Annotated in this window: 55 protein-coding genes and 2 pseudogenes (1 of these 57 cut by a window edge); 29 read left to right on the top strand and 28 right to left on the bottom strand. The window is 61.2% G+C overall.

Annotated elements, in window-relative coordinates:
• Together P3T25_RS07405 and P3T25_RS07400 are read left to right on the top strand one after the other, a co-directional pair.
• Positions 1-320, top strand: partial view of an MFS transporter gene (locus tag P3T25_RS07405; protein ID WP_429357796.1) — the 3' portion only. It extends 1,039 nt beyond the left edge of the window; only the last 320 of its 1,359 coding nucleotides appear in the window; its start codon lies off the left edge, out of view; its stop codon occupies positions 318-320.
• A 138-nt stretch (positions 321-458) separates the two neighbouring features.
• Entirely contained in the window at positions 459-788 is a 330-nt protein-coding gene (locus tag P3T25_RS07400) for a hypothetical protein (RefSeq protein ID WP_429357795.1), read from the top strand.
• Positions 789-838: 50 nt separating this feature from the next.
• Here P3T25_RS07400 and P3T25_RS07395 read toward each other — a convergent pair whose 3' ends face one another.
• From P3T25_RS07395 to P3T25_RS07370, 6 genes are all read right to left on the bottom strand, one after another.
• Entirely contained in the window at positions 839-1,999 is a 1,161-nt protein-coding gene (locus P3T25_RS07395; protein WP_429357794.1) for a glycoside hydrolase family 53 protein, read from the bottom strand.
• A gap of 150 nt (positions 2,000-2,149) precedes the next feature.
• Positions 2,150-4,114, bottom strand: a complete 1,965-nt coding sequence (locus P3T25_RS07390) for a beta-galactosidase (RefSeq protein ID WP_429357793.1) — start codon at positions 4,112-4,114, stop codon at positions 2,150-2,152.
• A 37-nt stretch (positions 4,115-4,151) separates the two neighbouring features.
• Positions 4,152-5,003: a carbohydrate ABC transporter permease gene (locus P3T25_RS07385; protein ID WP_054039330.1), complete on the bottom strand. Its 852-nt coding sequence runs from the start codon at positions 5,001-5,003 to the stop codon at positions 4,152-4,154.
• Positions 5,004-5,022: 19 nt separating this feature from the next.
• Positions 5,023-5,928 (bottom strand): carbohydrate ABC transporter permease, encoded by a 906-nt coding sequence (locus tag P3T25_RS07380; RefSeq protein WP_266259430.1) that lies wholly within the window; start codon positions 5,926-5,928, stop codon positions 5,023-5,025.
• A 65-nt stretch (positions 5,929-5,993) separates the two neighbouring features.
• Entirely contained in the window at positions 5,994-7,247 is a 1,254-nt protein-coding gene (locus P3T25_RS07375) for an ABC transporter substrate-binding protein (RefSeq protein WP_154562479.1), read from the bottom strand.
• 126 nt (positions 7,248-7,373) lie between these two features.
• The gene (locus tag P3T25_RS07370; protein WP_429357792.1) at positions 7,374-8,513 is read right to left on the bottom strand and encodes an ABC transporter ATP-binding protein; all 1,140 of its coding nucleotides are present in this window, start codon (positions 8,511-8,513) and stop codon (positions 7,374-7,376) included.
• 206 nt (positions 8,514-8,719) lie between these two features.
• Between P3T25_RS07370 and P3T25_RS07365 the strand changes: the two genes are divergently transcribed.
• The 7 genes from P3T25_RS07365 to P3T25_RS07335 all read left to right on the top strand — a co-directional run bounded on the left by P3T25_RS07365 (position 8,720) and on the right by P3T25_RS07335 (position 16,355).
• Positions 8,720-9,736, top strand: coding sequence for a LacI family DNA-binding transcriptional regulator (locus tag P3T25_RS07365; RefSeq protein WP_429357791.1), 1,017 nt, complete (start codon positions 8,720-8,722; stop codon positions 9,734-9,736).
• Positions 9,737-9,945: 209 nt separating this feature from the next.
• Positions 9,946-11,418, top strand: a complete 1,473-nt coding sequence (locus tag P3T25_RS07360) for an NAD-dependent succinate-semialdehyde dehydrogenase (RefSeq protein WP_154562485.1) — start codon at positions 9,946-9,948, stop codon at positions 11,416-11,418.
• A 152-nt stretch (positions 11,419-11,570) separates the two neighbouring features.
• A complete protein-coding gene (locus P3T25_RS07355; protein WP_408198792.1) occupies positions 11,571-12,470 on the top strand; it encodes a LysR family transcriptional regulator in 900 nt (299 codons plus the stop codon).
• A gap of 247 nt (positions 12,471-12,717) precedes the next feature.
• The gene (locus P3T25_RS07350; RefSeq protein ID WP_154562490.1) at positions 12,718-14,040 is read left to right on the top strand and encodes an MFS transporter; all 1,323 of its coding nucleotides are present in this window, start codon (positions 12,718-12,720) and stop codon (positions 14,038-14,040) included.
• Positions 14,041-14,128: 88 nt separating this feature from the next.
• Positions 14,129-15,169 carry an amidohydrolase family protein gene (locus P3T25_RS07345; RefSeq protein WP_429357790.1) on the top strand — a complete coding sequence of 347 codons (1,041 nt, stop codon included), beginning with the start codon at positions 14,129-14,131 and terminating at the stop codon, positions 15,167-15,169.
• Positions 15,166-15,846: an RraA family protein gene (locus tag P3T25_RS07340; RefSeq protein WP_429357789.1), complete on the top strand. Its 681-nt coding sequence runs from the start codon at positions 15,166-15,168 to the stop codon at positions 15,844-15,846. Before P3T25_RS07345 ends, P3T25_RS07340 begins: the two co-directional genes overlap by 4 nt.
• 110 nt (positions 15,847-15,956) lie before the next feature.
• Complete coding sequence (locus P3T25_RS07335; RefSeq protein ID WP_429357788.1) at positions 15,957-16,355, top strand: hypothetical protein; 399 nt, start codon at positions 15,957-15,959, stop codon at positions 16,353-16,355.
• 23 nt (positions 16,356-16,378) lie between these two features.
• Here P3T25_RS07335 and P3T25_RS07330 read toward each other — a convergent pair whose 3' ends face one another.
• Together P3T25_RS07330 and P3T25_RS07325 are read right to left on the bottom strand one after the other, a co-directional pair.
• On the bottom strand, positions 16,379-17,233 hold the full coding sequence (locus P3T25_RS07330; RefSeq protein ID WP_429357787.1) for an AraC family transcriptional regulator: 855 nt from the start codon (positions 17,231-17,233) through the stop codon (positions 16,379-16,381).
• Between the two features lie 23 nt (positions 17,234-17,256).
• Positions 17,257-17,970, bottom strand: coding sequence for an alanyl-tRNA editing protein (locus P3T25_RS07325; protein ID WP_429357786.1), 714 nt, complete (start codon positions 17,968-17,970; stop codon positions 17,257-17,259).
• Positions 17,971-18,193: 223 nt separating this feature from the next.
• On the opposite strand from P3T25_RS07325, the gene P3T25_RS07320 reads away from it, so the two are divergent.
• Together P3T25_RS07320 and P3T25_RS07315 are read left to right on the top strand one after the other, a co-directional pair.
• Entirely contained in the window at positions 18,194-18,760 is a 567-nt protein-coding gene (locus tag P3T25_RS07320) for a chromate transporter (RefSeq protein WP_429357785.1), read from the top strand.
• A gap of 2 nt (positions 18,761-18,762) precedes the next feature.
• A complete protein-coding gene (locus P3T25_RS07315) occupies positions 18,763-19,335 on the top strand; it encodes a chromate transporter (RefSeq protein ID WP_429357784.1) in 573 nt (190 codons plus the stop codon).
• Positions 19,336-19,345: 10 nt separating this feature from the next.
• Here the strand turns inward: P3T25_RS07315 and P3T25_RS07310 are convergent, their stop codons facing one another.
• The 5 genes from P3T25_RS07310 to P3T25_RS07290 all read right to left on the bottom strand — a co-directional run bounded on the left by P3T25_RS07310 (position 19,346) and on the right by P3T25_RS07290 (position 24,871).
• Positions 19,346-20,593, bottom strand: a complete 1,248-nt coding sequence (locus P3T25_RS07310) for an enolase C-terminal domain-like protein (protein ID WP_429357783.1) — start codon at positions 20,591-20,593, stop codon at positions 19,346-19,348.
• 115 nt (positions 20,594-20,708) lie between these two features.
• The gene (locus P3T25_RS07305) at positions 20,709-22,001 is read right to left on the bottom strand and encodes an MFS transporter (RefSeq protein WP_429357782.1); all 1,293 of its coding nucleotides are present in this window, start codon (positions 21,999-22,001) and stop codon (positions 20,709-20,711) included.
• 80 nt (positions 22,002-22,081) lie between these two features.
• Entirely contained in the window at positions 22,082-22,849 is a 768-nt protein-coding gene (locus P3T25_RS07300) for an SDR family oxidoreductase (RefSeq protein WP_171926694.1), read from the bottom strand.
• Between the two features lie 90 nt (positions 22,850-22,939).
• A complete protein-coding gene (locus P3T25_RS07295) occupies positions 22,940-23,659 on the bottom strand; it encodes a FadR/GntR family transcriptional regulator (protein ID WP_266259413.1) in 720 nt (239 codons plus the stop codon).
• Between the two features lie 216 nt (positions 23,660-23,875).
• Positions 23,876-24,871, bottom strand: a complete 996-nt coding sequence (locus tag P3T25_RS07290) for an ABC transporter substrate-binding protein (protein ID WP_429357781.1) — start codon at positions 24,869-24,871, stop codon at positions 23,876-23,878.
• A gap of 345 nt (positions 24,872-25,216) precedes the next feature.
• Between P3T25_RS07290 and P3T25_RS07285 the strand changes: the two genes are divergently transcribed.
• From P3T25_RS07285 to P3T25_RS07270, 4 genes are all read left to right on the top strand, one after another.
• Positions 25,217-26,575: an MFS transporter gene (locus P3T25_RS07285; protein ID WP_429357780.1), complete on the top strand. Its 1,359-nt coding sequence runs from the start codon at positions 25,217-25,219 to the stop codon at positions 26,573-26,575.
• Between the two features lie 9 nt (positions 26,576-26,584).
• Positions 26,585-27,238: an RraA family protein gene (locus P3T25_RS07280; protein ID WP_429357779.1), complete on the top strand. Its 654-nt coding sequence runs from the start codon at positions 26,585-26,587 to the stop codon at positions 27,236-27,238.
• A 137-nt stretch (positions 27,239-27,375) separates the two neighbouring features.
• Positions 27,376-28,152 (top strand): class II aldolase/adducin family protein, encoded by a 777-nt coding sequence (locus tag P3T25_RS07275; RefSeq protein ID WP_429357816.1) that lies wholly within the window; start codon positions 27,376-27,378, stop codon positions 28,150-28,152.
• 22 nt (positions 28,153-28,174) lie between these two features.
• Positions 28,175-29,101, top strand: a complete 927-nt coding sequence (locus P3T25_RS07270; protein ID WP_429357778.1) for a 2-hydroxyacid dehydrogenase — start codon at positions 28,175-28,177, stop codon at positions 29,099-29,101.
• Here the strand turns inward: P3T25_RS07270 and P3T25_RS07265 are convergent.
• The gene (locus tag P3T25_RS07265; RefSeq protein WP_266259408.1) at positions 29,098-30,063 is read right to left on the bottom strand and encodes a LysR family transcriptional regulator; all 966 of its coding nucleotides are present in this window, start codon (positions 30,061-30,063) and stop codon (positions 29,098-29,100) included. The two genes, P3T25_RS07270 and P3T25_RS07265, sit on opposite strands and share 4 nt — an antisense overlap.
• Before the next feature lie 141 nt (positions 30,064-30,204).
• Here P3T25_RS07265 and P3T25_RS07260 point away from each other — a divergent pair, with 141 nt between their 5' ends.
• The 4 genes from P3T25_RS07260 to P3T25_RS07245 all read left to right on the top strand — a co-directional run bounded on the left by P3T25_RS07260 (position 30,205) and on the right by P3T25_RS07245 (position 34,253).
• Positions 30,205-31,437, top strand: a complete 1,233-nt coding sequence (locus P3T25_RS07260) for a Zn-dependent hydrolase (RefSeq protein WP_429357777.1) — start codon at positions 30,205-30,207, stop codon at positions 31,435-31,437.
• The gene (locus P3T25_RS07255; RefSeq protein WP_429357776.1) at positions 31,434-32,336 is read left to right on the top strand and encodes an HpcH/HpaI aldolase/citrate lyase family protein; all 903 of its coding nucleotides are present in this window, start codon (positions 31,434-31,436) and stop codon (positions 32,334-32,336) included. The genes P3T25_RS07260 and P3T25_RS07255 overlap by 4 nt, the downstream gene beginning before the upstream one ends.
• A gap of 122 nt (positions 32,337-32,458) precedes the next feature.
• Positions 32,459-33,769, top strand: coding sequence for an MFS transporter (locus tag P3T25_RS07250; protein ID WP_429357775.1), 1,311 nt, complete (start codon positions 32,459-32,461; stop codon positions 33,767-33,769).
• Between the two features lie 190 nt (positions 33,770-33,959).
• A complete protein-coding gene (locus P3T25_RS07245) occupies positions 33,960-34,253 on the top strand; it encodes a DUF1330 domain-containing protein (protein ID WP_154562529.1) in 294 nt (97 codons plus the stop codon).
• A gap of 165 nt (positions 34,254-34,418) precedes the next feature.
• Here the strand turns inward: P3T25_RS07245 and P3T25_RS07240 are convergent, their stop codons facing one another.
• The 4 genes and pseudogenes from P3T25_RS07240 to P3T25_RS07225 form a co-directional block, all read right to left on the bottom strand.
• The gene (locus tag P3T25_RS07240; RefSeq protein ID WP_154562532.1) at positions 34,419-34,892 is read right to left on the bottom strand and encodes a hypothetical protein; all 474 of its coding nucleotides are present in this window, start codon (positions 34,890-34,892) and stop codon (positions 34,419-34,421) included.
• Positions 34,893-34,929: 37 nt separating this feature from the next.
• A pseudogene (locus P3T25_RS07235) lies at positions 34,930-35,277 on the bottom strand (S16 family serine protease); the annotation flags it as partial.
• Positions 35,234-35,668 (bottom strand): Hsp20/alpha crystallin family protein, encoded by a 435-nt coding sequence (locus P3T25_RS07230; protein ID WP_233464945.1) that lies wholly within the window; start codon positions 35,666-35,668, stop codon positions 35,234-35,236. The pseudogene P3T25_RS07235 and the gene P3T25_RS07230, both read right to left, overlap by 44 nt.
• 394 nt (positions 35,669-36,062) lie before the next feature.
• The gene (locus tag P3T25_RS07225) at positions 36,063-36,326 is read right to left on the bottom strand and encodes a DUF1488 family protein (protein WP_166618231.1); all 264 of its coding nucleotides are present in this window, start codon (positions 36,324-36,326) and stop codon (positions 36,063-36,065) included.
• A 241-nt stretch (positions 36,327-36,567) separates the two neighbouring features.
• On the opposite strand from P3T25_RS07225, the gene P3T25_RS07220 reads away from it, so the two are divergent.
• Together P3T25_RS07220 and P3T25_RS07215 are read left to right on the top strand one after the other, a co-directional pair.
• Complete coding sequence (locus tag P3T25_RS07220) at positions 36,568-36,717, top strand: hypothetical protein (RefSeq protein ID WP_154562537.1); 150 nt, start codon at positions 36,568-36,570, stop codon at positions 36,715-36,717.
• Positions 36,714-37,211 (top strand): hypothetical protein, encoded by a 498-nt coding sequence (locus P3T25_RS07215; RefSeq protein ID WP_154562539.1) that lies wholly within the window; start codon positions 36,714-36,716, stop codon positions 37,209-37,211. Before P3T25_RS07220 ends, P3T25_RS07215 begins: the two co-directional genes overlap by 4 nt.
• A 19-nt stretch (positions 37,212-37,230) precedes the next feature.
• Here P3T25_RS07215 and P3T25_RS07210 read toward each other — a convergent pair whose 3' ends face one another.
• On the bottom strand, positions 37,231-37,452 hold the full coding sequence (locus tag P3T25_RS07210) for a hypothetical protein (RefSeq protein WP_266241620.1): 222 nt from the start codon (positions 37,450-37,452) through the stop codon (positions 37,231-37,233).
• Between the two features lie 132 nt (positions 37,453-37,584).
• Positions 37,585-38,247 (bottom strand): DUF3313 domain-containing protein, encoded by a 663-nt coding sequence (locus P3T25_RS07205; RefSeq protein ID WP_429357774.1) that lies wholly within the window; start codon positions 38,245-38,247, stop codon positions 37,585-37,587.
• Between the two features lie 295 nt (positions 38,248-38,542).
• Between P3T25_RS07205 and P3T25_RS07200 the strand changes: the two genes are divergently transcribed.
• From P3T25_RS07200 to P3T25_RS07185, 4 genes are all read left to right on the top strand, one after another.
• Positions 38,543-39,139 carry a TetR family transcriptional regulator gene (locus tag P3T25_RS07200; RefSeq protein WP_429357773.1) on the top strand — a complete coding sequence of 199 codons (597 nt, stop codon included), beginning with the start codon at positions 38,543-38,545 and terminating at the stop codon, positions 39,137-39,139.
• 451 nt (positions 39,140-39,590) lie between these two features.
• Positions 39,591-40,868, top strand: a complete 1,278-nt coding sequence (locus tag P3T25_RS07195; RefSeq protein WP_429357772.1) for a paraquat-inducible protein A — start codon at positions 39,591-39,593, stop codon at positions 40,866-40,868.
• A gap of 1 nt (position 40,869) precedes the next feature.
• Positions 40,870-42,489, top strand: coding sequence for an intermembrane transport protein PqiB (locus P3T25_RS07190; protein ID WP_429357815.1), 1,620 nt, complete (start codon positions 40,870-40,872; stop codon positions 42,487-42,489).
• The gene (locus tag P3T25_RS07185) at positions 42,486-43,073 is read left to right on the top strand and encodes a PqiC family protein (protein WP_429357771.1); all 588 of its coding nucleotides are present in this window, start codon (positions 42,486-42,488) and stop codon (positions 43,071-43,073) included. Before P3T25_RS07190 ends, P3T25_RS07185 begins: the two co-directional genes overlap by 4 nt.
• 238 nt (positions 43,074-43,311) lie before the next feature.
• Here P3T25_RS07185 and P3T25_RS07180 read toward each other — a convergent pair whose 3' ends face one another.
• A complete protein-coding gene (locus P3T25_RS07180) occupies positions 43,312-44,415 on the bottom strand; it encodes an alkene reductase (protein ID WP_429357770.1) in 1,104 nt (367 codons plus the stop codon).
• A 431-nt stretch (positions 44,416-44,846) separates the two neighbouring features.
• On the opposite strand from P3T25_RS07180, the gene P3T25_RS07175 reads away from it, so the two are divergent.
• Entirely contained in the window at positions 44,847-45,779 is a 933-nt protein-coding gene (locus tag P3T25_RS07175; RefSeq protein ID WP_429357769.1) for a LysR family transcriptional regulator, read from the top strand.
• Here P3T25_RS07175 and P3T25_RS07170 read toward each other — a convergent pair.
• Both P3T25_RS07170 and P3T25_RS07165 read right to left on the bottom strand, forming a co-directional pair.
• Entirely contained in the window at positions 45,728-46,450 is a 723-nt protein-coding gene (locus P3T25_RS07170) for an SDR family oxidoreductase (protein ID WP_429357768.1), read from the bottom strand. The two genes, P3T25_RS07175 and P3T25_RS07170, sit on opposite strands and share 52 nt — an antisense overlap.
• Before the next feature lie 90 nt (positions 46,451-46,540).
• The gene (locus P3T25_RS07165; protein WP_429357767.1) at positions 46,541-47,215 is read right to left on the bottom strand and encodes a peroxiredoxin-like family protein; all 675 of its coding nucleotides are present in this window, start codon (positions 47,213-47,215) and stop codon (positions 46,541-46,543) included.
• A gap of 232 nt (positions 47,216-47,447) precedes the next feature.
• Between P3T25_RS07165 and P3T25_RS07160 the strand changes: the two genes are divergently transcribed.
• From P3T25_RS07160 to P3T25_RS07150, 3 genes are all read left to right on the top strand, one after another.
• On the top strand, positions 47,448-48,896 hold the full coding sequence (locus P3T25_RS07160; protein WP_429357766.1) for an aldehyde dehydrogenase family protein: 1,449 nt from the start codon (positions 47,448-47,450) through the stop codon (positions 48,894-48,896).
• A 229-nt stretch (positions 48,897-49,125) separates the two neighbouring features.
• Positions 49,126-50,268 carry an alkene reductase gene (locus P3T25_RS07155; protein WP_429357765.1) on the top strand — a complete coding sequence of 381 codons (1,143 nt, stop codon included), beginning with the start codon at positions 49,126-49,128 and terminating at the stop codon, positions 50,266-50,268.
• 26 nt (positions 50,269-50,294) lie between these two features.
• On the top strand, positions 50,295-50,816 hold the full coding sequence (locus P3T25_RS07150) for a 6,7-dimethyl-8-ribityllumazine synthase (RefSeq protein ID WP_429357814.1): 522 nt from the start codon (positions 50,295-50,297) through the stop codon (positions 50,814-50,816).
• 284 nt (positions 50,817-51,100) lie between these two features.
• On the opposite strand, the gene P3T25_RS07145 is transcribed toward P3T25_RS07150, so the two are convergent.
• The 5 genes and pseudogenes from P3T25_RS07145 to fba form a co-directional block, all read right to left on the bottom strand.
• Positions 51,101-51,292, bottom strand: coding sequence for a hypothetical protein (locus tag P3T25_RS07145; RefSeq protein WP_429357764.1), 192 nt, complete (start codon positions 51,290-51,292; stop codon positions 51,101-51,103).
• A gap of 173 nt (positions 51,293-51,465) precedes the next feature.
• Positions 51,466-53,070, bottom strand: a complete 1,605-nt coding sequence (gene pgi / locus P3T25_RS07140) for a glucose-6-phosphate isomerase (RefSeq protein WP_429357813.1) — start codon at positions 53,068-53,070, stop codon at positions 51,466-51,468.
• 15 nt (positions 53,071-53,085) lie between these two features.
• Positions 53,086-54,093 (bottom strand): annotated as a pseudogene (locus P3T25_RS07135) (class 1 fructose-bisphosphatase); the annotation flags it as partial.
• A 93-nt stretch (positions 54,094-54,186) separates the two neighbouring features.
• Positions 54,187-55,635, bottom strand: coding sequence for a glucose-6-phosphate dehydrogenase (gene zwf, locus P3T25_RS07130; protein WP_429357763.1), 1,449 nt, complete (start codon positions 55,633-55,635; stop codon positions 54,187-54,189).
• 66 nt (positions 55,636-55,701) lie between these two features.
• Positions 55,702-56,754, bottom strand: coding sequence for a class II fructose-bisphosphate aldolase (gene fba, locus P3T25_RS07125; protein ID WP_429357762.1), 1,053 nt, complete (start codon positions 56,752-56,754; stop codon positions 55,702-55,704).

Here is a 56,754-nt window from a genome sequence, read left to right as displayed (position 1 = left end):
CGCTGGTGTTTATCGTGTTCGTCGCGGGCGTGCTGATGAATACCGCGCAATCGTCGATGCCGGCGCTTGCCGCCGCGTTTTATCCGACTCAAGGTCGCGGCACCGGCGTGGCCTGGATGCTGGGGATCGGGCGCTTCGGCGGGATCGCGGGTTCGTTCCTCGTGGCCGAACTGACTCGCCGCCACTTCACCTTTGGCGGCATCTTCGCGATGGTTGCGGTGGCAGGTCTGATTTCGTGCGTGGCGTTGCTGATCAAGCAGGCGGCACGGCCGCATGTGGCGGCAGAAACCGGCGCGAAAGCGGAGTCGTTTGGGCACTAAGAAGTTGAAAGAGGCGCCGGTGAAAAGCACCGCGCCCCACTTCCCGATAAACTACGCCGTTATTGATTCGGGCGGGCACGGCAATGGTCAATGCCATTGCCTTTGCGCCGTCGCCCATCTAACGACAGGATTCAGTCAATGAAACGCGTAGTTGTATCGGCCATGCTCGCACTGTGCCTCGCGCAGCCGGCCGTTGAAGCCGTTGCACAAACAGTCAGCGATCAATGTTTTGCGATCGGCGATATTGCCGGCCAGGTGGCCTCGTGGCGTGCGCACAAGAAGACGAAAGCGCAGGCGCTTGCCCAAGCGGCCAAGTACTACAACGGTGAATCCGACCGGCAAGCAGTCTCCGCCATCGTCGAAAAGATCTACAGCCCGAACGCCCCCCACATGACACCCGATCAGGCCAGCATGGCGTTCACATCGGACTGTGCAAACCAGCAGAAATCGCAGGCACCCGCGCAGTAGTGCCTGCTATCCGCACGGCCATTTCGCCGCACTAGCGGTTAGAGCCAGGACTAGCGCTTGCGGAACGCATCCAGCGACGTCAACGCGTTGCCGTGAAAATCGAACAACGTGTTGTTGTCCCACTGATCGCCCGCGCCGACTTTCCATCCGACATTCGGCGTCGGAATCCATTCCGGCTCCCACCAGAACACGCCCTTGCCGTGGCCACCGGGTATCGCCTTCACGATATCCGTCACCGCACCGATAAATTGCGCCTGGCCGGCCGGTGTCTGCGGGAAGGTCGTGGAACCGGTATTGGTCATCGCGTTGGGTTCCGAATCGCCGTCGCTGGTGGTCCACGGATATGCGGTCTCGACGACCATCACGTCCTTGTCGTAGCGCGTCGCCATATCGTTCGCGTTGTTCTGCAAGTCGCTTAGCGAGCCTTGCCACTGCGGATAGTAGGACAAGCCGATCACATCGAACATGACGCCGCGCTGTACCGCGCTGTCGAACCACCAGCGGCTCGTTGCGTTGTTGCCACCGCTGTCGAGATGCAGCATGACCTTGATCCGTTCATCGACGGATTTCACCGCGTCGTGCCCGGCCTTCAACAGTTGCGCGAGGTTGTCCCACTGATCGTATTTGCCGAGCGGCCACAGCATGCCGCCCGTGATTTCGTTGCCGACCTGAACCCACTCCGGATGCACGCCATCGCGCTTGAGCATCGTGAGGACCTTCGACGTGTACTCGGATAGCAGCGCACAGGTTTGCTCGATATCCTTGCCAGCCCAGTCGTGAGGCGGATACTGCTTGCCCGGATCGGCCCACCAGTCGCTGTAGTGGAAATCGATCAGTATGCGCATGCCGAGCGCAGCGGCGCGGCGAGCCAACACGCGTACATGTTCGGCATTGTTGTAACCGGTGGCGGGACTTTGGTCGGCCGGAAAAAAGTTCGGATTGCCAGGATCGTTCCACACCTTGATGCGGATCGAGTCGACACCGTGACTCTTCAGAATGAAGAGACAGTCGAGCGGTACACCGTGATCGTAAAACTTCGCGCCATTGGCCTCGAGTTCCAGCAGCGTCGACACGTCCGCACCCTTTGCAAACCCGCGGCCATGACCGAACAAGCCAAGTTCACCTGCAACGGCGGGCACGCCGACCGTTGCGCCAACACCAGCGGCGGCCCCAGCAGATGCGAGCCATCCGAGCATTTCTCTTCTGTTCATCTGTCATCCTCCATCGATTGAATGGCGGTTCTTTTAGAGGCCGCCTGTTCCGGGTTGAAGCGCTTAAATTTCTGGCGCCATTTCTACCTCCGATAACGCGCTCATCTCACTTCTCGCTTCTCACTTGCTCAAGCCCGTTGACGTGCTGGGCTACGCGTTCCTCCACGCACAGACGTCACCGGTTTTCAACTGTGAATGTCCCAGCACAAACGTCGCATTGGCCGGCGCGGGCGCCTGCGCCTGCTCCGGACCGAAGTTGAACGCGAAGGTCAAATTGCCGCGTCGGCGAATGCGCAAGCCCTCAGCCAGGCGGTGTGTCTCGATGCCGGCATCCTTCGCGGCCTGCTGCAAAACCTCGCGATGCAACGCGTGCGACAACCAACCCGCCACATAACGAACCTTTCCGTGGGTGAGGATCGCGGGCCACGTGTCGTCGAATTGCGCTTCGACGGTCGTCTCGCCATTGGCGCGAACGTGCTCACGCCAATGCAGCGCAACGCCCTGCGTGTCTCCGATCGAAAGCGCTGGCGTAAGCGTCGGGCGCAGCGTTTCGACTTCGAGCACCTGCATCGGCAGAACGCGTTGCAATGCGCCGGGTGGCAAGCTCGAAGGAATGGCGAAGGTCGTGGTCTTCGAGCCGCTCCTCGGGCCGAATACCCATTGCGCCGAACTCCGCTCGATCTGATCGACGAGCGTGTCGTCGATCACGGCAATGCTCGGCACCACCACTAACCGGTACGGCGAAAGATCGGCCTTGCTCGACACGATATCGACGTCGAGGCCGAGTTCACGCAGCGCCTCGTAGTAGTCGAACGCCAGCGTCTGATAGTCGAAGGTTTTGCCATGACGCTGAATCTCGAACATCCACTGCGTCTCGTAGTCGAACACGATCACGGTGGCCGCGCGCGCTGGCGCACCGAGGCCGGACAGCGCTGCGGACGAGGCAATTTCCCGCGCTGCCTGCTGCACTTCGAGGCCGCCAGGCGACAGTTCGTTGTTCGGCAAGTTGAGACCCGAATGCATCTGCTCCTGCGCATACGGGCACTGACGCCAGCGGAAATACGACACCAGTTCCGCGCCATGCGCGAACGCTTCGTATGCCCACAGCCGGACCATGCCCTTCGCCGGCACCGGATTCCACGGCGCCCAGTTCACCGGCCCTGCCTGTTGCTCCATCACCCAGAAACGGCCCGCGCCGATCGCGCGGTAGCGGTCGTGATCGAACGCGGAGACGTCCGGATGCGCGGTACGTGCGTAACGCGCCTTCTGCTCTTCAGGCAGTGCGATCGATTCCGTGCGCGCGATCGGATAGCTGTCCCAGGCCGCCACGTCGAGCGCGTTGTCTTCGGTGAAACGGTAATGATCGAAGGTCGTGAAGAAGCCCATGAAGTTGTGCAGCAGATCCGCCTCGGGCGCATGCTCACGCAGCACGTCGATCTGCTCGCGATGGAAGCTGGCCACCTCATCTGACATGAAGCGGCGAAAGTCGAGAAAATGGATCGGATTGGCGTCGGTGGGCGTGAGGTTCGGCAGGCCGATCGTCTCGAACGACGGATACTCCATGCTCCAGAACACATTGCCCCATGCATCGTTCAATGTCTCGACGCGCTCGTAGCGATGCTGCAACCACGTCTGAAAGCGCGCCAGTGCCGCGCCCGAATAACTCGGCACGGTCTCGTGGCAGCCGAGTTCGTTGTCGGTCTGCCACGCGACGATAGACGGATGCCGTCCATAGCGCTCCACCATCGCGGTGACAATGCGTACGCACTCACGCCGATAGGTTTCGCTGGAAATATCGTAGTGGCGACGCGAGCCGAAATTCCAGCGCACGCCGTCCGCACGCACCGGCAACACATCCGGGTGTGCGTCGATCAGCCACTTCGGCGGCGACGCGGTCGGCGTGCCCAGCACGAGTTTCAGCCCCGCGGCTGCCAACGTCTCGACGGCTTCATCGAGCCAGCCCCAGGCGAATTCGCCGGCGCGCGGCTCCATCCGGCTCCATGCGAATTCGGCGATCCGCACATGCGTGATGCCGAGTTCGATCATACGTTTCGCATCGTCGGCCCACATCGAACGCGGCCATTGTTCGGGGTAGTAGCAAACACCAAGTTGCATGAGAAAGTCTCTTTGTTAAATGACGGCGAACGGGCGATCAGCCCTTGCTTGCGCCGAAAGTCAGGCCGGCGACGAAATGCTTCTGCATCAGGAAGAACATCAACACGGAGGGCAAAGCGGCGAGTACCGAGCCGGCGGCAACCAGATTCCATGCCGTCGTCCATTGGCCTTTAAGCGCGGCGACGCCCACGGTGATCGGCGCAGCCTCATCGCCTTGCGTGAGGCACAGCGCCCAGAAGTAGTCGTTCCAGACAAACGTGAACACGAGGATGCCCAGCGCGGCGAGCGCGGGACGAATCAGCGGCAGCACGATGCGCCAGTAGATCGTCCATTCGCTCGCCCCTTCCACGCGCGCCGCCTCGATCATCTCGAACGGCAACTGCTTGATGAAGTTGCGCAGAAACAGCGTGCAAAAACCAGTTTGAAACGACACATGAAAAATCACCAGCGCCCACACGCTGTTGAAGAGGCCCACTTTCAGCGCCATGTCGCGCACCGGGATCATCAGAATCTGGATCGGTACGAAGTTGCCGGCTACAAAGGCGAACAGCACAGCGGTATTGCCCGGGAAGCGGTAGGTCGCCAACGCAAATCCCGCCATTGAAGCCAGCACGATCGCGCCGATCACCGAGGGCACCGTGATCAGCACGCTATTGGCGAAGTAATGCAGCATCGGCGTTTGGGTAAGCGCCGTGCCGTAGTTTTCGATCAACGCAAAATGCTTGGGCCAGCCCCAATAGTCGCCTTGCGACAACTCGTCCGACGAGCGGATCGACGTGACGAGCACGGCCAGCATCGGCAGCAGCCATATCAGCAGCGCGAGCGGCAACGACGCTTTGTACAACGTGCGGTTGAGCGGTTTCCAGCGTTCGACGGGAAGCGGATACATGACACGTGACTCCTGGAAATCAATGTTCTTCGCGCAGCATGCGGCGCAGATGAAACACGATGTAGACGAGCATGATGGCGAACAGCACGACGGCAATCGCCGCGGAATAGCCTTCGCGGTAGTACTTGATCGCCTGGTCGTACATGTAATAGGCGAGCACGGTCGAGCTATCGAAGGGACCGCCGCCGCTCATCACCGCAATCAGGTCGAAACTGCGCAGCGCGCCGATCACGGTCAGCACGACTGCCATGAATGTGGCGGGCCGCAGTTGCGGAAGAATCACGTGCCATAGCAGACGCACGCCTTTTGCGCCCTCCATGCGTGCCGCCTCGACCACTTCGGGATTGATGCCTGTCAGCCCGGTGAGATACAGCACCATGCAAAACGGCGTTTGCGGCCACAGCGCGGCGAAAATGATGCCGAATGTGACGGTGTGCGGATCGCCGAGCACAGGAATGCCATGACCGACGATCAGTCTCAGCAAGCCGAAACCCGGATCGTAAAACCAACTGAACACGAGCCCCACCACCACGCCGGATAGCACGAACGGCGCGAAAAACAGCGACTTCACGACCCGCATGCCACGGATATGCTGGTTCAGATACAACGCGAACAGCAGCCCGAGCGGCGGCGCCAACAGGAACAACGCGAGCCAGATCAGGTTGTTCTTGAGCGCCGTATAGAACGTGTCCGCGTGAAACAGTTCGATGTAGTTATCGAAGCCCGCGAACGTCTTCGGCGTCATGCCGTCCCAGTTGTAAAAGCTGAGCGAAATACTGTTGATGATCGGGTAGACCACGCACAGGCAAAACAACACACAGCCCGGCAGCAGGAAGAAAAGCGCCGCGCGGTGCTGATGACGGCGCGTCGTGGAGACGTGCCGGTGCCGCGCCGCGGGTAGGCGGCGCGCTGCGGAATGAGACATGATCGGGCCTCGTCGGAGATCGAAGGCGAGCGCCAGCGCTTGCTGCCGTGCTGGCGCTCCGGGGCTTACTTCTTGTAGATGCGCTTGCGGGTCGCTTCGAGGCGGACCAGCATGGCGTCGAGTTGCGACGGATCGCTGTAGAACTGCTGCATCGCCTTCATGCCTTCGTCGGCCATTTCCTTCTGCATGTCGCGATCGTAGAACTGCGCGATGCCGCCCTTCGTGTTCGCGAGGGTCTGGAAACCGACCTTCGAAATCTCGTCTTCAGGTTCCGCCGACTGGCTGTTCGACGGCAACGTCCCCCAACCTTTCGCGAGATCGGCGTTGATCTGCGGCTGTTCCATGAAGGCAAGCAGTCTGCGGGCATCGGCCTTGTTCTTTGCTTTAGCCGGAACCAGCAGCACATTGACCGGACCGTCTTCGGCCATCGGTACATTCGCGTCGATCACCGGGAAGCGGAAGAAACCGGTCTGCGGCCGGAGGGACGCCGGAATGCTCGCTGAGAAGAACGTGCCCATCAGCATCATCGAGGCCTTGCCATTCACGAGAAACGGCGCAATCGAATCGAGGTCGTAGGAGAGCGCGTTGTCGATGAAGTAGTGATCGTCGATCAGCGTTTTCCACGCGGTGTAGACCTTTTTAACGCGTGCATCGGTGTACGGAATTTCGCCGGCCATCAACTGCTGGTGGAATGCGTTGCCGTTGATGCGCAGGTCGAGATAGTCGAACCACGCGGCAAGCGTCCAGCTATCGCGCGCCGCGACGGCGATCGGTGCAACGCCGCTGGCCTTCAGCTTCTTGCAGGCGTCGAGAAATTCATCCCACGTTTTCGGTTCGCCTTTGATGCCGGCCTTCTCGAACAGATCCTTGCGATAGAAGAAGCCGTAGGCGTCGTAACCGAGCGGCGCGGCGTACTGCTTGCCCTTATACGTCGAGGCGTCCTTCACCGACGCATACTGCTGCGACCAGCCGTTCTTGCTCCAGTCCGAGGACAGGTCTTCTAGCAGGCCGCGTTGCGCGTAATACGCCATGCGCTCGCCGTCGTGCCAAGACACGACATCAGGCGGATCGGTGGCGAGCCAGCCGCCCATCTGCACCTTGTACGCTTCCTCGCTGATGTAGGTCACCTTGAGGTCGACGTCGGGATTGGCTTTCTTGAACTTGTCGAACGCGTCCTGCCACGTAGAGCGCTGATTACCGCGCGCCGATACGTTGACGGTCAACGTGGCCGCGTCAGCCGCGGTGGCGCAGAGCGCGCCTGCAACCAGTGCGACCCCAATCGACGCGTATGCCAGACGGCGAAGGCGAAGAGAAATCATCTTATGTCTCCTTGACTACCTTGTTGGCTGACAGCGGCTCGCTGCCAGACGATGTACCCGCTCTGTGGCGGAATAGGGTTTTGTGAACTCGGTGGCGCCTTGGGTGCCTGAGATGCGCGAGGCACCTCAAGCGGCGACTCGCTCGGGCTCGAACGTACTGCGCCGCACTGCAACGCCATCCGCATCGAACAGATGACATGCGGCAGGCGGAACGTGAATGCAGATGCGCTCGCCCGAACCAATCGGCGTATCACCCGCGGCCTTGGCGATGAGCGTGCCACCGGCGTGATCCGCGTGAATATAGCTGTGCTCGCCGAGGCGCTCCGATAGCACCGTGACGCACTGAATAAACTGCTCGTCGCCAGAAAGGCGCAGATGTTCCGGGCGCACGCCGAGCGTGACAGACTGCCCGCGCTGAAGACGTTGACCGTCCACGTGAGCGACCAGCCGTTCGCCGCTTTCCGTCAGCGTGACGGCCACCTTGCCCGCTTCGATCGAATCGACCACGGCATCGATGAAATTCATTCGCGGCGAACCGATGAAGCCCGCCACAAAGCGCGACTTCGGATGGTGATACAACTCGAGCGGCGCGCCGCTCTGCGCGATGCTGCCGAAGCGCTCGGCGTCCGCTCCTGCATGCAGCAACACGATTCTGTCGGCAAGCGTCATCGCCTCGACCTGATCGTGGGTCACATAGACCACGCTCGCGTTCGCGAAGCGCTGGTGCAGGCGGGCGATTTCGACACGCGTCTGGCCGCGCAATGCGGCGTCGAGATTCGACAACGGTTCGTCGAACAGGAACACGCCGGGCTCACGCACGATGGCCCGGCCGATCGCAACACGCTGCCGCTGCCCGCCCGAAAGCGCTTTCGGATAACGGTCAAGGAAGGCGTCCAGTTGCAGAATGCGCGCGGCTTCGTGCACCTTCCGGTCGATCACGTCCTTGGGTTGCTTCGCGAGTTTCAGGCCGAACGCCATGTTGTCGAACACGGTCATGTGCGGAAACAGCGCGTAGCTCTGGAACACCATCGCCACGCCGCGTCCGGCGGCGGGCACATCGTTCATGAGGCGGCCGCCGATGTGCAGCTCGCCTTCGCTCAGGTCTTCGAGACCGGCGATCATTCTCAGCAGGGTCGACTTGCCGCAACCCGAGGGCCCGAGAAACACGCAGAACTCGTGCTGCGCGATCTCGAGATTCACGCGCCGGATCACCGGCGGATGGTCACCGTACGACTTCTGCACGTTCGTAAGACGAATCGTTGCCATGCTGCTGCCTCCTTGATTTAACCGCTTAAATTTCTATGAAAAATAAACGGCTGGCTCTTGTGCAGCAGGCATTTAATCGCTTAAATTCGAACTCAATGGAAAAAGTCATGATGGGTGTCTCCTGTCGTGTTTTCCAGCAAGTTATCAACGTCGCCGGTTGCTTGCAACATTTGAATCGCGCTCCCTGAATATGGGATAAACAGAACATGGTCACCCTTTCCGAAGTCGCAAAGCGCGCACACGTCACCGCCGCCACCGTTTCCAACGTCCTGCGCAACCGCGAGAAGGTCCGCCCGGAGACTGCCGAACGCGTGCTCAAGGCGATCGCCGATCTCGGCTACCGGCCCAATCTGAACGCCCGCGCGCTGGCCGAGGGTCACTCGTCGACCTTGGCCTTGATGTTGTCGAACATCTCGAACCCGTTCTACCCCGAGTTCGTGTTGGCCGCCGAGCGAGCGGCACGCAAAGCGGGATACTTCCTGATGGTTTGCAATACCGACGACGATGCGGAGGTCGGCCGTGCGTATCTGAACCAGATCGCCGGCACACTCGCGGACGGTGTCCTCGTGATGAACACGGACATCAAGTTCAACGAATTGTGCGCGTCGGCCACGCACAGCGCGCCGATCTTGCTGGCGATGTGGGAACACCCTGAGGCGCCGCCCGCCCTGCCCTGCATCGCCGTGGATTTTGCCCATGCGGGTGCGCTTGCCGCGAGGCATCTGCTCGAATTGGGTCACCGCGAGATCGGTCTTCTGATCGGCGACGGGTGCGGCGGCTTGCAGGATGCGCGCTCCAACGGATTTCGCGCGGTGGTGCACGAGGCCGGTATCGAAACAGACGCGGCCGCAGTGCTGCAGATCCGCGACTCGATCGACGCTGGCTACGCCGCCTGCATGCAGTTGATGGCGAACCGCCCTCACCTCACCGCGATTTTCGCGACCAACGATCTGCTGGCGATCGGCGCGGCACAGGCGTTGATCACGCTGGGTCGCGCCGTGCCGAACGATGTGTCGGTCATCGGCATTACGGACATTCAACTGGCGCACCAGGTGCATCCTGCGTTGACGACAGTTGCGATCCAGACGGCAGCCGTTGCGGAGTTGTCGATCGAGAGTCTGATCCGGCTGATCCAGACGCCTGAACAGCAACCGTCGATGGTGCTCGCACCGCCGCCGCAACTCATTGTGCGGGCGTCGACGGGACCGCGGCGCATGAGTTGAGGCGCGAGCCTGTGCGTACAGCGGGCCGCGCAACAGGGCCGTCGCCAGCCGCCACCCATCCCGGCACGGTGCCTTCACCGCAGATTCAGCAGAAAATGCTGTGGCGGCCCGAAAAAAACGCTCCGTGCGCCGTCCAGACCTCGATTGGCGATTTCATCGACTGTCGCGCACGGGTAGCATCGAAGTATCAATCTGAAGGAGCAACCCCGATGTCTCTCGCATTGACCCGCAAAGAACTGATTCGCCCGCAGAACCTGATCGACGGCAAGTGGATCGACGCCGCCGACGCCGCGCGCTTTCCCGTCACCAACCCGGCCACCGGCGAATTGATCGTCGAAGTCGCGAACAGCGGCGCAGCGGACGCCCGCGCCGCCACCGACGCCGCGGCCCGCGCGTTCCCCGCATGGCGCGACAAGCTGCCGCGCGAACGCGCGGAGATTCTGCGCCGCTGGCACGCGCTGATCGTCGCCAATACCGAAGACCTCGCCAAGCTGATGTCGACGGAACAAGGCAAGCCGCTCGCGGAAAGCCGTGGCGAAGTCGCCTACGGCGCCTCGTACGTCGCGTGGTTCGCCGACGAGGCGACACGCATCTACGGCGATCTGATCCCGCAGCAACAACGTGGCAAACGCATGAGCGCCGTGAAGGAGCCGGTTGGCGTGGTCGCGGCGATCACGCCGTGGAATTTCCCGCTGGCGATGATTGCGCGCAAGATCGCCCCCGCGCTCGCAGCCGGATGCACGGTCGTGGCCAAGCCCGCGGAAGACACACCGCTCACCGCGCTCGCGCTGGCAGCTCTCGCCCAGGAAGCGGGCTTGCCGGACGGCGTGCTGAACATGCTGTCGGCTTCGCGTGAACAGGGGATTGCGGCAGTGGCTGACTGGCTCGCCGACGGACGCGTGCGCAAGATCACGTTCACCGGCTCGACACCGGTCGGCAAGCATCTCGCCCGCGAATCGGCTGGCACGCTGAAGAAGCTGTCGCTGGAATTGGGCGGCAATGCCCCCTTCATCGTATTCGACGACGCCGATCTCGACGCGGCGGTCACCGGTCTGATGGCATCCAAGTTCCGCAACGGCGGTCAGACTTGCGTGTGCCCGAACCGGGTTTATGTGCAATCGGGTGTCTACGCGCGTTTCGCCGATCTGCTCGCGAAACGCGTCGCCGCGCTGAAGGTTGCGCCCGCAACCGATCCGGACGCGCAGATCGGCCCGATGATCAACGAACGCGCAATCGACAAGATTGCCCGGCACGTAGAAGATGCCGTCAAACACGGTGCAAAAGTGCTGACTGGCGGAAAGCGCCTGACCGAACTCGGCCCGAACTACTATGCACCGACCGTGTTGACCGACGCGCGGGACGACATGATCGTTTGTTGCGAAGAAACCTTTGGGCCCGTTGCGCCGCTGTTCCGTTTCGATGACGAAGCCGAAGCGATCCGTCTTTCCAATGACACGCCTTTCGGCCTCGCCGCCTACTTCTACACGCAGGACGTGCGACGCATCAATCGCGTCGCAGCCCAGCTCGAAGCGGGTGTGATCGGTATCAACGAAGGCGCCGTGTCGAGCGAAGCGGCGCCGTTTGGCGGGGTGAAAGAATCGGGCTACGGCCGCGAAGGGTCGAAGTACGGGCTCGACGATTACATGTCGATCAAGTATCTGTGCCAGGGCGGACTGGATTAAGGAGCCGCCGCGCGTTCCATGATCTGGCGCCCCAACGCGGCCTCTTCGAGGAGCCGCTGCGGCGCCAGAACTTCCCCCCGGGCGCACCGGCATTGCACCGTCCACCGCATAACCCGTTATCCTCTTCCTACTGAAGATCAGGAAAAACGGATATGAATCTTAGGGCGTTGCAGTGCTTCGTGATTCTGGCGGAGGAGCTCAATTTCAGCCGCGCCGCCGAGCGCTTGCATATCGCGCAGCCCGCGTTGAGCCAGCAGATCCGATCACTTGAGGAGCGGCTCGGCACGCAACTGGTCGATCGGGCAAGACGCCCGCTGAGTCTGACCGAAGCCGGCCACTACCTCTGCACGGAGGCGCGTCAGATACTGGGTTCGTTGGAACAGGTGTCCCTTACAGCGCAAGAAATCGGTGTCGGCCGGCGCGGCTGGCTCAGCATCGGCTTCACGCGCTCGGCGATGTACAGCATCCTGCCGCCCGCGCTCAAGGCGTTTCACAACGCGTTCCCTCAGGTCGAACTCAAGCTTTTCGAGTTGCTCACCGAGGAACAAACCGATGCGTTGCGCGACATGCGCATTCACATCGGCATCGGGCGTCAGCCGCTCGCGATTGATGGCTGCACGTCCTATCCGCTGCTGCGCGAGCGTGTCATGGTCGCGCTCGAACCGGGTCATCCGCTCGCCGCGCACAAGACCGTGCGAATTGCCGAGCTCGCCGATACGCCCTTGATTCTGTATCCGAAGCACCAGAACGCACAGTTCAAACGCTCGGTGCAAACGCTCTATCGCGATGCGGGCGTGACTCCGGTTGTCGCTCACCAGGCCTATGAAATTCAAACCGCGATTGCACTCGTAGCAGCGGGCCTCGGCGTGACGTTCATCGGCGAATCGGTTGCACGGCATGGACGCACGGACGTCGTGTTCCGTCATCTCTCCGGTCCCGGCTCGTCATACCGATCGACGCTCGCGGCCACCTTTCGCACCGATGACGCCTCACCGCATCTGCGTGCTTTCCTCGCCTGTCTCCCCGCGCCGCTTGCTGACGCCACACTATAAGTAAAAACCTATACAAGCATAAGCAAGCGGTCTTGGACTCTCCGTCCGGGCGTTCTTATCATTGGCTTCATGCTTCAGCCGCGGCCCGTTCATGAGCACATCAGCGCATACAGGCACGAGCGGCGGCCGCTGAAGTCCGGCCGTCAAACGTGCGGCCAACGGGACACTGCCGGCGTTCGATCCGGCAGGCCAACCATAAGAACGCCGCCACGGCTGATGAAGCCGTCGCAGCAAGGTAGGAGACAGCATGACCTCATTCGACGAAGCCGCCACCATGCGCAAAGTGTACGGGCGATTAATGCCCCTGCTCTTTGCGATGATGTTCTTCAACTATCTGGACCGGATCAATATCGGATTCGCCGCACTGGACATGAACAAGCAGTTGGGCTTCAGTCCAGCCGTGTTCGGTTTCGCGGGCAGCATCTTCTTCGTCGGCTATATGTTGCTGGAAGTGCCGAGCAATCTGTTGCTGCATCGGGTCGGCGCGCGCCGCTGGATCGCGCGCATTCTGCTGACGTGGGGTGCGGTCGCGGCAGCCACCGCCTTCGTCTTCAACGATTCGAGCTTCTATGTGTTGCGCTTTCTGCTGGGCGTGATGGAAGCGGGCTTTTTGCCGGGCGTGGCGGTCTATCTGACGAAATGGTTTCCGGTGCGCTACCGGGCGCGCGCGGTGGGCGGCTACATCATCGCGGGTTCGTTTTCGGCAGTACTGGGCGGTCCGATCTCGACAACGTTGATGACCTACGCGAACGGCATTCTCGGTTTGCAGGGATGGCAATGGATGTTCATCCTCGAAGGCCTCCCGGCGATGGCGCTCGGTCTGCTGACGCTGCGCATCATGACCGAACGTCCGGCCGACGCCAAATGGCTCTCCGATGACGAAAAGCGTTGGCTCGAATCGACGCTCGCAGCCGAACGCGAAGCTGTGGGCGGTAGCACCCATTTTCCGCTGCTGCGCGTGGCGAGCGACATCCGCGTGTGGAGCCTCGCGTGTCTGTTCGGCTGCGCGCTGGTCGGCATTTATGGCTTGTTCCTGTGGTTGCCGCAGATCGTCAAGAGCCTCGGCCATCTGAGCAATATCGAGGTCGGCTTTCTGTCCGCCGCGCCGCCGCTGCTTGGCGTATTAGGCACGTTTCTGATCAGCCGCAGTTCCGATCGCACGGGCGACCGCAAGAAGCACCTCGCCTTCGTGTACGGCATGAGCGCATTGGCGATTGCCGGCAGTGCGTATGCGCCGAACCCTGTGATCGCCTACGCGCTGCTGTGCCTGACTGGTTTGTTCATCTATGCGGGTAACCCGCTGTTCTGGAGCCTCGCGTCGTCGTTCAGAACGGGCGCTGCGGGCGCCGCGACGATCGCGCTGATCAATACCATCGCGCAGTTCGGCGGTCTGGTCGGTCCCTGGAGCATCGGGCTGGTGCGCAACGCCACCGGCAACTTCAAGCTGGCCTTGCTGACGATTGCAGCGTTTCTGGTGGTCGCGACGATCATCGCACTCGTGATGCGCGTCACGCCGGCTGAAGACGAAGCCGCCTCGCTCGCGACCGGCGACCCTGCCCCGCGCATCTGAGCACCGTGACCGACGAAACAGCGAAGGCAGCGAACGCATAGCGCGGACAGGTAAACATCCACAAGGACACCAACGGGTTTTTCACACCATGATCATCGATTGCCACGGTCACTACACCACTTCGCCGCCGCAGCACGAGGCCTGGCGCGCGCAGCAGATCGCCGCGCTGAAAAACGGCGGCTCGCCGCCACCACGCCCCCTCATTACGGACGACGAAATTCGCGAGAGCATCGAAACCGGCCAGATTCGCATCCAGCGCGAACGCGGCACCGACCTCACGATCTTTTCGCCGCGCGCCGCCGGCATGGGGCATCACCTCGCCACGGCCGAAGCCAACGCCGTTTGGTCGAGCGAATCCAACGACCTCATCCATCGCGTGGTTTCGCTGTTTCCGCGCAACTTCGTCGGCGTGTGCCAACTGCCGCAGGCGCCGGGCGTGGCGCCGGCCAATTGCATCGCCGAACTGCGGCGTTGCGTGGAAGAGCTGGGCTTTATCGGCTGCAATCTGAATCCGGACCCTTCCGGCGGACATTGGTCGGGGCTGCCGATTACGGACCGCTCGTGGTATCCGCTCTATGAAGCGATGGTGGACCTCGACGTGCCTGCAATGATTCACGTGTCCTCATCGTGCAATCCGAATTTTCATGCGACGGGCGCGCATTACATCAACGGCGACACCTCGGCGTTCATGCAGTTGCTGCAGGGCGACCTGTTCGCCGACTTCCCGACCTTGCGCTTCATCATTCCGCACGGCGGCGGCGCGGTGCCCTATCACTGGGGCCGCTATCGCGGGCTCGCGCAGGACATGAAGCGGCCGCTGCTCAGCGAGTACCTGATGAAGAACGTGTTCTTCGATACCTGCGTGTATCACCAGCCCGGCGCCGAACTGCTCGCCAAAGTCATTCCGGTCGAGAACATTCTGTTCGCGTCGGAAACCATCGGCGCGGTTCAGGGTATCGATCCGGAAACCGGCCACTACTACGACGACACGCGGCGCTACATCGACGCCATCGAATGGCTCAGCGCCGCGGACCGTCAGCGCATCTACGAAGACAACGCCCGTGCGGTGTACCCGCGGCTGTCCCATCAACTCGATCAGCAATTCGCCACGCAAGGGGCAACGGTATGACTGTCACGACGAATCCCATCGGCTGGCGCGAACACGAATCCGCGCCTCAGGCCAACCCGGCAACGCTCGACGCATTGCGTGACCTCGCGGTTTCGCTGCTCAGCGACAACATGGCGCGCGCAAGCGGCATGGTCGGCTTGCGGCCGTATCATCAACCCAAGCCGATGGCCGGCACCGCAGTCACGGTCCACACCCGCCCCGGCGACAACCTCGCGATCCATCGCGCGTTCGACTTTTGCCGGCCGGGCGACGTGCTCGTGATCGACGGCGCTGGCGAACTGACGCAAGCGCTGATGGGCGAGATCATGGCCAGCTTCGCGGAGAGTCTGGGCGTGCAGGGCCTTGTGATCGACGGCGCGATCCGCGATGTCGGCGCGCTACGTCAGCGCGATTTTCCGGTGTACGCGCGCGGCGTGACGCACCGTGGGCCGTACAAGAACGGCCCTGGTGAGATCAACGTGCCGGTCACGGTCGGCGGGATGGTGGTTCATCCTGGGGACATCATCGTTGGCGATGAAGACGGTTTGCTCGCGATCTCGCCGGCTGACGTAGAAGCGGTGATCGAAGGCGCGCGGCGGCAGAATGCGAAAGAAACGGCGGCGTTGAAGTCGATCGCCAATGGGTGCTTTGACCGTTCGTGGGTCGTGCCGCATCGCGACCGGATGATGAACGGCTGACTTCACGCACGACGCCAGAGCGTGCATGATGCTGGCTGGTTCCTGCCGCGTAGCTTGAGTCGCGGCGAACCAGCTAACATCGTCCTAAACCTGCAGGAATCGTGTGCCTCATGGCGGAATATCTGAACGCTGCAATGCTCCTTGAACTTGCGCAACGTGCGGAAGAGCGCACTGCCGCGCCTTGCATGTGTACAAAAACGCCGCTGGACGGTTGGCACTCGCAGCCGCTGTCTCTCGACGAAACGCAGTTCAAGGAAGTCGGCACGCTTGCACCGGAGGACGATCCGGAACCGACGTTCAGCGAATACCTACCGGGCAAAACGACCTACTGGTCGGCCGACGCACCGATCGCACCGCGTTACTTCCCATACAACCGCTGTGCCGTCTGGCAGTGCGGGTTATGCGACCGTCTTTATCTGCGGTACACGGAAGGGGGTGGCTACTTCGTCGATCGCAGGATTCGCGCTATACAGTCGGCACTGATCGAGGACGTTCCGCTTCCCGAGTAACGTTAGAGGCGTAGCGCGCGGACTTAATGCCCAGGCTTCAGCGCCGCATACGTCCCCGGCGTGATCCCATAGGCCCGTTTGAAGAGCCGGTTGAGATGGCTTTGATCGTAAAAGCCGACGGCCGCGGCAGCGGTCGCCGCGCTATGCCCCGCCGCAAGCATGCGTTTGGCTGCGAGTAGCCGCACCTGCGTCGCATAGGCGTGCGGTGGCAAGCCAAACTCCTTGCAGAAGGCACGCGTGAGGTAATAGCGGCTCAACCCCACCAGTTCCGCCAGTTCATCGACCGGAATATCGCGCGCATAGTTGGCGGCGACGTACTCCCGCACCTGCGCCATCTTGTGGGCTTCGCGCCGCGCCTCGCCGAGCTCGTGTCGCGATTGTCCATATCGTCCGACCAGCATCCCCATCGCCGCCCACCAATTCGCCTGCCGCTCCATCAGCGAGACCGAGCCGTGCTGGTCGAGACTCGCATGCGCTTTGACCAGCAGGCCGGCCAGATGCGCATCCTGATAGAGCCCCGGCGGGATCAGAAGCGGTTTGTCGGAACGCGAGTCCGGTGAAAACACAGCACCCAGCGCGCCCAGGCCTTCCATGTCGAGATAAATGGCGCGGTAATTCCATTCGCGGCCTTCCCACACCTCGCCACTGTGATACTCGCCGGGTCCGAACACGAGCACGCTGCCGGGGCCGGCGACGTCGCTGCCGGTACGCGTGTGACACTGCCCCGCACCGGATTGCGTCATGACAATGACGAGTTCGTCGTGCAGATGCCGGTCGAATTTGTGCTCGCCGTAGCGTGCGCTGGCGAGACAGGCGCCGTCGAGCGCGCCGTCTCGCCAGCACACCACTTCCGGTTCGCTTCTATCCGATGTGTCCATGGCTCGCTCTCCCGGGATGCCCTTCAAACCAGCTCGATTCTGACCCGGCGATTGCGGCGTCCCTTGTTTTCTATCTTCACGATGCGGATCGGTTTCGATTGCGCCGTGTTGGTCAGATGCGTGCCGCCGCAAGCCTGCCGGTCCAGATCGCCGATTTCGACGATCCGCACCGTGCCGTCGGAGGTCGGCGGCGGCGCCACCGAAAGGCTGCGAATCAGGCCCTGCGTCGATTTTGCCTCGGTTGCGCTGACGTAGTAGGTCCGCACGTCCATGGCGCTGCGGATCACCTCGTTGGCAGGCTCCTCGAGCAGGCGCAATGCGTCGTTGTCCGCCTCGGGCAGATCGAAATCCATGCGGGCGGTACCGTCGGCATTGATCTGCGCGCCGGTCACGAGTGCGCCGGCGAAGCGTTGATACACGAGGGCATTGAGAATATGCGTGGCCGTATGAAGCTGGGCGACGGTGGCGCGCCGGGCCGCGTCGACGGCCACGTGAACGTCGCCGTTCAGTTCGAGCGGCTCGTCGAGCAGATGCCAGAGCATGCCGCCTTCCGGCGCGACGCCGGTAATGCGGACGGCGCCATGCGCGTGCGTCAGCGTTGCCGCGTCCGACACCTGGCCGCCACCGCCCGGGTGCAAGGCCTCGCGGCCCAGCACGACGGCGCCGGGCCGCGAGGCGATCACGCTCGTTTCAAACTCGAGTAAGTCCGGCTGCTCATGGCAAAGATAGTGCGCCACCTTGAATTCCCCGCATGAAATGACTGATTACGCCTAGGATACTCAGTCTCATGGGAGGTCGTCTTGGTCAAAAATGCTCTGTGCGGTTGGGGCCGGACCATCAGTTTCACGGCGTCCGGAAACAAACCCCCGGTTGATATAATTTTCCAGTCACCTATGACCGGGCACGCTCACCAGAAGCAAATATTTCGCCCGTCATACGTCAAGCTGACTGGAAGATTCGATGTCCCAACAAATTGCCAACACGAGTCGACCACCTACCCTCACCGGGCTTTTCCTGATTTTCAGCCGTATTGGACTCACCAGCTTCGGTGGTGGCCTGAGCGGTTGGCTCCTGCGCGAATTCGTCCAGGATCGCGACTGGATCAGTGAAGAAGACTTTTTGAACGGCCTGGCCATCTCTCAAGCGCTGCCGGGCATCAACGTCAAAAACATGGCGATCTGGATCGGCCACCGTCTGCTCGGCTGGCGCGGCGCGCTGCTGGCGGTTGCCGGCATCATCATCCCGCCCGCCATCTTCATCATTATTCTCGGCACGGTCCTCAGTCATCTGCTGCAGTATCCGCTCGCTCACATCCTGCTTGCGGGCGCAGCGGCAGCGGCCACCGGCCTGTCGTTGTCGATGGGCGTGACGACCGCGCGCCGGGTGCCACGCAGACTCCTCCCGCTGCTGTTCCTCGCGGGTACCTTCGTCGCGGTCGGCATATTGCGCCTGCCGCTGGTGTGGGTCGTGATCGGCGCGGGAGACCTGAGCGTGCTGTTCGAATACATCAAACTGCGCAAAGCCTGACCATGTCGAATCGCGTTCTTCTACAGCTTGCGGCCGTTTTCGCGCCCCTGTCACTGGTGACGATAGGCGGTGGCCAGGCCATCATCGCCGATATCCAACGGCAAGTTGTCGACGTGCATGGATGGATGACGCATGCCCAGTTTGGTGTCGACTTTGCCATTTCGCGCATGGCGCCCGGCCCTGGGTCGCTGCTGGCCACCTTGATCGGCTGGCAGATTGCCGGGTTCTGGGGCGCCGTGGTGGCCACACTGGCATTGCTCGCCCCGACCGGCATCCTGATCTACGGCGTGACCCACATCTGGACGCGCTATAAAGGCGCGGCGTGGCAACTGGCGCTCGAGCGTGGGCTGCGCCCCGTCGCCTCCGGCATGCTTCTCGCTGCGGGATGGGTTCTGTTGAAATCGCTCGACGGTGGACTTCCGGCTAAAGCGATTGCCCTCATGTCAGTGGGGACGCTGCTTGGCACGCGGATCAATCCGCTGCTTCTGTTGCTTTGCGGTGCGTTGATGCTGCTCGGTATGTACGAGCTTGGCGCCAGCCTTCCGTCCATCCTTCAAGTTCACATGGCGAGCTAGTGCAATTCCGTCACGGCGTCTGCAGCGTGCCGTCCTTCAAGCGGGTTTGCGTCCAAGTCGTCACGGTGTTTTCGCAAGGATATTTCGCGGCCTCGGTTTCGTCGATGTCCACGCCCAAGCCCGGTTTGTCATTGGCATAAACGTGTCCGTTCCTGAATTCGGGCAGTCCCGGGAAGACATCGAGCAACGCCTCTCGCGGACCCTTAAGGTCCTGGATCACGAAGTTAGGCGGCTCGGTTCCCGACCATTCCTGCACGCCGAAATTACGCGCGGCGAGATCGATATGGATGTTCGCTGCATGTGCCAGCGGCGACATATCGCCCGGGCCGTGCCATGCGGTCCTTACCCCGAACTGCTCGGCGAATATCTGCAGCTTACGGCCTGCGGTGATGCCGCCGATCTGGCTGAGATGCACACGAATAAAGTCGATCAGGCGCTCGGTGATCAGAAACCGCCATTCGTACGGGTTATTGAACAGCTCACCCTGGGCAAGCGGCGTGGTTGTCTTGGCGCGTAGCTGACGCATCCATTCGCCTTCCTCGAGCGCAATCGCGTCTTCGAGAAAGAACAGTTCGTACTGTTCCAGCTCGCACGCAAAACGGATCGCTTCCACCGGCTTCAGGCGTTCATGCACGTCATGGCACAACTCGACGTCGAAACCGATCTTGCTGCGAATGCCGTCGAACAGCTTGAGCGTCTCCCGCATGTACTTTCTGCTGTCGAGATACACGCCATCCGCGGCGCCTTCGGGCGCGCTCGCTGGTGCCTTGCCGAAGCTCCCCCCGCCATAGCCACCGCTCTGGCAACGAATATGCGTGATGCCCTGCTCGCGATACTTCTGGATGTTCTCGCACAACTCGTTCAGATCGCGACCGTCGGCATGGCGATAAATTGGCACGCCCTCGCGACACTTGCCGCCGAACAACTGATAGAGCGGCATGTTCGCCATCTTGCCCTTGATGTCCCACAGCGCCATATCCACACCGGAGATCGCGTTGTTCTCGATCGCACCGTTGCGCCAGTACGCGTTCTGATGCATCAGTTGCCACAGTTCCTCGATCGCCTCGGCGTCACGACCGATCAGCAACGGCCGCAGGTATTCCTCGATGAGACACGTCACCGCCACGTGCCGGTAGGCGAATGTCGCGCATCCGAGACCGACCAGACCGGGCTGGTTTGTCTCGATCTTCACGACGATCAGGTTGATGCCTTCCGGCGCGGTCAGGATGACCTTTACATCGGTAATCAGGGTTGCCATGTTCTGTCTGCCAAAATCGAATCAATCAAACGAAGTCGAATTGCGCTCTTCTTCGCCAAAACGTGACGTCCGAGGTGTCGGGAAAGACGGACCTGCGCGAGAAATTCCCCGAGCGTTACGTGCGATGCAACGACAATGAAGCATCACGCTTGGCGTGCTCGTCGGCATTCGCGGGCACGGTCATCATCAGGATCACCGAGAGAAGCAGGCCGGCCGCCATGAAAATATACGAAGCCGCCGGGCTGCCGGTCGCGCCGTTCAGATAGCCCACCACCCACGAACCGAGAAACGCCCCCAACGCACCGCATGCGTTGATGAGGCCGATCGCGCCGCCCAGCACGTTGCTGGGAATCAGTTCCGGCACGAGTGCGAAGAACGGGCCATACGGCGCGTACATCGTTGCACCTGCAACGACCAGCAGCGCGAACGAGATCCAGAAGTGCGAGCCGCCGATCAGATAGGAAGCGACGAACGCAATGGTCCCGACGAGCAGCAGCGGCCAGACGAACAGCTTGCGATTACGCGTCTTGTCCGAGAGCCACGACGCGAGCAGCATCAGGATGATTGCGGCGAGATAAGGCACAGCGGCGAGCCAGCCCACCGACACGATGTCGATCGTCGAGGCGGCTTTGAGGATCGACGGCAGCCACATGATGAAGCCGTACACGCCGATGCTCCACAGCGCATGAATCGCGCAAAACTTGATCACGATCGACGAACGGAACGCCGCCTTGTAATTGCGCACCGGCGCGATATGGGCCTGCTCGGCCTTCAGGCGCGCGTCGAGTTCAGTCTTTTCGGCATCGCTCATCCAGGGCGCGTCGGCCGGACGGTCTTTCACCGTGAACCACCAGACCACGGCCCATGCGATGGCGGGCATACCCTCGAGGACAAACATCTCGCGCCAGCCGAAACTGCGAACCAGATAGCCCGACACCACCGACATCCACAGCACCGTCACCGGATTGCCGAGAATCAGGAACGTGTTGGCGCGCGAGCGCTCGCTGCGTGTGAACCAGCGGCTGATGTACATCAGCATCGACGGCATCACGGCCGCCTCCACGACGCCGAGCGTGAAGCGCAGCACCATTAGCATCGGAATATTGCTGACCATGCCGGTCGCCGCCGCGCACAATCCCCACAGAATCAGACTGAAGAAGATCAGCTTCTTCACGCTATTGCGCTGTGCGTAAATCGCACCGGGCACCTGAAACAGGCAGTAGCCGAGAAAGAACAGCGAGCCAATCAGCGACGAAGTGCCATGGGTGATGCCGAGATCCTTGTCGATCCCGGCCGCGGCGGCGAAGCCGTAATTCGCGCGGTCGAGATAGGCGAGGCTATACGTGATGAAGATGATGGGCATCAGATACCACCATCTTTGAGTTGCTACGGGTTTGACGCTTTCCATGATGTCTCCGGATCAGTGCGGCGCACGAACTATCTGATGCGAGTGGCTGTTTGTTTTGCTCTATTCGCGTGGACCTGCTTTTAAAGAACGGCTAGCCAGCCACCATCGACGTAGATGATCTGGCCGTTCACATAGCTCGACGCCGGTGAAGCCAGATACACCGCCGTGCCGACGAGTTCTTCCGGCTTGCCCCAGCGTTGCGAGGGATTGCTGCTCTTGACCCATGCGTCGAAAGCAGCGTTCTCGATCAGCGGCTTGTTCATGTCGGTCAGGATGTAACCCGGACCGATCGCGTTCGCCTGAATGTCCGAGGCCGCCCACTCGGCGCTCATGGCGCGGGTCAGCATCTTGATGCCGCCCTTCGCCGCCGTATAGGCGCCGACCGTCGCGCGCCCGGCTTCGCTCGTGAGCGAGCCGATGTTGATGATCTTGCCGCCCGTGCCGCGCGCGATCATGCGGCGTGCGGCCTGCTTCGCGACGATGAAGGCGCTCGTCAGATTGGTGTCGATTACGCGCTGCCAGTCGCTCAGTTCGAGTTCGACGAGCGGCTTGCGAAACTGGATGCCGGCGTTGTTGACCACGATATCGACTTGCACGCCGTCCTTGTCCCACTGCGCGAATGCGTCGGCAACGGCGCTTTCGTCGGTCACATCGAAGGCGCGGCCTTGCGCATTGAAACCCTTGTCGCTCAGACGGGCGACCGCTTCGGCCACCGTGTCGGCGCGCGTGCCGTTCAGGATGACGTTCGCACCGGCGGCCGCCAGTCCCTCGGCAAGCGCGAATCCGATGCCGCGCGCCGAGCCGGTAACGAGTGCCGTGCGGCCGCTCAGATCGAATAGCTGTGTCATGCGTGTGTCCTCTCGATGTTCAGAAACGAGGCGCGAGTGCGCCTCTCGCGATCCCGACGAGGGTCGCGATGAAATGGGTTACGGCGATTGCTACGTGGGTTGATCGTTGGCGGTTCGGTCCAGCGCGGCGCGGTCCTCGAAGTCCTGCTCGGCGCGCCTGATGAGCGTGAGTACGGCCTCTTCCGCCGCGACGGGATCCCCCTTCTCGATCGCGACGCACAGTGCCTCGTGCATCGGCAGCGAACGGGCCGGACCGCCGGCGATTTCAGAGCTGAGTTCGAAACTGGTGCGCAGGATCGCCGACAGCGCGTTCTGCATCTGCTGGACGAACTGGTTGTGGCAGGCGGTAAGGATGGCGCCGTGAAACGCGAGGTCGGCGGGAACGTACTCGCCGTGGCCGGCAACCGCGCGTTCCATTGCCTTGAAAGCCCGCCGGACCGCGATGCGGTCTTCGTCAGTTGCGCGTTTCGCGGCGAGCCTGGCCGCGTTCGGCTCGATGATCAGGCGCAGTTCCATCAGGTCTTCGATGAGGCCGGGCTCGACGGCGCTTGCACGCGCGCGCCACATGATCACGTCCGGGTCGAACAACTGCCATTGCGCGCGCGGCAGCACGACCGTCCCGTAGCGGCGGCGCACCTGCAGCATGCCCTTGGCGGAGAGCGACTTCATCGTCTCGCGGATGGTGATGCGGCTCACCTGCATCTGCTCGGCAAGCACCGGCTCGGCGGGAAGAATGTCGCCGGGCATGAATTTGCCTGAACAAATCTGTTCACCCATCTGATTCAGGACCTGCCTGTGCAAAGTCGCCACGATTTGCCCTCTATGTCATACGTATGATGTAGAAAGATAGGCGCGACGAGGCCGCATGGCAATTCGGGTTCACCCGCAGTGCGGGTGGGAAGGGGTAGCCGGTATGGAGGGCGTTGCTGCGATGGAAGGGATTGCCGGAGCGCACGGCGCCGGGCAAACGTGCTGCGGCTCCGCTGGGCACGGAGCAACGCGCCGCAAAGCGCACTACCGGTTGCGTCAGACCTTTGCGATATGCGTCTCGGCGATCGCGCGGACGTCGATACGGCGCGGCAGGATAGCGTCGCGATCCGCGCTATCAGCAACCTTCTGGAGCGCGGCGATATCCGCCTCGGTCACGAAGTGCTGTTTCAATGCCGCGCGCTGCGTGATCTGCTTCGCGGCGTCGAGTGGCGAGCGCGTCAAGGTCGAGTAGATCTGCGCGTAGGCATCGGGATTCGCAAGCGCCCAATCACCCGCGCGTTGCAGCCGAAGCAGAACGTCTGCGATAGCCGCGCGTTTGCGCGTATCCGCCAGCGCGGCGCCCGATGCAGTGATGAAGCCGAGGCCACTATTGATCCCAGAACCGTCCCGCAAAATACGCGCGCCACGTTGGACCGCGATACCGTAGTACGGATCGAATGTCGCCCACACGTCGATTGAACCGGACGCGAACGCCGCAAACGCATCGACCGGCAGGATGAAACGAACCTTGACGTCGTCCTTCGAGAGTCCTGCTTCGGCGAGCGCACCATACAACTGGAATTGCGAAATGCTGCCGCGCGCCGACGACACGAATACGGTGCGCCCCTTCAGATCCGCCACCGTGCGAATCGGTGAATTGGGCGCAACCAGAATACCGAGTTGCGCGCCCGACCCCACACGCGTCGCGACGATCTTCAAGGTCGGATCGCCGACTGCCGCTGCAAGCACAGGCAAGTCGCCCGCCGGGGCAAGATCGACGGCGCCCGCGCGTTGCGCCTCGAAGAGTGGCGCGGCACCCTGGAAGTTAGCCCAGCGAAATGCGTACGGCGTGCCGTCGAGAACCTTGGCCGCTTCGGCAAGCGCCCGTGTGCCGCCGGCCTGGTCGCCGAGCACGATCGTGGTCGATGCCAGATCGGCGGCCTGCACGTTGAGTGAATGAAATGCGCCGGTTACGGCAAGCGCCGGAACTGCGCTGAGTAACTTCAGCGTGCGCCGCCGCGTAGAAAAAGACGTGGAAACAGAAGCGGCCATATGCCCTCGCTTGCAATATTTCTGCAAGCGTAGCGATCAGGACGCTTCGTGAGAATGATTCAATTCCGATATCGTTATCTCGATCGGGCAGCTATCTTTTTCACCCCAGCGCGAGCCCGTCACTTACGACTTCTCGAATATGCCGCGATACGCGCCGTACATCGACAGAACGATCAGCGCGCTGACCAGCGGCGAGGACCGGCCGTCCGATCATTCGCCGCACTAATACAAAGGATTAGAAAACAGACTTTTACTTATTGTTTTTGGCTTCCGATAAAGGCACCAGGCCATGCGCGCAATGGCTGCGTTCATCCACTGAAACCGCCATGCCTCAAGGAGAAACCCATGACGTCCTACCGCCCCACGGACACGCCAGCGCCACCGCCAGGAGATGGCACCCCGGTCAACATGAAAAAGATCGCGGTGGCGAGTGTGATCGGCACGACTGTCGAATGGTATGACCTGTTCGTTTTCGCCACCGCCTCGGCACTCGTCTTCAATAAGGTGTTCTTTCCCGGCTTTGTCCCGTTGGTCGGCACCTTGCTGGCGTTCGGCACGTTCGCCTCCGCCTACCTCGCGCGCATCGTCGGTGCCGCCCTGTTCGGCCATTTCGGCGACCGCCTCGGACGCAAGGCGATGCTGCTGGTCTCGCTCATCATCATGGGCATCGCGACGTTCTCGATTGGGCTGCTGCCGAACTACGCGTCGATTGGCATCTGGGCGCCCATTCTGTTGCTCACCTTGCGCGTCATTCAGGGGCTCGCGCTCGGCGGCGAATGGGGCGGCGCCGTGCTGATGGCGGTGGAACACGCGCCGGCCGGCAAGCGTGGACTGTATGGCTCGTGGGTGCAAATCGGCGTGCCTGCCGGTACCCTGATCGCCAATCTGGCGTTTCTGCTCTGCAATGCCACGCTGTCAAACGACGCACTGCTCTCCTGGGGTTGGCGCATTCCGTTCCTTGCGAGCGCATTGCTCGTGGGTGTCGGGCTTTATATCCGCCTGAACACATCGGAAACGCCGTCGTTTCGCAAAGTCAAGGAGGCCGACGCGCAGGTCAAGTTGCCGATCGCCGAGGTTCTCACCCGATACTGGAAGCAGGTTCTGCTCGGCGGCATCGCGACGATGTCGACGGGCACCTCGTTCAACCTGATCGTCGCTTTCGGGCTAACCTACGGGACGCAGACGCTGGGCTTCTCACGGAACGCGATGCTTTCCATCGCGCTGATTGCCTGCGCGCTCTGCATCGTGTTGTTGCCGGCCTTCGGCAAGTTATCCGACGTCGTGGGCCGCAAGCCGGTAATCATCGGCGGCATCGTCGCCGAAGCCCTGCTCGCTTTTCCGCTTTTCTGGCTGCTGGATACGCGCGAGTTTCCGTTCGCGCTGCTCGGCTATCTGCTGATGATGACCGCCTTCGCCGCGAACTATGGACCCATCGCCACCTTCCTCGCGGAGCTGTTCGGCACCGAGGTTCGCTACTCCGGTCTGTCGGTGAGCTATATGTTGTCCGGGCTGCTCGGCAGTGCGGCCACGCCGATTGTCACCACTGCGCTGTTGTCCGCTACAGGCCGCGGATCGTCGGTGGCGTGGTACATGATGGGCTCGGCTGCTGTTTCGGTACTCGCGCTCGTGCTGCTCGCGGAGACGCTTCGCCGGGATATCTCGTCTGCGGCGCGCGCCAATGCCGCCACGGCAAGCCTTTCGTGAAGGTCTGATATGAAAACGGAAAACGCCGCTCTGATGCAAGCCACACCCGACTCACCCTTACTGCACAGCCTCGAATCCGTCAGCTTCCCGACACTCGGGCATTTCCTGGAAAACGGCTTCGCGGACCATCGCCTTCGCGCGATGGTCCCCAATGTGAAGGTGATCGGGCGCGCAGTGACGCTCAAGCTGCTGTCGCCCGACGCCATTCCCGTCAACCGCGCCCTGTCGCAACTCAAACCGGGCGACGTGCTGGTGATCGACATGAGCGGTAACCATACGCATGCGCCGGTCGGAGCGGTCACGGCATGTGCCGCGCTCAACGCCGGCGCGAGGGGTGTTATCGTCGACGGCGTGGTGACCGATCTCATCGAACTACGCAGCACGGGGCTGCCGGTGTTCGCGCGCGGAACATCGTTGCTCACGACCAAAAAGCGCGACACGATGTCGAGCCTGTTCAACGAGCCGGTGGTGTGCGGTGGGGTCGTGGTGCGCCCAGGCGACATCGTGCTGGCCGACGACAACGGTGTACTGTTCGCTGAAGCACTGGCCCTTGCCGACGTGATCGATCTGGCGCTGGCTTCCGACCATGCGGAGCCCGCGATACTGGCTCGCCTTAACGCCAAAGCGCCGCTTCACGAGGTCCTGCAATGCTTCATGTCGTAAAGTATTCACGCGGCTAATGATCAGCATTAGAACAATCAAGTTGACGGACACTGACGCGCTAGCGAACACTACGTGCACTACAGCAAGTGAGAACCTGGGAGTCTTCTGAAATGCAATCCACGCCCACATCCGATCGCATGAGCGACAAACCGGCACCGATCGGTGCCGAACAGCAGGTACGGGAGGAACTGGCGGCGCTCTACCGGCTGGCCGCTCACTTCCGCATGACCGACATGATCGACACGCACATCACGGCGCGCCTGCCCAGTTTGCCGGGCGAGCCGCCGGCATTTCTGATCAACCGCTACGGCGTGCTGTTTCACGAAATGCGCGCGTCGGACCTCGTGAAGATCGATCATCTCGGCAACGTCGTCGACGAGCGGGCGCACAGCGACCCGGCGTTGTTTCGTGTGAACGCCGCAGGGTTCACGATTCATTCGGCCATCCACGCGGCGCGCGACGATCTGCATTTCGTGATCCATACGCATACAGCCGCCGGAACAGCCGTATCGGCGCAGGAGCAGGGGCTGCTGCCGATCAGTCAGCATGCGTTGAAGTTCTACGGCAAGCTCGCTTACCACGACTACGAGGGCATCGCGCTCGAACTCGGCGAGCGCGAGCGTCTGGTGCGCGACCTCGGTTCCTGCAAGGCGATGATCCTGCGCAATCATGGCTTGCTTGCGGCAGGCGCGACGGCAGCCGAAGCGTTCCACGAGATCTATTTCCTCGAGCGGGCCTGTCAGGCACAAATCCAGGCGCTGGCCGGCGGCAGCACACTGCGCATCCCGCCGCGAGAAGTGTGCGAGCTGACAGCGAGCCAGTTCGCTCGCGACGACTCCGCGGGAATTTCGGAGCTGGCGTGGCGCGCGGCGTTACGGTTGATCGACGACCCGCAATCCGACTACCGCAACTAGGCCCGTTCTCCGGTTCGATGCAATGACCAAATTAGTTCTGATGAGCCGTGACTTCGATATGTCACACCTGGTGCAGCCGATTCTGCGCGCCGCCCCTGAGTTCGATGTCGTGATGCACGGCGAGCGGTCCAGCGGCGACGCTGACATCGCCGTGTGCTGGAACCCGCCGGCCGGCGCATTGGCGGCGCTGCCGAAACTGCGGCTCGTGCATAGCATCGCTGCGGGCGTCGACAACATCCTGTCCGACCCTGCCCTGCCTGCCGTGCCGCTGTGCCGGGTCGTCGATCCGCAACACGCACGCGGCATGAGCGAATTCGTCACGTGGGGGGCGCTACACTTCCATCGCCAGCTCGACCACGTGCTCGCCAATCAGCGTCTTAACCGCTGGTTCCGCGACGATCAGCGCGATGCTTCCGAATGCGCCGTCGGCATCATGGGACTGGGAGAAATCGGCAGCCGCGTCGCCACGGATTTGCAGCGCTTCGGCTTCGCGGTGCGCGGCTGGGCGCGCAAGCCCCGCGAACTGCCAGGCGTGACGACCTTCGCCGGTCCGGAGCAATTCAAGCCATTCCTTCAGGGGACGGACATCCTCGTGTGTCTCTTGCCGCTCACGCACGAAACCCGCTGGATTCTCAATGCGAACATGTTCGAGCACTTACGGCCTGGCGCGAAGCTGATTCACGTCGGTCGTGGCGAACATCTGGTGCCCGCGGACCTGATCGCGGCATTGACGAGCGGGCAGATTGGCGGTGCGATCGTCGACGTGTTTCCAACCGAACCGCTACCGCCCGAAGATCATTTGTGGCGCGCACCCAATCTGATCGTGACGCCGCACATGGCGTCGGTGGCAAGCTCGGAAACGATCGCCACGCAGGTGGCGCACAACGCGCGCAGGCTGATCCGCGGTGAACCGCTGCAGAACGTGGTGGACGTGACGCGCGGCTACTAAGCGTGAGGCTCGAGGCCAGCACCTTCCGCCTGACCATCGATGAACACATTCAGCGCATCGATAAACGCGGCTTCAGCAGCGCTCAGCTTGCGGTCCTGTGACCACAGCATGTAGATATCGAGGTCGGCCACGCCTTCATCCGGCGGCAGCCGCTGAAGGCGGCCTTGAACGATGTCGTCGCGCACGACGTGCTCCGGCAGGCAACCAATGCCGAAGCCCGCAAAAATGAAACGCCTCACCTCGGTCATGCTCGACGATGAGCCGACCACGCGCCCCGTGAAGCCCATCTCGTCACGAAAGAATGTGAGCGGCGACAGGTGGTCGCCCACTTTGTCGCCGGTGAAAGAGACGAACTTCTCGCCGGCGAGATCGGCGACCCGAAGGTCGTTGCGCCCAAAGAGCGGATGATGACGTCCGCAGAAAAGTGCATACCGTTGACGTAGAAACACGCGGCTGTCGACCCGCTTGGGTAACGCGCGCCGCGGCGTCAATCCGAGTGTTGCGGACTTTTGCTGGAGGCTGTTCACCACATCAGCGCTGCGCATTTCCTGGCTTTCGAGCTCGATACGCGGATACGTGCGATGGAACTCCGCCAGAAACGTGTCGTAGGCCGGGAAATCGATGCCGCTGACGGTACTCACGCGCACCATGCCGGAGATATCGTGTTCGCGATCCACCTCGGCAAGCGACAGCCGCGAGATCGTGCCGTACACGTCTTCAGCAATCTGCTTCACTTCGATGCCGGCCTGCGTGACTTCGATACGCGGACCGTGACGATCCACGAGGCGCAGACCCAACTGCTCCTCCAGCCGGCGCAACGCCTGGCTCACGGCGGGCTGTGTCAAGTGCAGCTTCGTCGCCGCGCGACTCACGCTGCCTTCTTTCGCAATGGCAAGAAAAGTCCGCAGCAGGTTCCAGTCGAGGCGGTCGTTCAGATAAGTATCCGGGCGGTCTTTGCTCACAATGAGCCTCACTGGTTTCATCATCCGCCAAAATTATACTTAGGATTAGAATTAGAAATTAGACTTATCATTTTTGATTACGGATAAAGGCATCACGACGAACCCGACGCGGTCAGTACGCCGCGGCTTCAGGAGTGTGTGATGCTAAAGATCAATGGTGAGCGGCTCTGGACGAGCCTGATGAACATGGCCGCCGTCGGCGCCACGGCAGGCGGCGGTGTGCGGCGCCTCGCACTGACCGAACAGGACGCGGCCGGCCGGGCGCTTTTCTCGCAGTGGTGCGTCGAGGCGGGGTTGACGTTGTCGGTCGACCAGGTCGGCAATCTTTTCGCGCGGCGCGCCGGCAAACGGAACGACGCCGCGCCCGTAGCAAGCGGGAGCCATCTCGACACCCAGCCCGAGGGCGGCCGCTTCGACGGGGTCTATGGCGTGCTCGCCGCGCTCGAAGTCGTTCGCACGCTGAACGATGCGAACATTCAAACCGATAAGCCCATCGAAATCGTCGTGTGGACCAACGAGGAAGGCGCGCGCTTCACGCCGGCGATGCTCGGTTCAGCGGCCTTCACGGGCGTCATGCCGCTCGCTCAGGCATTGAACACGCGCGACGCAGCAGGGACATCGGTCGAGCAGGCATTGCAAGCAACCGGTTATGCCGGCACGCGTGCCGTGCCCGGCATCGTCTTCGACGCCTACTTCGAAGCGCATATCGAACAGGGTCCGGTGCTCGAGGAAAGTGGCGTGCCGATCGGCGTCGTCACCGGCGGCCAGGCGATTCGCTGGCTCGATGTGCGCGTGCGTGGGCAGGCCGCGCACGCAGGCACGACACCGATGCAGTACCGCCGCGATGCGCTATTTGCGAGCGCTGCAATGGCCGCGGAACTGGAAAGCATCGCGGCGGATTTCTTCCCGCAAGGCCTCGCCACCATCGGCGAACTGCACATACGCAACGCATCGCGCAATACGATCGCGGCGGACCTGTCGTTCACGGTGGATCTGCGCCACCCCGACGATGCGATGATCGAAAAAATGGAAGCCGCGCTGCGCGAGCGCTTCGATGCCATCGCCAGGCGTCGCCGCCTCACAGTCGAAGTGGGGCAGCATTGGGTCAGCCCGGCTACGCCGTTCGATCCTCAATGCATTGCTGCTGTCGGCAACGCGGTAGAGGCGCTGGACTATCCGCATCAACGCATCGTCAGCGGTGCCGGTCATGACGCGATTCATCTCGCGAAGCATTGTCCGACCGCGATGATTTTCATCCCCTGCGTCGACGGCCTGAGCCATAACGAAGCCGAAGACGCGTTGCCGGCAGACGTCACGCGCGGCACGGATGTGCTGCTTCACGCGATGCTTGCGCGCGCGGGGCAGGCCGTATGAACACGCATCAAACGCCGCGTCCGCCAGGCATCCGGCGCACATGGCTCTTCGTACCCGGCAACCATGCCGAGGCCCACGCGGTCGCGCTGCAAAGCGGTGCGGATGCAATCGTCGCCGACCTCGAAGAAATGACTTCACCGCAAGACCGGCCACAGGCACGCGAACGCATTGTCACGCTATTGCGCGACGCGGCTCGCGCCGGCACGTTCGGCTCGGTACGGATCAACAAACTGGAACACGACGGCAATGCCGATCTCGAAGGCGTCATGCCCGGCACCCCACGGGCGATTTTTCTGCCGCACGCGGAGAGCGCGGTTCAACTCGCCGCGCTCGACGATGCGCTGGCCGTCATCGAGCGCAAGCTGGGCATTCCGGAGGGCTCGACGGAGGTGGTTCCAGTTATCGAATCCGCAAAGGGTCTGGTCCATCTGGGAGCGCTACTTCAGGTGGGTGCACGGATAAAGTGCTGCATGCTGGCGGTCGAAGACCTGGCGGCGAATCTCGGCGCACGCCGCACACCGGGCGGTCACGAACTGCTTTACGCACGCAGCCGCTTTCTGATCGAGTGCATTGCCGCCGGCTGCGTGCCGATCGATCTTCCTTGTACGTATCGATCGGCGCAGGTGCTTGGGCAGGACATGGACATCTCCACGCAACTCGGATTCGCATCGAAAAGCGTCGTGTTTCCCGAACACGTGCCCGCGATTCACCGCGCGCTGACGCCATCCGCGGAAGACGTGCAGGCAGCGCGAGCGCTTGTCGACGCACACGCAGTACAGCAGGCGAATTCACCCCCTGCCGGATCGGTGTGGATCGACTATCCGGAGCGCAACAACGCGCAACGCTTGATCGCGCGTGACGCGCTGCTCCGCGCCTTTGACGAAAGCGGCAATGCATAAGCGGGGCGAACATTAGCCGCCTTGATACTGAAGATTAAAAATCCGAATTTGGCGGGCGTATTTCGGCGACCCATAAAGACAGCAGCCAAACCAACGCTGCGCGTTCAACAACAGGATTCCCCATGTCCCCTTCTGAACAGACTCATCAGCCCGTGCGCGCCGCCACCGCGGCTTTTATCGGCACGGCCGTCGAGTTTTACGACTACTACACCTATGCGACGGCCGCCGCGCTCGTGCTCGGCGAGGTGTTCTTCCCGAGCAGCAATCACTTTCTCAGTACGATGGCTTCGTTCGGCACGTTCTTTGTCGGCTTCATTGCGCGTCCATTGAGCGGCGCGGTGTTCGGGCATCTCGGCGACAAGCTGGGCCGCAAGAAGATGCTGCTGCTGACCATGTTACTGATGGGGATCGCCACCACCGGCATTGGCTTGCTGCCCGGCTACGCCAGCATCGGCATCTGGGCACCGGTCTCGCTCGTGCTGTTGCGGATTCTCCAGGGTATTGCCGTGGGCGGCGAATGGGGCGGCGCGGTATTGATGGCGAGCGAGCACGCGCCAACCGGCCGCAAGACGTTCTTCGCGTCCTTTCCGCAGATGGGCAGCCCGGCCGGGTTGATTCTTTCGCTCGTGTCGTTCAGGCTCGTCACGTCTCTCGATCACGCAAGCTTCGTTGCCTGGGGTTGGCGCCTGCCGTTTCTGGCCAGCTTCGTGCTGCTGTTGATCGGCATGGCGATCCGTCTCGGCGTAAAGGAGTCGCCCGAGTTCGAGCAGCTTCGCAAGAATCGCGAGGTGCTGAAGTCGCCCGTCAAGGAAGTGCTGCGCACCGCGTGGTATCCGATCGTCATGGCGGCGATGGCCACAACGATCGGCTCCGCCGGGTTCTTCTTCACCAATACGTTCATGATTTCGTATGTCACCGGTTATCTCGGCATGTCGAAATCGTTCATTCTCGATTGCCTGTTTGTCGTCACCCTCATCCAGTTGGCGTCCCAGCCGGTTTCGGCGCTGTTGGCTCAACGTGTTGGAGAGACCCGCTTTCTGACCTGCGCCGCGCTGCTTTCCATGCTTACGCCCTACCCGATGTTCCTGCTCGTCCAGACACAAAATCCGGTCGCGATCGTGGCGGGTATCTCGCTCGCGGTGGTGGTGCTGTCCGCTGTCTATGCGGTCATCGCCGGTTTCATGACGCCGGCATTTCCCACGCAGGTCCGGTACTCCGGTATTTCCATCGCTTATCAACTGTGCGCGACGATCGCCGGTGGGACGACACCTTTGATCGGTACGATGCTCGCGCAGAACTACAAGGGCGAGTGGCTGCCGCTGGCGATTTTCTTCAGCGTGCTTTCGGCGGTGTCGCTGGTTGGAATCGTGGGGCTCGGGCGTTATCGCAAGGGGATACGCGCGGAGGGATCTGCCGCGATGCTTGCTAACTAAGGCGGGCCGACAGGGAGCGATCGGGGAAAATCATGTCGATTGGCAATTGCTGCGGTGGGCATGGACGCAAACCGGCCGAACGCACGCGCGCTCGTGAACCGCACGCGGGGATGCTCGAAGTGACATAATTCCCGCGTCGTTGCTTTGCAACGCGACCACTACTTTCAGGCCGCAAAACCAGGAGATTCACATGAGCAAGGGATATTGGGTGACCGCATACCGCGCGACGAAGGACCCGTCGAAACTGGCTGCGTATGCGCAACTGGCAGCGCCCGCAGTGGCAGCCGCTAACGGCAAATTCATCGTGCGCGGCGTCGCCGAAGAAGCACACGAGCAAGGTTTGAAGGAGCGGACCGTCGTGATCGAGTTTCCGACATACGAGCAGGCCGTTGCCGCCTACGAGAGCGACGCCTACAAGAAAGCGCTTGAAGCGCTGGGCGACGGTGTCGAGCGCGATCTGCGCATCGTTCGCGGCGTCGAGTAACGATGCGTGCGCTCAGCCGGCCGCGGCGGCCTGCACGAGCGCGCCGATACCGTCGATAGCATTCATCGACTCTGCAGGTGCGCCGTGCCGCGCCTGCAGGTAGCTCGTTGCGTTATACGAGAGCCACACCCGGGTGTTGACGGTCCTGCCGCGGGTTGCCTGGAATCACGCTGGCCGGCTGGGGTCGCCGGAAACGTTCGGTTGTTCGGCCGTCGATGTTCCCTTTGCCATAACCGCGCGATGGATCGCTTCAGTCAGCGAATTGTTGATCTCGATGAGCCGGTGCATCTCATCCTGGATATTTAGAAGCGCCTCAGCGTCCTTGTAGGTCTGTAGCGCCTGCTTGTCTGAGGCTGCGGCCGCCACCTTCTGGCCCACCATGATGACTGACAGCAGCACCAACTGCAAAAAAGTCTGAGCGATCCAGGCGATCAGCGTCGACACTCCACCCTGAATGGCAGATGGCAAGCTGATAAGCGCGATCACCGCAAAGACATAGGCACACCACATCGTGCCAACCGCGTTGGTGATGACAAGGGCGATTCGCCCGTTCAGGCCCAAATGCTCCTGCACGGTCAGGTGCGGTCCGGTTTTTTCGCGTTCCTTGAGTCGCTGATTGGGAAGATGTTCGGTTTTCATTACTGGGTCCCCATTGGAGAGTGAGTAATCCGCGGCACTACGAGCGCTTCACTGCCCTGGTCTCGATTAACTCGCGCAGTGCGTCATCCACCGTCTCCTGCAGCACAAAGCGCAACTGGCTTCGTGCGTCGGCCGGGATGTCCTCGAGGTCCGACGCATTGCGCGCAGGCAGCAGCACGGTCCCAATGCCGGCGCGCAAGGCGGCAAGCACCTTTTCCTTGATGCCGCCCACTGGCAGGACAATGCCGCGCAGGCTGATCTCGCCAGTCACAGCACAATCGCTGCGCACGGCTTGCCCCATCAACAGCGATGCGATCGCAATGAACAGGGCCACCCCGGCACTAGGGCCGTCCTTTGGGACCGCGCCGGCCGGCACGTGGACATTCGAAGTCCAGCAACAGGCAACCGTGTTCGGAGTCGCGCCCGGCCAGGCGGTAGCGCCCGGCCGGAAGACGGATATGTCGCTCGAAGCGGCCATAGGGAATTTCCATGTAATGGACCGCTCCCCCGGCGAAGGCCCGAGGCAACGTCCTCTCGGCCACGACGACCAGCGTCCCGCCTTCGAGGTCCAGGCTGACCTGATCGGGAGCCACGCCGGGCAACGCCACCACGATCGCCAGCCGGCCGTCATGCTCGAACACCTCGATCGGCGGCTCCCATACCGGCACCAGCGCATGCTGACCAGCTAACCGGAAGAACTGGCGATGCAATCGCTCGGCGCGCTCAAGCGCGTCGACGGCGGCTTCCCACATCATGGTATGGCGGGTGGATGTCACGGCTGGCTCCCTGCCTGTTCTGTCAGCCCAACACTGGCTGTCCATTCATCAAAGGCCAACGGTGCACGCGTGTCAAGCAAGCGAGGGTGAATGCACCGCTCCAACTAGTCCGGTCAGCGGGTCCAGAAGTCGTATTGGACCAGTTGATTATAGTCAGCCTGGTCACGCTCGATGGAGGTCGAAATGTCGATGTACTGATCAATACGGCCGATAGTTACTATCGCCTTTTGCGCTGTTGATGTGAGCCATTGATCATGCGGAGAACGTAAAGTGGCGAGCCTTCTGCTGTGCTGCCACATCCGACGTGCTGCCTGGAGCGCCAACCCGTGGATTTGCGTGTCGAGTACAAAAGGGGGGACCGATGTCAGCCCCCTGATGAGGTTTGTAATCTACGTTAAGGAACGAAGAGTTCAATGCCAAGTGGTAGCGGATCTCCCTTCGAACCGCTTCGAATTGCAAGTGCAGCCTTCTCGCTGATCAACTCGCGGTGCCGTTCGAACTCCTGCAACAAGTCGCTTTTGTGGGCACCTGCTTGCGACAACTCCTTAAGCACTTCCCTGCTCACAATGCAGAAGTGATGGACGCTGTCGACTCTGATGCCGAACTTAACAGCCTCACCGTCATTTGCGACACTAATGCCTTCGATGTTATCAGCCATCATCGCCTCCGTTGGCAGCTAGCTGTGCAAGAAGCCTAGCACGAAATATCTAACCGTCACGGACTCTTCCGTCAACGCGCGCTGGCATCAACGGCAACGCGGATGAGCGGGATATGCCTAGTCGAAAATCAGGAAATCCTTACATCAAGCCGTATCGCGATGTCGCCGTATACCCGGTAAGGCGCCGCCAGTTCCTTGAGCGCGACACCATTTCCGCTGCAAGCGTCCCGAAGGAAACAAAGTGAATCAATTCGCGTACAGCATCCGGCTCAAGATCATTGTCGTCCTCGGTGCCTGCATCACACTGACGGCCGCGATGGGTGTGATGGCGATCCTCGGGCTCGCAACCATGTCGATCCACGAACTCCTACCGATGGACACTTACCGGTGAATCCGCAGACGTTTGTCCTACAGGCGCGGCTTTACGATCGCGTCACGGCGCTTAAAGCGCGCATGACTGAAGCGCATGATCGAGCGAAGGGGCTGATCGAGCGCGCCCAGGGTTGTCTCGCCGTGCTGGATCATCTGCGACAAAGCACCGCCGCCCTGGCAAACATTTCCCCGGGCGGTGATATCAGTCTTTTTATCGAGGAGCTGCGTCGCTCAGAAAGCGGCTGGCACGATCAGTTGCAAATGTTGAGGGCGCTGCTGACTGAACTCACGGATCAGACTCATAGCGCCTGCGGCGAGATCGAGTCGCTCGCCGTGCTTGCGCTTGGCGCGCAAACTGCCCCCGAGACGATTGCCGACGCAGAGCGCGCTGTCGAAGCGAGTGAAGCCCACTTTCAGGAGGTAAGCGCGCAACTGGAAGCGACGCAGTTGTGGTTCGAACAGTTCGACACGCAGATCAATACGATCATGGCCAGTTTGCGAAAATCGCGCTAGGTTCGGGCAAGAAGGGGGGCTATCGTGCCGCCGTTTGAACACCCGGATAAAAGCCCACAACCAGCACGATGTATGCGAGTGCCGCGAAAATACCGGCGAGGGTGCCGAGCCAGTCCCTGGCGGCTGCGCCGCGCGCGAAATGGACCGGAATCCCCACCAGCAGGTACGCGACCGAGAAAACGATCGCAACCATCAAGGGCGGGGGCGCGAACGAAACAACGACTTCGGCAAAGGGCCGCATTCGCACACCTCATAGACATCCGAAACAGCCGCGCTATCGCTGCGGCGAGTTCCGGTGCCCATCACTCGGAGCTATCGCGCGCTGGGAATATCCGCCGAACCGCACGCGATGCCCGGATAACAGACAGACCGGTTAACGAAGCTGTTCCACCAGGGCATCAGCACCCTTGTCGAGGCCGGTCTTCGCGGCACTCAACGAACCAAAGGCCGCCGGCAGATTCATGGCATTCGGATACTGCTTCGAAACGTATGCCTTCAGCAGACGGCCGCTGGGACCGTCAAAGACCTCGACGGAGTAAGTAACCGAGCCGCTGAATGCGCCCTGCCCGCCGCGGATTGCCTGTACGCCGTTATAGAGATTGCCCGCAAGGTCGAAATGCATGACCTGTCCGACAAGTAGCGTCGTCTTTTCGGCGCCGGTGAGTGTCAGCTTGATCCGCAGCGTATTCGGGCCGGTCTGGTTCGCAACGCTGAACCGTTTCGCGAGTTTTTCGGAGAACGTCTTCCCCATGTAATCGGCGAGCGCCGCCTTGTCGGCTTCCTTCAGGTTGCCGAACTGGTTGTCGCTCCCTTGGTACACGGTGACCGGGTCCACTATCACCTGCGTGTATTGAGGCCAGGCAACCGAAGTGGCGTACTTGTAGGGAACCTTGCCTGAGTCGTCATCGCGGTTCTGCTTCAACTGCGACGACGATGCGATGCCCGTGTAGACCACCGGTTGCACGCCGGCACACGCTGTCAGGGTTAGCACCGCTACTCCAGCGAAAAGAAGCGGGACTAGTTTGTTCTTGAACATTTAGGTTTCCTCGAAAGCCCAGTTAAGTGCCAGGTGGCGCTCAGTTCAGGCGAGAACTGATCAGGTCGCCACAGTAGCATCGGCGGAACAAGATGTAAACCGTCCAGACGGTCTGTACATTAAAAAATCGAGGGCGTACAATTACGCTTCGTCAGGAAAACGCCTGCTCCGGCGGCGGCACCTAGGGCCATTCGCCAGCAGTGTGTTGCAGCCGGCTATTTGTCCACAAACAGAAGAGAGGCGCGCCAGCGATCAGGTGCGCGCTGCAATCGTCGCAACGTCATCAATATCGATAATGGATAACCAGACCCGCTCGGAGATTTCCCGCAAAAAGGCGATTGCTGCCGCTTTCACCATCCTCACCCGAGATGGTGTTGGAGGGCTTACGTTCGATTCGCTGTCGCGTGAGAGTGGTATCAGCAAGGGTGGACTGCTTCATCAGTTCCGCACGAAGCACGGCGTGCTGTGCGCGCTGTTGGAACAGCATCAGATTCAGTTCGAGCAAATCGGACGCGAATATATGGCGAAGGAAGGCGCATCGAAGGCTGAACCAACGCTTGCAGCCCAGATTGCAATGTATCGGGAATCCTCGAATCAACCGCATTCCGTGGCACGGGCCATTCTTGCAGCGCTCGTCGAGAGTCCTGAATTACTCGAAAGCATCAAGGCGTCTGACACGGCAAAAATGAAGGCGTTGCAGGACGAGGCGCCTGACCTCGACTTGTCATTGTTGCGATACTTTGCGGCCAGCGGTCTCGCATTTCATTCCTTGATGGGACTGTCGCAATTGAGCAATTCGGCACGGAACAGACTATTCGATCGTCTTCTTGATGAAGAGAGCTGGCCGGCGCAGATTCCACAACCCAAGCCTCGTAAGCGGTCAGCCCGCTAACCGCCGCTGGCGCGCAGGGAACGCGTGATCGGCGAGCGTTGACTGATTAGCCACGCTGCGCCGAACGCGCCGTTCAATACAGCGTGACCGCGTACCAATCACCTCTCGGTTAGGTGATCGGTGGCGTTTTCACACGCCCCAGGTCGTGGATCACCTCGACCCGTTGCGTCGCGAGCACAACACTTCGAACGCGTGCGCATTGCCCTGGTTGCAGTGACACTGCCCGCATAATACAAACCGTCTATCCGGTTTACATGCAGTATTTGCAGTGCTAAGCTGAGCCCTCACCTGAATCGTCAGCTCTGGGACCTCCCAGAAAGACACGTGTGAAGGCAACGGCCAATCGGGCCCAGCCCCGTCGAGTTAGCCGATGTCTACTCCCTTACGACCCTCACCCCGAAAGTCAGCTTGGGGCGTTTCTGGATCGTGTTTCCACGAGCGGATGCAGAAGATGAATAGAGACAACTTGATCGCATGTCACGAATGTGACTTCCTTCAGCGAGAAACGCCGCTAGTTGAGCGCGGTGCTGCGCGATGTCAACGATGTGGCGCCGCACTCTACCGATACCGAAACGTGCCGATGTCGCACGAGTGGGCACTGGCGTTCACCTTGGCCGCGGCGATTCTCTTCGTTGTTGCCAACCGCTTTCCGATCTTTGAACTCTGGATCAATGGGGCATCTGTCGAAACCACCCTTTTCGGCGCCGCTTCCGCGCTTTACGCAGATGGCATGTGGCCGATCGCAGGCCTTGTGTTCGTGACAACACTCCTGATGCCTTCATTGAACATCGCAGCGGTGATCTATCTTCTCCTGCCGTTGCATACGGGCGGATTTCCTCACAAACCTGAAATCGTTCTTCGCGTGCTGCGGCACGTTGCGCCATGGGGAATGATCGAGGTGCTGATGGTCGGCATGCTGATCGCGCTCGTCAAACTCCAGCACATCGCGACAGTCGTACCCGGGGTGGGTGCGTGGGCGTTCGGAGCCGTGATGATTCTGCTTGCCGCGGCGACTGTTGCGTTTAACCCCCGTGAACTATGGGCCCGAATCGACACGATGCGAGGCGACGCCGACATGTCACACGCGCAGAATGCAAGCATCACGGCAGCAACCGCCGCGCGCGCAGGTCTGTTCGCCTGTCACGATTGCGGCCTGCTCTCAAAGCCGCTGTTCCCCCATGTCCACGCCGGAATCTGCCCACGTTGTGGCGCGGTGCTGCACTCGCGCAAGCCCAATAGTCTGGGTCGCACGTGGGCATTCCTGTTCGCCGCGATGATCCTTTACATCCCCGCCATTCTCCTGCCGGTCATGGTCACCAGTACCTTATTTGGCGCCCGCTCCGACACGATCCTGAGCGGCATCGTGTTGCTCTGGACCTCCGGATCGTGGTTGCTGGCAATAATCGTTTTCATCGCAAGCATCGTGGTGCCCGTGCTCAAGATTCTTTCGTTAGCCTATCTCGCGTGGAGTACCCAGTTGCGCTCTCCGCGAATTCCTCACCAACGCACGCGTATTTATCGATTGATTGAGTTTGTCGGTCGCTGGTCGATGCTCGATATCTACGTGATCACCATCCTTGTCGCGTTCGTGCAATTCGGTTCGATCGCAACAATCGACGCGGGTTCCGGATCGATTGCCTTCGGCGCGGTGGTTGTACTGACCATGTTCGCGGCGTTGTCGTTCGACCCGCGGCTCATCTGGGACGCAGTGGAGTCAGAACGTGAATGAATTGTCCGGACAGAAAGAGGATCAGGATACGTCCGGTTTTCCGAGCGCCGTTGCTGTCAAACATTCGAAGTGGCGCATGCAGCTCGTGTGGCTGGTGCCCATTGTCGCCGTGCTGATCGCCGGTTGGCTGGCCGTGAAGTCCGTCATGCAAACAGGCCCGACCATCACGATCAGGTTTTCCACCGGCGAGGGTATTGAGGCCGGCAAGACGAAGATCAAGTTCAAGAACGTCGATATTGGCGTAATCAGGAACGTTGAACTCTCCGACGATCACAAGACAGTGCTTGCAAGCGCCGAAATGTCCCGCAACGCGTCCAGCATGCTCGTCGACGATACCCGCTTCTGGGTCGTTCGGCCGCGTATATCGGGCGGCACGGTATCGGGCATCGGTACGTTGTTGTCCGGTTCACACGTCGGAATGGATATCGGTACATCGCAAAAGGCGCGACGCGATTTCGTCGGACTCGAGTCACCGCCAGTACTCGCTTCCGGTGCGCCGGGGCGGGAGTTCGTGCTTAAAAGTGAAAACCTCGGCTCACTCGATATCGGTTCGCCGGTGTTTTTCCGAAGGCTTCAGGTTGGCCAGATCGTCTCCTATGCACTCGATCCCGAAGGCGCGGGGATGATCGTTCACGTCTTTGTCAATGCACCTTACGACAAGTATGTGACGAACGACACCCGTTTCTGGCATGCAAGCGGCGTCGATGTGACAGTTGATACGACGGGCGTGAAGGTGGACACCGAATCTTTGGTATCGATCCTGATTGGTGGCCTTGCATTCGAGAGTCCACCCGACACAAAGACTGGGGTTGAAGCCGATGCCCTGCACCAGTACCCGCTTTTCCCCAATCGAACAGAAGCGATGAAGCGGCATGACTCAATCACCGATAAGTACGTGTTGAACTTCAAGGAGTCTGTGCGTGGGCTCACCGTGGGAGCACCCATCGACTTCCGCGGGATCGTCATCGGCGAGGTATCGGCGATCAACACACACTTCGATCCGGCTACGCGGGAATTCAGCATTCCGGTCGAAGTCAACATTTTCCCGGAGCGCCTCATTCCACGCGACGAATGGAAAGACCAAGGTGGTCAAATATCCTCGGCTCGAAAGGAATTCGCGGACTACCTGATCTCAAAGGGGCTGCGGGCACAACTGAGGACAGCGAGTCTGCTGACCGGACAACTGTACATCGCAATCGATTTCTTCCCCTCCGCGCCGAAAGTGACCATGGACTGGAGTAAAAAGACGCCGCAACTGCCTACGGTGCCAGGCAATCTGCAGGGGCTTCAGGAATCGATTACCGATCTCGTCGCGAAGCTGAACCGCATTCCGTTTGAAGGAATAGCCACGGACCTGCGCAAGACACTGGGTGACGCGGACACGCTGCTGAATACGATCAATACGGATATTGCACCTGACGCAAAAACGACGATGGCCGCAGCCCGTGAAGCACTCGCGTCCGTGAATCGCACGATGCAAAGCGATTCGCCACTTCAGCAAAGCACCGCCGACACCATGCGCGAGGTCTCGCAGGCTGCCGCCTCGATCCGTTCGCTTGCGGAATACCTCGAACGTCATCCCGAAGCGCTGATCCGCGGCAAAACCGAGGACAAGCCATGAGCCGACGTTCAGCATTACCTGTGTCGATGATTGCGCTTGTTCTTGCCACTGGATGCGCAACGTCGCCGACGCCGGCGTTCTACACATTGAGCGCTGTCCAGCATATTGAACAGTCGCCAGGCGCTAGTCCAATTGCAATCGCAATAGATCTGGTTACGGTTCCCGAACTGGTCGATCGTTCGCAAATAGTCACGAAGCTCGATGCGAACCGCGTCCGTATCGACGAGTTTGCGCGCTGGGCCGATCCATTGAAGAGTCAGATTCCCCGCGTACTCGCTGCGGATCTGGCGGAGATCATTCCAGGGGCGATCGTATCGACTTTTCCACAGCGCGCGAACGACAACGCCTACCGCGTAACGGTTGACGTGCAGAACTTCGATTCATCGGCGGACGGTACGGTGATGCTGGCCGTTATCTGGTCGGTGCGTCCTCCAAACGGAGGAAAGCAGATTGCAGGACGTTCTTTCGTCCATGAGACCGCTGTCGGGTCAGGTTACGACGGCTTGGTCAAAGCGCACAGCCGAGCTCTGTTGTCCGTGGCGAAGGATATCGCTGCGGCGACGCAATCTGCTTTGCGGTTATGAAAGCGCAAGGTGCGCGCTTTCGCGTCAGGAGAATACGCCCGCTAGTTCTTTATGAAGATCACAAGGTAGATTGGAACCCGTCGGTAGATTGGAACCCGTCGCCCTGCCATGCCGAAGTGGATAGCGCAGCGACCGGCACTACGTTAGCACCGGTCGCTGCGTCGTTCAGGCCGTACTTGCGTGAAGGGAGTCAAATACCGGAATCCGCCCTTCCTGGTCTGAATGGTGAGGTGCAGAATTACGCCGCCTGCGTTTCAGCATGGAACGGATAGTCGGTGTAACCGCGTGCGTCGCCGCCATAAAAAGTACTACGGTCGTACCGGTTGAGTGGCAGATTCAACCGCAGGCGCTCCGGCAGATCGGGGTTGGCGATGAAGTGGCGGCCAAACGCTACGATGTCCGCGTGGCCCGCTTCGATGATCGCGTCCGCAGTCTCTTTCGTGAAACCGCCTGCAGCGATTAGCGTGCCGGTGAACTTCGGGCGCAGATGGCGCGCCGCGACCGGATCGTGAACTTCGCCGATCGTCTCCGTGCCCTTGATGCGCGGCTCGACCACGTGGAGATAGCCGATGCCACGCTTGTCCAACTGCTCCGTCACGTAACCGAAGGTGGTTTCCGGATCGCTGTCATACATCGAGCCATAGGTGCCGCTCGGTGCAATGCGCACGCCAACCCGATCCGCTCCCCACACCGAAATCAGTGCGTCCGTCACTTCGAGGAAGAAGCGGGCGCGATTTTCAATCGGTCCACCGTACTCGTCGGTGCGAGCATTCGAACCGTCCTGGAGAAACTGGTCCGGCAAGTAGCCGTTTGCGCCGTGCAGCTCGACACCGTCGAAGCCCGCGCGCAGTGCCCGCTCGGCACCTCTGCGGAAGTCCTCGATAATGGCGGGGATTTCGTGCAACTCAAGTGCACGGGGCATCGAGAATTCGACTTCGCCGTTCACCGAATACGCATGGCCTTCAGCTCTCAGCGCCGACGGAGCGACGGGCGCCGCACCACCGGGCTGAAGATCGGGGTGAGACTGACGGCCAACATGCCACAACTGCAGGAAGATGCGAGCGCCTTTGGCGTGCACGGCATCCGTGATCCGGCGCCACCCTGCAATCTGATCGTCGGAGTAGATTCCGGGGGCCATTGCATAGCCGTAGCCTTGTACCGAAACGGGGGTTGCCTCAGTGACGATGAGACCACCTTCGGTTGCGCGCTGCGTGTAGTACTCAACCATCAGATCGCCCGGCACGTCGCCGGGCTCCGAACGCATGCGTGTCAATGGCGCCATCGCGACGCGATGGGAAAGCGTGTAGGGGCCCACTTTGACGGCTGAAAACAGCTTGCTCATGGAGTTACTCCTTGCGGATCAGTTAGCACCGGCTTGCGGTACGAGTGCGGTAACACGTTCGATGGCTCTTGCAACTGCCGGGCGAGCCACAACGGCGATTTGCTGTCAGACGAGTTCCTGGTAGCGGTTCGCCGGACACAGAAACATCGTCGTTGAATTGAACGGGTCAGGGTAGGCAGCGCGACTGCATAACACTCGTTCCCTTGGGGCATATCGGGCGAACTTCGTCTCTATCGGTGAACAGCTTACGGCGCAAGGGAAAGCGCTGAGGATAAGAACGCGTTACCGTATGCCTGTGCGGCATGAGTGTTATGCCGACGCTACGGAAAACAACGTGGCGCGGTGGTGTATCTTCCGGCAAGCAGGTTTCGTCGCGCGTGTTTGACGGTGCGACGCTCGAGCCCCAGACATCCGTTCCAGGAGGAACGACCGTGGACCGACTGACAGCGATGGAAACGTTTGTGTGTGTGGTGGAGTCCGGTTCTTTTTCGGCGGCAGCGCGGTTGCTGAACGTTGGGCAGCCCGCCGTTTCCAAGTCCATCGCGCAACTCGAAGAGCGGCTCGCGGTTCGACTGCTGCTTCGCTCGACGCGCGGGCTGACGCCGACCGAAGCAGGCCACGCATTTTACGAGCGCGCAAAGCGGGCGATCGAAGAGGCGGACGAGGCGGAGGTTGCGGCAAGAGGATCGGCTGGCGCCCTCTCGGGTCGTCTCAGGATTTCAGCAGCGGTGACCTTTGCGCGAATTCACATCCTTCCACGGCTTCAGACATTTCTTGATCGACACCCTGAACTCAACATCGACATTGTGCTCGACGATGAAAACATCGATCTGCTGGAGCGCGGCATCGACGTTGCACTCAGGATGGGGGTGCTTGGCGACTCGAACATGACTGCACGCAAGGTCGGTCACGGTCGACGTTGCGTCGTCGGCACGCCAGCGTGGTTCGCAAAAGCCGGCGAACCGCGGGTCCCTGCGGATCTGCTATCGCATCAGGCGATCGTGTATGAGCAGGGCGGCGGCGGAAGCGTGTGGTCGTTCAAGCAAGGCAATTCGGAAACGTCAATTGTCGTCGCCGGGCGCGTCCGCGTGAACGCCGCGGAAGGCGTGCGCGCGGCCGTGCTCGCCGACATGGGCGTCGCGATCGCTTCGGAATGGATGTTCACGCCGGAACTCACAAGTGGTGCCGTCAAACGCGTGCTGCCCGACTGGGAATTGCCGGGTATCGACCTGTGGGCAGTTTTTCCCAGTGGGCGCATGGTCAGTGCAAAGGCACGCGCTTTCGTTGCCTGGATTGAGGAGATATTCGGCCCTCAGATTGACGCCTTGCCAATCGAAGCGCCGCCATCGACAAACAACGTTTGACCCGTAATGAAAGCAGCGTCATCGGACAGCAGGAAAGTGATGGCTGCAGCAATCTCGTCAGGCTTGCCGAAGCGTTTCATTGGGACGGCGGCGAGATAGCGCTGCTCCCCTTCGCTTCCTGGCGCGTTGTTGGCTCTAAACAGTTCGGTTTCCGTGGGACCGGGTGCGACGGAATTGACTGTGATGCCAGTGGTCGCCAGCTCAAGCGCCCAGGAGCGCGAAAAACTCACCAGGGCGGACTTGGCGGCGGCATAAGCCGTGCGCTCCACGATGCCAAGGACAGTGAGGCTCGTTATGTTGACGATTCGCCCCCAGCCTTGGGCGCTCATATTGGGCAGGAGTGCTTGCGCCGCCTGTACAGCCGGATGCAGATTGAGCGATATGACGGAGTCGAGCGTGTCCAGATCGATGGCGCCCAGCCTCTGCGGTTTGACCAGCCCAACGTTATTGACCAGGCCGTCGAACTTGTATTCCGCCACAAGCCTATCGAGCACAGCCTGCGTTTTCACGCGGTCGGACAGGTCGACAGGCACGAGCGTTCCTGGGAAGCCAGGGTCGTCTGCCTGGCGTGCCAGTCCCACAACCCGGTGCCCGTCTGCGCTCAGCCGCGCTGCGACGGCTCTGCCGATGCCTTTGCTGGCACCGGTTACAAGAAAAGTGCGTGATTTCATATTGCCTCGATGTTGATGTACCAGCTTGCCTGTCCAATCGTTCCCGGCGGTTCACGGCCGGGAACGAAACAGGACCGAATCAGGACCGAATCAGGACGCCGAAGCGACCTTCTTGCGGAGAACCGGCAACATATCCTGGGGCTCCGGACGGTGCGTATAGTCAGGGTTGACTTCCGAGTACAGGATCGTTCCGTCTTGCCCGACCACGTAGCGCGCCGGCATCGGCAACGTCCAACTGTCGTCTCCGTTGAACGCCGGCAGATCGTTTTTGAGGTTCTTGTACAGATCCACGAGATAGTCCGGCAAAGCAAAGCGGATGCCGAATGCGGCGGCCACATCATTGTGCGTGTCGCTCAGGATCGGGAAGTTCAGCTTGTTGGTGCGGACCGATTTGCGGCTGTTCACGGCATTCTGCGGGGAGATCGCAACCAGACTTGCACCTTCGGCCTTGAACGACGGCAGCGCTTCTTCCAGGGCCGTCAGTTCAAGATTGCAATACGGGCACCATACGCCGCGGTAGAAGCTGATTACGAGCGGCCCCTGCTTCAGCAGCTCGACAGACGACACGGGTTTGCCCTCCGGATCATTGAGGGTAAATTCCGGTGCTAGGTCGCCTGCTTTGAGCGCGCGTGCGGCCTGGCCGGACGCCACGAGTTCGGCCGTCGCACGTTCCATGACCGGATGGATTTCCGGCAGTGCAAAGAATGGGGCTTTACCGCCTTTGAAATCGGCCTTGAATGCATCGAGCCTGGCTTGAAGTGACATGACAATCTCCTTCCTGATGATGTTCAACGCACATTGCGTGGGAGGGATAGTCCGTCAATGCAAACCGCCGGAGAAGACAGCGCGATTGCATAACTGTCATTCCTGCTGGGCATGGGAGGCGCCGGCGCGCTTCTCATCACTGATTGAAACTGTTTTTTCCCATGACCCGCTTATCGCATTGCCGGGACGAAGATAGCCTCAGTCGACTCACAACCTAGCAACAGGACTTTTCGTGGAACGACAGGCAACACACTGGATAGACGGCGAATGGCTGGAAACCGGCACGCCCCGGGAAAGCATCGACCCGGCAACCGGCCAGGCATTCGCATCGTATTTCGACGGCGGACTCGACGAAGCGAAGCGCGCCGTCGCGGCCGCCCGTAGGACCTTTCTCGAGACCGACTGGAAAGTCGATCCGATGAAGCGCGCGAGCGCTCTGAGCCATCTCGCCGATGCCTACGAGCAACGTGCCCAGGACATCATCGACTGCCTCTCAATCGAAAACGGCAAGCCCAAGGTCGAAGCCGGCTTTGAAGCCATGCAGATCGTGCGCGCGCTACGGTTTGCGTCCGGCCTCGCGCTCCATACATTTGGGCGGGTCTCGGAGCCGCGCCCCGGAACGCAGTCGATGGTGCTCCGCCAGCCCGTGGGCGTGGCGGGGCTGATCGTGCCATGGAATTCGCCGGCCTATCTGCTGGTCCGCGCGCTGGCACCCGCGCTCGCGGCAGGCTGCACCGCAGTCGTCAAGCTGCCGGCCCAGGCGGCACAGACCGCGCAGCTCTCGGCCGAGATACTCGCGAGCGTGCCGGAAATTCCCCGAGGGGCAATCAATCTGTTCGTCGAAAGCGGTGCGGACGGCGTGAAGTTCCTCGTCGACTCACTCGATGTCCCGGTCATCAACTTCACGGGCAGCACCTCAACCGGACGTGCAATCGCCACGGCGGCCGCCGCCCGCTTCAAGCGGGTCGGACTCGAACTTGGCGGAAAGACGCCGCATCTGGTTTTCGACGACGCGGATCTCGCACAGGCGGTGCCGACCATCGCGGCATCGTCCACCGTGTTCGCAGGTCAGTTCTGCGTGACGGGCAGCCGCATTCTGGTTCAGCGCGGAGTCGCGGAGCAGTTCAAGAACCTGCTGGCGGAACGACTCGCCGCTGTGCAGCCCGGTGCATCCGCCGATGCATCAAGCCAGATGGGTCCGCTCATCGACCGCGCGTCGGTCGAGCGGGTCGACCGGATGGTCGCGGCCGCGCTGGCGGAAGGTGCGACGGCCGTCGTGCGAGGCGGCCCGATTGTCGAAGGGCCACTCGCGGCGGGCGCCTTTTACCGCCCCACGCTGCTGGAAGTGCCCGCGTCGGGTCTCGCCATCTCGCGCGACGAAGTGTTCGGTCCGGTTCAGACGCTTCAGGTGTTCGACACGGAAGACGAAGCCATCGCACTCGCCAACGATAGCGAGTATGGCCTGAGCGCTTGCATCTGGACGCGGGACGCGGACCGGCCGATCCGCGTGGCGCGTCAGCTCGACGCCGGCCACATTTGCATCAACGAGTGGGCGGGCATGCAGGTCGAATTCGAGGAAGGCGGCTTCAAGAACAGCGGCCAGGGCCGGCTCGGCGGGCTCGCCGGCATCGACGATTTCCTCGAGTACAAGCAGATCCTTCAGGTCTTCCACCGCGCGTAACAGAAACCGGCGGCTGCAAACCCGGCGTGCGCCGGCAGCGGAAAGACCGCCAGGGTTTGCTGCCTCAACGAAGAGCCGGATATCGGCGAGCCTTTCCACGATATTCCCATATTTTTTGAAAATCCTTCAAAAGATAGGCCAATTATCAAAATTGGTTCGCGTGTACACAATGGGCTCACTTCTTCAATCCGCGACTCTTCATTACCTCACGCCCCCAGAGATTTCCACCATGACATCCACCGCTTCGTCACTCTTCACGCCGACCGTTGTTTCACAGTTCCAGCTCCCGCACCGGGTCGTCATGGCGCCGATGACACGCTCGCGCAGCACGCAGCCGGGCGACGTGCCCAATGCGATGATGGCGCGCTACTACGCGCAGCGCGCATCGGCCGCATTGATCGTCACCGAGGCCACGCAGATTTCTCCGCAGGGCAAGGGCTATTCGTTCACGCCGGGCATTTATAGCGCCGCGCAGGTCGCGGGATGGCGTCTCGTCACCGATGCGGTTCACGCCGCCGGCGGCCGGATATTCCTGCAACTGTGGCACGTCGGGCGTATGTCCCATCCGGACTTCCACGACGGCGAACTGCCTGTCGCACCGTCCGCCATTCCCTTCAACGGTCAGATCTGGAAAGTGGACGCGGCAACGGGCATAGGCGCTATGGTCGCGTGTCCGACCCCACGTGCGTTGTCCGTCGAGGAAATTCGGGATGTCGTGGCCGACTTCCGCCGCGCGGCGCGCAACGCGGTGGACGCGGGCTTCGACGGCGTGGAGATTCACGGCGCGAACGGTTATCTGGTCGACCAGTTCCTGCGCACGACCTCCAACACACGCACCGACGAATACGGCGGCTCGCGTGAAAACCGGCTGCGCTTTCTGAAGGATGTGGTCAACGCCGTGGCCGAGGAAGTCGGCGCGGAGCACACCGCCATCCGTCTCGCGCCGTTCCTGACCGCCCGCGGCATGGACTGCCCGGACATCCTGCCGACGATTCTCGAAGCAGCCGAGTTTCTGCAGGCGCGTGGCATTGCCTATCTGCATCTCGTCGAAGCCGACTGGGACGATGCCCCTCAGTTCACCGAAGCATTCCGCAAGGCCATCCGCGAACGTTTTACGCGCCCAGTCATTGTTGCCGGCAAGTACGACTCGACCCGCGCCGAGTGGGTTCTGTCGCACGGCTATGCGGACCTGGTCGCCTTCGGCCGCCCGTTCGTCGCGAACCCCGACTTTCCTCGCCGCCTGGCCGAGGGTCTACCGCTTGCCGGCTTCGACGGAAGTACGCTGTTCGGCGGCACCGAACGCGGATACGGCGATTACCCGACGTGGAGCGGCACCGCCACGACGGCGGAAGAAAGTGCGCTTACTCCATAAGCGACCATTCACCGGCACAGCACGCTATGTCAAATCCTCACACGACTACTCACACACCATCTTCATCGCGCTCCCAGCGCATCGCCTTCGTCCAGGCCTGCTGGCATAAAGACATCGTCGATCGTTGTCGAACCTCGTTCGTCGCGGAACTTGCTCAGGCTGGTTATGCCGAATCGGACTGCGATTTCTTCGAAGTTGCCGGAGCATTCGAAATCCCGCTGCACGCTAAAATTCTTGCGCAGAGCGGCAAGTATGCGGCGGTGGTTTGCGCCGGGCTGGTTGTTGATGGCGGGATCTATCGCCACGAATTCGTGGGTCAGGCCGTCATCTCCGGACTGATGCAGGTGCAACTGGAAACCGGAACACCGGTCCTGTCCGCCGTGTTGACACCGCATCACTTCCACAGCTCGGAGGAGCACACGAATTTCTTCCTCGCACACTTCGAAGTGAAAGGCGTCGAGGTCGCTCGCGCCTGCATCCAGACAGTGGAAGTGATCGCTGCATTGCGCAACTCGCTCGAGTGCGCGCCGGCGGCGCAAGCGGCCTGAGGGAGGAAGCGAACGGCGAGCGCATGCGAGCGGCCGCCGCATTTGCCAGTCAGAACGTTTCCCAGCCTTCTGTCCGCGAGTGAGCCGTTGCCGGCACCGGTGTGGCCGCCCTCGCTGCAGAGGTTTGGGGCTCTTGTGCCCTTACGACCGGAGCCTTGGGTGGCGGGGCCGCTCGGGCCTGCATCGGCTGACCGTGAAGCGTACCGTCAAGGCGGAAGATCGTCACCGCGTCGATCAACTGGCGGCCGTTGTCCTCGAGGGACCTCGACGCGGCGCCCGCTTCTTCAACCAAGGCGGCGTTCTGCTGCGTGATCGAGTCCATTTGGCCTACCGCGCGATTCACCTGCTCGATCCCTCTCGACTGCTCGTCGGTCGCGGCGCTGATCCAGTCCGGACACCAGCAGCAGCACCAGCAAGACAAGCAATCCGAACGCCACCGTGAGCTTGCCGCGCAGGGTCATTTTATTAAAATTCATGACTTACTCTCCGGTCACAACACTACAGATGGCCGTGTCCCGGACAGCCCCATACGGACGGAACGCGGATTAATTATTTTCGTCGCATCTTCTCTGCTGCATAAGTGCCATAACACTGGCGAGCGCAGACGGAAAACGAGCAGCTATCCACCGTGATCAACGGAGCGTTTCCATTAGCGCAATCTGGCCCGCGCCCGCGCGATCAACGCCGAAGTCGACGAGTCATGCTTCTTCTCATCGACGCTTGCCGACGTCAGATCCGCCTCGACGACCTTGCCGAGGATCTTGCCCAACTCGACACCCCATTGATCGAACGGGTTGATGTCCCATACCGATGCCTGCACCAGCACCTTATGCTCGTACAGCGCGATCAATGCGCCGAGCGAACGCGCGGTGAGTGCATCGACCAGCAGCGTGCTCGTCGGACGGTTGCCCGGAAACACCAGATGCGGCGCCAGTTCCGGCTTGTCCGCACCGGCAACCTTCTTCGCTTCTTCGAGCGTGCGGCCGAGCATCAGCGCTTCGCTTTGCGCGAAACAGTTCGCGAGCAGCTTCGGATGATGACTGACGAGCGGATGCTCCGGCGTCAACACGGCGATGAAGTCGATCGGCACGATCGTCGGGCCTTGGTGCAGCATCTGGAAAAACGCATGCTGACCGTTCGTGCCCGGTTCGCCCCAGGTCACGGCAGCGGTCGGATAGTCGACCATCACGCCATCCAGGCGCGCCGACTTGCCGTTGCTCTCCATTTCGAGCTGTTGCAGATACGACGGCAGGAAATGCAGCGCTTCCGAATATGGCGCGACCAGATAGCTTTGCGAGCCGAAGAAGTTGCGATACCAGATGCCGATCATGCCGAGCAGCACCGGCAGATTCTTTTCGAGCGGTGCGTCGCGGAAATGCTGGTCCATCTCGTTGGCGCCGGCCAGCAGTTCGTCGAACTGTTTCGGCCCGATCGCGATCATGATCGACAGACCCACTGCCGACCACAGCGAATAACGCCCACCGACCCAGTCCCACATCTCGAACACATTCTCTTTCGCGATGCCGAACCTGACCACCTCGGCCGGGTTCGCCGACACGCCGACGAAGTGTTTCGCGAGCGCACTCTCCGGGCAGCCTTTCTCGATGAACCAGTCGCGCAGCGAGCGCGCATTGGTCATCGTTTCGAGCGTCGTGAAGGTCTTGGAGACGATGATCGCAAGCGTCTCTTCGGGATCGATCATCTGCATCACGTTGTACAGATCCGCGCCGTCCACGTTCGACACGAAGTGCGTGGTGATCTCCGGCGTGGCCAGATGATGCAGCGCGTGCACGACCATCTTCGGCCCGAGGTCCGAGCCGCCGATGCCGATGTTCACGACGTAGCGAATCCGCTTGCCGGTGTAGCCGGTCCACTCGCCGCTGCGGACCTTGTCGGCGAACGCGGCCATCCTGGCGCGTTCGGCCAGGATTTCCGCATGGAATGGCGCCTTCGGATCAGTGGCGCGCAGCGCGGTGTGCAATGCGGCGCGACCTTCGGTCGGGTTGACGACTTCGCCCGCGAACATCGCGTTGCGGCGCTTCTCGACGCCGGCTTCGCGCGCGAGTTGCACCAGCAGTTTCAGGGTTTCGTCGGTGATGCGGTTCTTCGAAAAATCGGCCGCGAGACCGCCGCCCGCGAACGCAAAGCGCTCAGCACGGGTAGGGGCGGGATCGTTCTCGGGGGCGAACCAGTCGCGCATGTGCGCATCGCGAATCTTCTCGTAATGCGTTTGCAGCGAGGACCATGCGGCCACGACCTCATCGTGGTATCGGATCAGGCGCTCCACTTCCAGCCTTGACCCGAGGATGACGGGAACGCGCTGATGGACATGGTCAGGCTGGACTTCCATGATCCGCATCTCGCCCGTCGTACTCATCCCGCCAGCCTGTTCGACGATGAACGACATCGGATTGGCCTCATAGGTCAGCCGCAACCGTCCAGCAAGCTGGGGGTTCTTGTTGTCTCGCGGATAGAGGAAAACGCCTCCACGCATCAGGATTCGATGGACCTCCGCGACCATGGACGCTATCCAACGCATGTTGAAATTCGTTTGCCGCGGCCCCGAAGCACCTGCCACACACTCGCGGACATAGCGGCGCACAGGTTCTTCCCAATAGCGCTCGTTGGACATGTTGATCGCGAATTCGCAGGTATTTTCCGGGATCTGAAGCTGTGGGTGGGTCAGCACGAACGATGCCGACTCTCTATCGAACGTGAAACCGTCGACGCCATACCCCGTGGTCAGCACGAACATCGTCGTTGCACCGTAGATCGCGTACCCCGCGCAGACCTGCTTCACGCCCGGCTGAAGAAAATGACGCTCGTCGAGTACGGCATCAGACACCGGAGCAGCCAGCACGGAAAAGATACTTCCGACAATGCCGTTAATCTCAAGATTGGAGGATCCATCGAGCGGATCGAAAAGCAGCAGATATTCGGGGGTATCCGTGGCATGTTCATGTCCGCTCACCTGAACCGACTCGAGCTCTTCAGACGCCAGTCCGCGCAGACAACTAATCGACTCGACCGCACCGATCATAATGTCGTTGGAAACGACGTCGAGCTTCTTTTGCGCCTCTCCATGAACATTCTCGGAATGTGCAATTCCGGATGCGCCGTCGAATACGCCTCGCTCAACAGCGGTTGCGATGGAGGAGCATGCGTCGGCAACAGATTCGATCAGCGTAACCAGTCCTGCAGGGACTCGTTCGTCAAGTGCTGCTTTCGCGAGAAATGAGGATAACGTAATGTACTGGGTGCTTGCTATGTGAGTCATGTTCGGTCTGCTTGGCAGAAACTATCTGGCGATCGATTGGAATCAACGGGTTGGGAGAGACTCCGTCGACATGCATACAGCAATGGTGGACGCTTACGCATCACATGGCGCGACGCTACCTTGCGCGAGCAGCGCGAGGGCTGCATCGGGACCCGCGCCTCCCGCGACATAAGGCTCGGGAGGATCCTGCTCGCGCCAGGCGTCGATGACAGGATCGACCCATTGCCATGCGGCGTCGAGTTCGTCGCCTCGCATGAAAAGTGTGAGTCTGCCGCGTATCACGTCGAGCAGGAGCCGCTCGTAGGCATCCCTTCGTCTCGTCGAGAATGCCGAAGAAAACTCGAGGTTCAAACTCACCGGTCTGACCGTCATCTCATCACCCGGCGCCTTGGTCATCAGGTAGAGTTTCAGGCTCTCGTCCGGCTGCAACCGGATGACGAGGCGGTTGCCCTGGCTGTCCGTGCCGGGAGAGCCGAAAACCGAGTGCGGCACATCCCTGAAATTGACGACGATCTCCGCGACCCGACTCTGCAGGCGCTTGCCGGTGTACAGGTAGAAGGGCACGCCTGCCCAGCGCCAGTTATTCAGCTCCACTTTCAGCGCGACGAATGTCTCCGTCCGGCTATCGGCACGGATGTCCGGCTCGTCCAGGTAGCCGGCAACCGGCGCGCCATGCATCTCGCCGGCCGTGTACTGACCACGTACGGTCTGCCGTGCCACATCGACCGCGCTGAGTGGCTTGAGCGAGCGAAGGACCTTGAGTTTCTCGTCGCGTACGGCATCCGCTTCGAGACTCAGCGGCGGCTCCATGGCAAGTATGCACAGCAACTGCAACAGATGATTCTGGACCATGTCCCGCATTGCGCCGGTGCGCTCGTAAAACGCACCGCGCCCCTCAACGCCCACCTGCTCGGCAATCGTGATCTGGACATCACGAATCCCGTCGCGATTCCAGAGACGTTCGAACATCCCATTGCCAAAGCGCAGCGCAAACAGGTTTTGAACAGTCTCCTTACCGAGGTAGTGATCGATCCGGTATATCTGCTGCTCGCGAAATATCGCCCCGACCTCGCGGTTGATCCGTTGAGCGGAGGGCAAATCATGGCCCAGCGGTTTTTCCAGAACGACCTTCGATGTGGCGGAGACCAGCTCTGCCCGATTCAGTTCGGTGCATATCGGAATGAACAGTTCCGACGGCGTGGCAAGGTAGAAGATGTGCCCACGGCTGTCCTGCCATCGCAACATTGCGGCAAGCCGTGCGTAGTCCGCAGACACTCGCGCGTCCAGTTGAACGAATTCGAGGCGAGCTGAGAAGGTGGTCCACTGTGCGTCGTCGAAGTCGGTCGCGGGCAGGAACTGACGCAAGGCATCGCGTACCTTATCGAGGTAGCTATTCCGCTCCAGCCCCTCCCGTCCGACGCCGACGATGCGCATGCCGTCCGGAAGCGCGCCCTCCCGGTGGTTCTGATACAACGCGGGTAGAAGCTTGCGCATGGCAAGATCTCCCGTGCCGCCAAAAATAACCAATATCTGTACTTTCATCGATCTGACTCCGACGGGATTCCTGGGGCCGTGTGACCTGTCGCGCGCTCGTGCCAGCGCAATCCATTACGCGCAGTGCACGCGGTCATAGCGCCCTGCCATCGCCGACAGCGCGACCGGCTTGATCTTGTGCGCCTGTCCGGCACTGCCGAATGCCTCGAAGCGGGAACGGCACAGATCCCGGGCCGCGCCGAGTGCGTCCGTGAAGAATCGACGCACGTCGAACTCGGAAGGACGCTGTGCAAGTGAGCGCCGTATTGCACCGGTCATCGCGAGGCGAATGTCCGTATCGATGTTGATCTTGCGTACACCATGGCGAATGCCCTCGCAGATCTCTTCCACCGGAACACCGTACGTTTCGCGGATTTCGCCGCCGAATTCACGAATGATCTCGAGCCATTCCTGAGGCACGGAACTCGATCCGTGCATCACCAGATGAGTATTGGGCAGGCGGCGATGAATTTCCCTGATCCTGTCGATCGCAAGAATGTCGCCCGACGGTTTGCGGGAGAATTTATAGGCACCGTGCGATGTGCCGATAGCAATTGCCAACGCGTCGACCCCGGTACGCTGCACGAAGTCGACGGCCTGCTCGGGGTCAGTCAGCAGCATGTCGTGGGTCAATACGCCTTCGGCACCCGAGCCATCCTCCTCCCCTGCCATTCCCGATTCGAGCGAACCCAGACATCCGAGCTCACCCTCGACCGACACCCCGACGGCATGCGCCATCTCCACCACAGTGCGCGTCACCTCGACGTTGTAGTCGTAGCTCGCAACGGTTTTCATGTCCGGCATGAGTGAACCGTCCATCATCACGCTGCTGAATCCGCTGCGGATCGCGGCCTGGCAAACAGCCGGCGACGCCCCATGGTCCTGATGCATCACGACCGGGATGTCGGGATAAGTCTCGATCGCCGCCTCGACGAGGTGACGCAGAAACGCTTCGCCTGCGTATTTCCGCGCGCCGGCGGAGGCCTGCATGATGACCGGACTATCGCAGTCAGCGGCCGCCTGCATGATTGCCTGAACCTGCTCGAGGTTATTGACGTTGAATGCCGGCACGCCATACGCGTGCTCCGCCGCATGGTCCAGCAACTGCCGCAATGAGATCAGCGCCAT

The sequence above is a fragment of the Paraburkholderia sp. GAS32 genome (assembly GCF_050434225.1).
In the GTDB taxonomy this organism is placed as follows: Bacteria; Pseudomonadota; Gammaproteobacteria; order Burkholderiales; family Burkholderiaceae; genus Paraburkholderia; species Paraburkholderia madseniana.
This window is presented reverse-complemented; position numbering and strand designations above follow the sequence as displayed.

What these genes read in the sequence shown, in the direction of transcription:
- P3T25_RS07400 (WP_429357795.1), top strand. Translation starts at nt 459, where the DNA reads ATGAAACGCGTAGTTGTATCGGCCATGCTCGCACTGTGCCTCGCGCAG.
- P3T25_RS07395 (WP_429357794.1), bottom strand. Translation starts at nt 1,999, where the DNA reads ATGAACAGAAGAGAAATGCTCGGATGGCTCGCATCTGCTGGGGCCGCC.
- P3T25_RS07390 (WP_429357793.1), bottom strand. Translation starts at nt 4,114, where the DNA reads ATGCAACTTGGTGTTTGCTACTACCCCGAACAATGGCCGCGTTCGATG.
- P3T25_RS07385 (WP_054039330.1), bottom strand. Translation starts at nt 5,003, where the DNA reads ATGTATCCGCTTCCCGTCGAACGCTGGAAACCGCTCAACCGCACGTTG.
- P3T25_RS07380 (WP_266259430.1), bottom strand. Translation starts at nt 5,928, where the DNA reads ATGTCTCATTCCGCAGCGCGCCGCCTACCCGCGGCGCGGCACCGGCAC.
- P3T25_RS07375 (WP_154562479.1), bottom strand. Translation starts at nt 7,247, where the DNA reads ATGATTTCTCTTCGCCTTCGCCGTCTGGCATACGCGTCGATTGGGGTC.
- P3T25_RS07370 (WP_429357792.1), bottom strand. Translation starts at nt 8,513, where the DNA reads ATGGCAACGATTCGTCTTACGAACGTGCAGAAGTCGTACGGTGACCAT.
- P3T25_RS07365 (WP_429357791.1), top strand. Translation starts at nt 8,720, where the DNA reads ATGGTCACCCTTTCCGAAGTCGCAAAGCGCGCACACGTCACCGCCGCC.
- P3T25_RS07360 (WP_154562485.1), top strand. Translation starts at nt 9,946, where the DNA reads ATGTCTCTCGCATTGACCCGCAAAGAACTGATTCGCCCGCAGAACCTG.
- P3T25_RS07355 (WP_408198792.1), top strand. Translation starts at nt 11,571, where the DNA reads ATGAATCTTAGGGCGTTGCAGTGCTTCGTGATTCTGGCGGAGGAGCTC.
- P3T25_RS07350 (WP_154562490.1), top strand. Translation starts at nt 12,718, where the DNA reads ATGACCTCATTCGACGAAGCCGCCACCATGCGCAAAGTGTACGGGCGA.
- P3T25_RS07345 (WP_429357790.1), top strand. Translation starts at nt 14,129, where the DNA reads ATGATCATCGATTGCCACGGTCACTACACCACTTCGCCGCCGCAGCAC.
- P3T25_RS07340 (WP_429357789.1), top strand. Translation starts at nt 15,166, where the DNA reads ATGACTGTCACGACGAATCCCATCGGCTGGCGCGAACACGAATCCGCG.
- P3T25_RS07335 (WP_429357788.1), top strand. Translation starts at nt 15,957, where the DNA reads ATGGCGGAATATCTGAACGCTGCAATGCTCCTTGAACTTGCGCAACGT.
- P3T25_RS07330 (WP_429357787.1), bottom strand. Translation starts at nt 17,233, where the DNA reads ATGGACACATCGGATAGAAGCGAACCGGAAGTGGTGTGCTGGCGAGAC.
- P3T25_RS07320 (WP_429357785.1), top strand. Translation starts at nt 18,194, where the DNA reads ATGTCCCAACAAATTGCCAACACGAGTCGACCACCTACCCTCACCGGG.
- P3T25_RS07315 (WP_429357784.1), top strand. Translation starts at nt 18,763, where the DNA reads ATGTCGAATCGCGTTCTTCTACAGCTTGCGGCCGTTTTCGCGCCCCTG.
- P3T25_RS07310 (WP_429357783.1), bottom strand. Translation starts at nt 20,593, where the DNA reads ATGGCAACCCTGATTACCGATGTAAAGGTCATCCTGACCGCGCCGGAA.
- P3T25_RS07305 (WP_429357782.1), bottom strand. Translation starts at nt 22,001, where the DNA reads ATGGAAAGCGTCAAACCCGTAGCAACTCAAAGATGGTGGTATCTGATG.
- P3T25_RS07300 (WP_171926694.1), bottom strand. Translation starts at nt 22,849, where the DNA reads ATGACACAGCTATTCGATCTGAGCGGCCGCACGGCACTCGTTACCGGC.
- P3T25_RS07290 (WP_429357781.1), bottom strand. Translation starts at nt 24,871, where the DNA reads ATGGCCGCTTCTGTTTCCACGTCTTTTTCTACGCGGCGGCGCACGCTG.
- P3T25_RS07285 (WP_429357780.1), top strand. Translation starts at nt 25,217, where the DNA reads ATGACGTCCTACCGCCCCACGGACACGCCAGCGCCACCGCCAGGAGAT.
- P3T25_RS07280 (WP_429357779.1), top strand. Translation starts at nt 26,585, where the DNA reads ATGAAAACGGAAAACGCCGCTCTGATGCAAGCCACACCCGACTCACCC.
- P3T25_RS07275 (WP_429357816.1), top strand. Translation starts at nt 27,376, where the DNA reads ATGAGCGACAAACCGGCACCGATCGGTGCCGAACAGCAGGTACGGGAG.
- P3T25_RS07270 (WP_429357778.1), top strand. Translation starts at nt 28,175, where the DNA reads ATGACCAAATTAGTTCTGATGAGCCGTGACTTCGATATGTCACACCTG.
- P3T25_RS07260 (WP_429357777.1), top strand. Translation starts at nt 30,205, where the DNA reads ATGCTAAAGATCAATGGTGAGCGGCTCTGGACGAGCCTGATGAACATG.
- P3T25_RS07255 (WP_429357776.1), top strand. Translation starts at nt 31,434, where the DNA reads ATGAACACGCATCAAACGCCGCGTCCGCCAGGCATCCGGCGCACATGG.
- P3T25_RS07250 (WP_429357775.1), top strand. Translation starts at nt 32,459, where the DNA reads ATGTCCCCTTCTGAACAGACTCATCAGCCCGTGCGCGCCGCCACCGCG.
- P3T25_RS07245 (WP_154562529.1), top strand. Translation starts at nt 33,960, where the DNA reads ATGAGCAAGGGATATTGGGTGACCGCATACCGCGCGACGAAGGACCCG.
- P3T25_RS07240 (WP_154562532.1), bottom strand. Translation starts at nt 34,892, where the DNA reads ATGAAAACCGAACATCTTCCCAATCAGCGACTCAAGGAACGCGAAAAA.
- P3T25_RS07225 (WP_166618231.1), bottom strand. Translation starts at nt 36,326, where the DNA reads ATGGCTGATAACATCGAAGGCATTAGTGTCGCAAATGACGGTGAGGCT.
- P3T25_RS07210 (WP_266241620.1), bottom strand. Translation starts at nt 37,452, where the DNA reads ATGCGGCCCTTTGCCGAAGTCGTTGTTTCGTTCGCGCCCCCGCCCTTG.
- P3T25_RS07205 (WP_429357774.1), bottom strand. Translation starts at nt 38,247, where the DNA reads ATGTTCAAGAACAAACTAGTCCCGCTTCTTTTCGCTGGAGTAGCGGTG.
- P3T25_RS07200 (WP_429357773.1), top strand. Translation starts at nt 38,543, where the DNA reads ATGGATAACCAGACCCGCTCGGAGATTTCCCGCAAAAAGGCGATTGCT.
- P3T25_RS07195 (WP_429357772.1), top strand. Translation starts at nt 39,591, where the DNA reads ATGAATAGAGACAACTTGATCGCATGTCACGAATGTGACTTCCTTCAG.
- P3T25_RS07185 (WP_429357771.1), top strand. Translation starts at nt 42,486, where the DNA reads ATGAGCCGACGTTCAGCATTACCTGTGTCGATGATTGCGCTTGTTCTT.
- P3T25_RS07180 (WP_429357770.1), bottom strand. Translation starts at nt 44,415, where the DNA reads ATGAGCAAGCTGTTTTCAGCCGTCAAAGTGGGCCCCTACACGCTTTCC.
- P3T25_RS07170 (WP_429357768.1), bottom strand. Translation starts at nt 46,450, where the DNA reads ATGAAATCACGCACTTTTCTTGTAACCGGTGCCAGCAAAGGCATCGGC.
- P3T25_RS07165 (WP_429357767.1), bottom strand. Translation starts at nt 47,215, where the DNA reads ATGTCACTTCAAGCCAGGCTCGATGCATTCAAGGCCGATTTCAAAGGC.
- P3T25_RS07155 (WP_429357765.1), top strand. Translation starts at nt 49,126, where the DNA reads ATGACATCCACCGCTTCGTCACTCTTCACGCCGACCGTTGTTTCACAG.
- P3T25_RS07150 (WP_429357814.1), top strand. Translation starts at nt 50,295, where the DNA reads ATGTCAAATCCTCACACGACTACTCACACACCATCTTCATCGCGCTCC.
- P3T25_RS07145 (WP_429357764.1), bottom strand. Translation starts at nt 51,292, where the DNA reads ATGAATTTTAATAAAATGACCCTGCGCGGCAAGCTCACGGTGGCGTTC.
- zwf (WP_429357763.1), bottom strand. Translation starts at nt 55,635, where the DNA reads ATGAAAGTACAGATATTGGTTATTTTTGGCGGCACGGGAGATCTTGCC.
- fba (WP_429357762.1), bottom strand. Translation starts at nt 56,754, where the DNA reads ATGGCGCTGATCTCATTGCGGCAGTTGCTGGACCATGCGGCGGAGCAC.